Origin of the sequence: Halorussus halobius (genome assembly GCF_004765805.1) — an archaeon.
Taxonomy (GTDB): Archaea; Halobacteriota; Halobacteria; order Halobacteriales; family Haladaptataceae; genus Halorussus; species Halorussus halobius.
This window is the reverse complement of record NZ_SBIU01000005.1, coordinates 278,578-333,880: the sequence shown is the minus strand read 5'-3', so window position 1 is coordinate 333,880 and position 55,303 is coordinate 278,578. Positions and strand designations below refer to the sequence as shown.

The following is a 55,303-nucleotide window of genomic DNA, read 5'->3' as shown; positions in this document are numbered from 1 at the left end:
CCTTCGCCGGACGCCGTCGCTCGTCGGTCCCGCGAGCTGCCGGTTCTGCCCCAGGGAACGCGACCGCGACCGAAGGACGAACCTTTATCATGATGCTTTCGGTACTGGTCGGAATGTAAGCCCGGCGCAAGACGCTCTCGCGGCCGAACTACGACCATGCACCCTACCGACTCCCCCAGGCCCGTCGCTCGATTTCGGCCCGTAGCGAGCGGTCGGTTGGCGCGGCGTTCCCGCGGGGCGCGGCGCGCCGAGCGCGCTCGGCGCTCGGGAGGTTGGTGCGCGTGAGCGACCCCGAGTTCGGCGAGCGCGAGTACCTCTGTTATCGCCTGCTCGCGGAACTCGACGAGGCCGCGCCCAACGCCATCTCGCGCTCGAAGTTCCACAAGTTGAGCTGTCTCGTCGCCCGCCACCTCGACGCCGAGTTCGACCACGACGCCGGCCTGCCCCGCTACTGGTACGTGTACGGCGAGGTGGTCGACGAGCGCACCCTCGAGGGGGAGTTCTACATCGCGCCGTCGGCCAACCACTGGCCGGGCCGGCGCTACCTCCCGGCCGACGACGTCTGCGACTGGCACTTCGCGGTCCCCGACGAGCGCAAAGCGGTCGTCGACGAGGCGGTCGACTGGGCGGTCGAGCGGTTCGCGAGCTCGAACGCCGAGGCCATCGGCAAGCACTTCTACCGCAAGCACGTCCCCAACGAGTTCGTCCGGACGTACAACCGGCTCCGGGAGCGACTGGAGCGGGTCGACCTCGACGAGCAGTCGACGCTCGGGGACTTCGGGATGACCGACCACTCCACGCGCGGGTTCGTCGTCGACTCGCTCGAACGCATGGTCGACACCTACCCCCGCGACGACTACCCCGAGGCCTACGAGCTGTTCGTGGAGTGGCACGACACCGTGGAACTGCTGGTCGACGCCGACGACCCCGACTACGCCGCGGTCGAGGAGTTCCTCGACTCCTTTATCACGATGCTGAGCAAGGTCGAACTCCGATTCCACCACCGCCAGCACATCCCCGACGAGCGCATCAGGGCGTGGGAGGACGAGCGCCTCGACGCCAAGGAGACGTTCGCCGCGAAGCTGACCGAGAAGCGCCGGGACCTGCTCGACGGGCGGTCGGGAGTCCCGCCCGACCGCCCCGACCGCGAGGGGCCGGCCGACTCCCCGGGCGACGCGTCGGTGTCGTTCTCGCGGCGACTCGACTCGTTCGACTAGGTATCCTTACAAAAACGCGCTTCCGGGAACGGTTTTGAGGGTCGGTGGTATACCTCGCGACATGGCGACGAGCGAAACAGATTCGGAGTTCGTCCCGGTCGCGGACGCCGACGACCCCGAGCGCGCGCGGACCCACCTCGTCGCGACCGCGCGCTACGTCTCCGCCCACGTCCCGACGCGACGGTCGGCCGAGCAGACGTTCACCATCGCCTCGCGACTCCGTCGCGGGGAGGCGGTCCACGAGGCGGATTAGTTAGGGTATCCTACTATTGGTCCGTCGCGGCGAGTTCGGCCCGCCTGCTCGCGCGCTCGTCGAGCGCGGCCCGCCGCTTTTCCTCCTGCTCGTCGGTCGGACACCGGAGGTCGGGGACGCTCGCCGGGTTCTCGTCGTCGTCCAGCGCGACGAAGGTGAAGAAGGAGGTCGCGGTCTCGCGGCGCTCGTCGTTGCTCGGGCGCTCGGCGTACACGTCGACCTTCGCCTCCATGCTCGACTCGCCGGTCTCGAAGACGTAGGCCTCGGTGACGACCACGTCGCCCAGGTCGATGGACGCCAGGAAGTCGACGTGGTCCATCGACGCCGTGACCACCTGCCGGCGCGAGAACCGCCGGGCCGAGATGGCACCGCAGATGTCCATCCAGTGGAGGACCGACCCGCCCAGCGCCCGGCCGAGGTTGTTGGTGTCGTCGGGCATCAGAATCTCGGTCGTCTCGGTGTGCGACTCCGCGAGCGTGGCGGTCTCGACGGCGTGCTGGTTCATGTGCTCGCGAGTCGACGCTCCGCCCGGATAAAACTACCTCGTTTGTACTATACAAAATGAATTTTCATAACTGGCGGTGCGCCCGACTCCCACCGCTAGCTCGACTGCCGCGCCGGCGCGCTCGACCCACAGCGCAACCTATAGCGGGCGCGAGCGAGAACGACCCGCCATGTCGTGGTACGTGCTGTTCGTCGCGGGGCTGTTCGAGATCGGGTGGGCCGTCGGACTCGAATACTCCGACGGGCTCTCGAAACCGCTCCCGACGGCGGCCACCGCGGTCTCGCTCGTCGTCAGCATGGTCCTGCTGGCGAAGGCGGTCGAGGAGCTTCCCGTCGGGACGGCGTACGCGGTCTGGACCGGCATCGGCGCGGTCGGGACGGCCACGCTCGGAATCGTGCTGTTCGACGAACCCGCGACGCTGTCGCGCTCGCTGTTCATCGGAGCCATCGTCGTCGGCATCGTCGGACTCCACTTCGTCTCGGGCGGGCACTGAGTCTCGGGTCGGGCGAACACCGGACTCGACGGTGAACACATCGGTCCGGGTGGCGGTTGCGGCTGCGGTGGCGGTGCTGGGCGGGCGGTGTCGGTGCTGAACGGGCGGTGTCGGTGCTGGGCTGTCTCTCATAGGCATCGACCATAGCTAGCTCAGTCCGTCCGGAAACGGGCAGGCAGTCGAGAGAAGCTAGCTCAGTCCGTCCGGAAAGACGGGGAGATGAGAGTGCGAAGCTAGCTACTGCCTCGACCTGTGAGAGACCGCACCGCGACCGCACAGCCCCGCGACGGCGGGCCTCACACCTCCCCAGCCGATTGCGCTTCTCGCTGCGCTGCGATGTCTGCGACCCACGTTCGCAGATCAGCGGGACGCCTCGGCGTCCCGCAAGCCTCATCCCTCGCGCGAATTGGGGCGGTCACGAGGACCGCGCCAGCACGCGCCGGAAGAGATTCCAATCCAGCACGCGCCCCATCTCGAACTCCGGATTCGAAACCCGATGTAGTCGCCGGGTCGAGCCAGCAGCGCCCGACGGCTCCGCCCGGAACGCCGAGTCCGAGTTTGGAAACGAAAATGGAGCGGCGAATAACCTGGTTCGAAAAAGAATCGGGGGGCTCGAAACCCCACTTCCATTAGGGACAAATCGCTTGAACGTGGGCCCCCTACGATACGACAAGGTGACTACTATGTCCCGAACAGCACGCCTCGATGTCCGAGGCATGAGTTGCGCCAACTGTTCGAACACCGTCGAGGGTGCGCTCGGGGAGTTGGCGGGCGTGACCCGGGCGGACGTCAACTACGCCACCGACGAGGGGACCGTCGAGTACGACCCCGACGAGACCGCGCTGGCCGAAATCTACGCGGCCATCGAGGACGCGGGCTACGACCCGGTGGCAGAGCGGGTGACGGTCGGCATCTCGGGCATGTCGTGTGCGAACTGCGCGGAGACCAACGAGGCGGCGCTCGAAGCCACGCCGGGCGTCGTCGAGGCGGACGTCAACTACGCCACCGACGAGGGGACGGTTCGGTACAACCCCAACGACGCCGACCTCGGCGACCTCTACGCCGCCATCGAGGACGCGGGCTACGAACCCATCCGCGAGGACGAGCCGAGCGAGGACGGCGACAGCGGGTCGTCGAGCGCCGACCGACGGGACGCCGCCCGCCAGGAGGAGATTCGCCGACAGCGCAACCTCACGCTGCTGGGCGCGGCGCTGTCGCTCCCGCTGGCGTTTTTCATGCTCGAACACCACCTGTTCGACGGCCTGCTCGGTGACGCCGTCCTCGGCGTCCCGCTCGGCTGGGTGATGTTCGGGCTGACGACGCCCGTCCAGTACCTGCTCGGCAAGGAGTTCTACGAGAACTCCTACACCGCACTGGTGAGAAACCGGACCGCGAACATGGACGTACTCATCGCGCTGGGCTCCTCGACCGCGTACGTCTACTCGGTCGCGGTCCTGCTCGACCTGCTCGCGGGGAGCTACTACTTCGACACCGCCGCGTTCATCCTCGTGTTCATCACGCTGGGCAACTACCTCGAAGCCCGGTCGAAGGGGCAGGCCAGCGAGGCGCTCCGCAAACTCCTCGAAATGGAGGCCGACACCGCGACCGTCGTCCGGGACGGCGACGAGACCGAGGTTCCCGTCGAGGACGTCGCGGTCGGCGACGTGATGGTGGTCCGGCCCGGCGAGAAGGTCCCGACCGACGGCGTGGTCGTCGACGGCGAGAGCGCGGTCGACGAGTCGATGGTGACCGGCGAGTCGGTCCCGGTCGAGAAGTCGCCCGGCGACGAGGTCGTGGGCGCGACCGTCAACGAGAACGGCGTCCTGAAGGTCGAGGCAACCAAGGTCGGCGCGGAGACCGCGCTCCAGCAAATCGTCCAGCTGGTCAAGGAGGCCCAGAGCCGCCAGCCCGAGATTCAGCAGCTCGCCGACCGCATCTCGGCGTACTTCGTGCCCGCGGTCATCGCCAACGCGCTGTTGTGGGGGACGGTCTGGTTCCTCTTCCCCGAGGCGCTGGCCGGCTTCGTCGACTCGCTGCCCCTGTGGGGACTGGTGGCCGGCGGCCCCGAAGCGGCGGCGGGCGGCACCATCTCGACGTTCGAGTTCGCGGTGGTCGTGTTCGCCTCGGCGGTGCTCATCGCCTGCCCCTGCGCGCTCGGGCTCGCCACCCCGGCGGCCACGATGGTCGGCACTTCCATCGGCGCGCGCAACGGCGTGCTGTTCAAGGGCGGCGACGTGCTCGAACGGGTTCGGGACGTCGACACCGTGGTCTTCGACAAGACCGGCACGCTGACCGAGGGCGAGATGCGGCTGACCGACGTGGTCGCGCTCGGGGCGTCGCCGCCGGACTCACAGTCCGGCGGCGACGCCGACGCGGCCCCGGACGGCGGAGAAACTGCGCCCCGCTCGGACGGCGGCGCACTCGAAGCGCCCGAGCAGGAGGTCGACGAGGCGTTCGTCCTCGCCGCCGCCGCGAGCGCCGAGACAGGCAGCGAACACCCCCTCGCACGGGCTATCGTCGAAGGCGCACGGGAACGCGGCCTCACGGTCGAGGACCCCGAGAGCTTCGAGAACGTGCCCGGCCACGGCGTCCGCGCGAGGACCTCTCACGGCGAGGTGCTGGTGGGCAACCGCAAACTGCTCGACGACGAGGGCGTCGACCCCTCGCGTGCGGAGGAGACGATGGAGCGGCTCGAACGCGAGGGCAAGACTGCGATGCTCGTGGCCGTCGACGGGGAGCTGATCGGCGTGGTCGCCGACGCCGACACGGTCAAGGAGAGCGCGACGGACGCGGTCGCCGACCTCCGCGGCCGCGGCAAGGAGGTCATGATGATAACCGGCGACAACGAGCGCACGGCCCGCGCGGTCGCCGAGCAGGTCGGCATCGACCCCGGGAACGTCCGCGCGGAGGTCCTGCCCGAGGACAAGGCCGACGCGGTCGAAGCCATCCAGTCGGAAGGTCGCGAGGCCATGATGGTCGGCGACGGCGTCAACGACGCGCCCGCCTTGGCGGCGGCCTACGTCGGCGCGGCCATCGGCTCAGGGACCGACGTGGCCATCGAGGCGGCCGACGTGACGCTGATGCGCGACGACCCCGCCGACGTGTTGAAGGCCATCCGAGTCTCGGAGGGGACCTTAGCGAAAATCAAGCAGAACCTGTTCTGGGCGCTGGGGTACAACACCGCGATGATTCCGCTGGCGAGTCTGGGCCTGCTCCAGCCGGTGCTGGCGGCCGGCGCGATGGCGTTCTCCAGCGTGAGCGTGCTGACCAACAGCCTGCTGTTCCGGCGGTACACGCCGGACGAGGATTATCGCCTCCTGTACAGGTGGCGATAATCCGAGGAGGCGTGTGCCTCGACGGAGCTTGTCTCCGTCGGCGGTACACGCCGGACCACGACTACGAGTTGCTGGGCTTCCTGCGTTGAGGAATCCCTACAGTCGGTCGATTTTCGGTCGCGGAAAGGTTGACAGCCCCCGAGCGAGAACTGGAGCACGTGCAACTTCCGCTATCGACCCCCGGCGGAACGACGCTGTTCTCGCCGTCGGTCGCGGCCATCGCGGTCGGGACGGTCGCCCTCTGGTGGCTCGTCCGCCGGCTCTCGTCGCATCTGAGCCGACGGCGACGCGAGTCTTGAGCCCCGAAACTCACAGGACCCCGAGAACGAACCCGACACCCATGAGTCCCAGCACCGCCGCCGAGAACGCCGGCAGGTAGTCGGTGTAGCGCTCGACGCGCTCCTCGTAGCGCTCGTAGCCCGCGATGAGCAGGAGCGTGAGCGCCACGATGCCGACGATGACGGTGAGCGCGTAGGCGCTCATCAGCGAGAGGCAGTACTCGGAGCCCGCACACAGCGCGATAATCTCGAACTCCTCCTCGTGGGCGAACCCGAGGACGAACGCGAAGCCCGCGATGCTCCACAACCCCCGGTCGGCGGCGTCCTCGGCGGAGCCGTGAGCGTGTCCGCCGACGAAGGGAAGCGCGAGTTTGAGTCTGGCGAAGAGACCCCGCTCCTCGCCGTGGTCCGAGTGGTCGTGGCCGTACGAATGGTCGTGGTCGTCGTGGCCGTGCGAGTGGTCGTGATCGCGCGAGTGAGCGTGTCCGTGGTCGTCGTCGTTGGAGTAGTCGTGGCCATCGTCCGCGTGTGAGTGACCGTGCCCGTGGCTATCGTCGTCGCCGTGCGAGCCACCGTGAGAGTGACTGTGCCCGTGTGCGTACTCCCTGACGCCGAGGAGTATCAGCAGGACGCCCGCCACGAGGTCCACCGGACCGCCGATTCGGACCCCGAGCGCGTCGATAGCGATGGGCTCGTTGACCTGCATGAGTCCGAAGTACGACTTTGCGAAGAAGAAGGCCACCACCATGGCGATGCTGCTGACCAGATGCCCCACGCCGATGATGACGCTGGCAGCGAAGCCGTACAGCCACTTGTTCGACTGCTCGAGCGCGTAACTCGCGGCCACCGGCCAGCCGTGACCCGGCTCGACGCCGTGGACGGCCCCGAGCGCGACGGCACCGGCGAACAGCCCGACCGCGTCGCTGGGGGGCATCGTCGCGGCGTACGGAGACGCCGCTGAAAGGGGTTGTCATCAGTCGCCAGCCGGACGGCTCCCCCATCCGCGTCGCGGGGGTCGGCTCGGCCGACAGTCGGCCCGCACCCGAGGATTTAAGCGTCGAGTCGGTGGAGACGTGACCGACGCGAACGCCGTCCCGCCGTACAGGGACGGCCAGGACTTCCACGCTCGAACCATGACCGACGACCCGACAGCCGAGGACGGACCGACCGACGAAGACGGGAGAACCGACGAGGACGCCGCCGCGAGCGACGGAACCGACCGGGACAGGCGACTCGTGGCGGGGTGGCAGGGCCGCTACTTCGAGGACTTCGAAGTCGGCGACGTGTACAAACACCCCTACGGGCGGACGGTCACCGAGACCGACAACGTCTGGTTCACCAACCTGACGATGAACTGCAACCCGATGCACTTCAACGAGGCGTACGCCGCCGAGACGGAGTTCGGCGAGCGACTGGTCGACGGCACGTTCGTCATCGCGCTCGCGGTCGGGATGAGCGTCGTCGACGTGTCCGCCAACGCGACCGCGAATCTGGGGTACGACGATATCCGCCACCACGCGCCCGTGTTCCACGGCGACACCATCTTCGCCGAGAGCGAGGTGCTGGACAAGCGCGAGAGCGACTCGCGGGACCACGTCGGCATCGTGACCACCGAACTCCGGGCGTACAATCAGGACGACGACCTCGTGCTCTCGCTCGAACGCACGCCGATGGTGCTCAAGCGCGAGTCCGCACGGCCGTCGGCGGCCCGACCCACCGGCTGGCCCGAAGGCGTCGGTACCCAGCCCGAGGACCTCGATTGATGGCCGAATCGGACCGACTGTCGGGCGACCTCCCGCTCCGGGACGCCGAGGAGGCCGCCGACGCCGTGCCCGACGACGCCGCGCTGCTGGTCAGCGGCTTCGGCAGCGTCGGCTACCCGAAGGCGGTGCCCGAAGCGCTCGCCGACTCCGGCCGGGACCTCGCGCTGACGGTTGTCAGCGGCGGGAGCGTCGGCGGCGAGATAGACGCCGCGCTGGTCGAGGCCGACGCGGTCGGGCGCCGGTTCCCGTTCCAGGCCCGCCCCGAGATTCGGGCGGCCGTCAACGACGGCCGGGTGGCGTTCGCCGACCGGCACGTCGCCGGCGTCGGCGACGACGTGCAGTACGGCGGTCTCGTGGCGACAGACGCGACGAGCGTCGCAATCGTCGAGGCGGTCGCGGCGGGCGAGGACTGGCTGGTCCCCTCGACCTCGCTCGGCCAGACGCCCGCGTTCGTCGAGGCCGCAGACCGGCTCGTCGTGGAGGTCAACGCGGCCCAGCCCCGGGCGCTCGAACGATTTCACGACGTCTACCGGCCGGGGACGCCGCCCGACCGCGAGCCGATTCCGGTGGACAGCCCCGGCGAGCGCGTCGGGAGTCCGAGGGTCGAGTTCGACCCCGGGAAACTCGCCGCCGTGGTCGAACTCGACCGGCGCGACGACCCCTACGAGTTCCGGGAGCCGACCGCCGACGATCGCGCGATCGCCGCCAACCTCTGTGAGTTCCTCGAAGCAGAGGTCGAGCGCTCGGAGCTGTTCGCCGAATCCGTGCGGCTCCAGTTCGGCGTCGGCAGCCTCGGCAACGCCCTGATGGGCGCGCTCGGCGACGCCGACGTCGGCGACCGCGACCTCGTGTACTTCGGCGAGGTGATACAGGACGGCCTGCTCGACCTGCTCGACGAGGGGCTGTTGCGGTCGGCCAGCGCGACCTCGCTGGCGCTGTCGGCCTCGGGCCAGGACCGGCTGTTCGCCGACGCCGAGCGCTACGCCGAGGACGTGGTGTTGCGCCCGACCGACGTGTCCAACAGTCCGGCGCTGATCGACCGGTTCGGCGTCGTCGCCGTCAACAGCGCGCTGGAGGTCGACGCGTACGGCCACGCCAACTCCACCAACGTCGGCGGGACGCGGATGGTGAACGGCGTCGGCGGGAGCGGCGACTTCGCGCGCAACGCCGCGCTGTCGGTGTTCGCGCTCCCCTCGACGGCCTCCGACGGCGACGTCTCGCGGGTCGTTCCGATGGTCCCGCACGTCGACCACACCGAACACGACGTCGACGTCGTGGTCACCGAACAGGGCGTCGCGGACCTGCGCGGCACGTCGCCCCGGGAGCGCGCCCGACTGCTGGTCGAGGAGTGTGCACATCCCGACTTTCGCGAGCGACTGCGCGCGTACCTCGACCGTGCGCGCCGGGGAGGCGACGACGCCGACGGTGGCGAGGGCGCGCGCGGCGGCCACCTTCCCCACGACCTCGACGCCGCCTTCTCGTGGGACGAGTGAGCCGTCGGGTCGCGTCCACTCGGGCCGAGCGGGTCACTCGCGCTCGGCCTCGCCCCGGTCGAACGGCGAGCGGTCGGCCAGTCCGAACAGGCTGCGGAGGGTCGCGACCGGACTCGGCCGTCCGGCGAACGACTGGAGGAGGTACATCGCGACCACGGCGGCGAGCGCCCCGGCCTGGACGGTCCGCGAGGGGTAGACCATCGCGAGCACGCCGGCGGCGAAGAACGCCAGCCGCGAGGCGGCGGTCGCGACCTGCCCGAACTCGAACGGGTAGTTGATGCCGTGGATGACCGCGATCGCTCCCAGCAGGGCGAACCCGCCGGAGGTCAGCGTGAGCGAGTCGAACTCGGCGGAGACGATTTCGGGGTGGTAGACGAACACGAACGGCAGGATGAAAAGCGGCGCGGATATCTTGATGGCCTCCAGACAGCTCCGCCAGAAGTCCGCGCCCGCGATGCCGCAGGCCACCGCCACGCAGGTCGCGATGGGCGGGGTCAGCCCGGCGAGGATGGCGGCGTAGAACACGAAGAAGTGGCTCGCGAGTTCGGGGAGGAAGAACTGGCTGATGAGCGTGGGCGCGACCAGCAGGGCGACGATGGTGTAGGAGGCGGTCGTGGGCATCCCCAGCCCGAGCACGATGCAGATTATCATCGAGAGGATGGCCGCGACCAGCAGGACGCCCCCGGAGAGGTCGAGCAGCGCGAGCGAGATGGAGGTCGGCACCCCGGTCGCGGTCAGGATGTCGACCACGCCGTTGATGGCCGCGAGGATGATGGTCACCGGTGCGAGGACGATGACGCCCTCGCGGGCCCCGTCGAGGGTCTCCCAGAGCGTCCGCTTGAGCGCCGCGACCGCCGGCTCGTCGCTGATGCCGGCCCCCGACCGCATCACGGGTATCGACACGCCCGTCAGCAGCATCGTGGTGGCGGTCCACAGCGCCGCCGTCATCACGGTGACCTGCTCGACGCCGAGCTTGTAGATGAGGACGCCCATCGGGAGGCCGTACTTCAGCCCCTCCATCAGGAACTCCTCGCGGGGGAGCGGGTCGTGTACCAACCGGTCGGCGTTGGCGTCGGCCAGTTGGGGAGCCGAGACGTAGTGGACCGCGACGAAGATGGTCAGAGACAGGATGGTCGCCGGAATCAGTCCCGCGATTATCACGTCGACGTACGTGATGCCGGTGATGAGCGACGCCATGATGAACGCGCCAGCCCCCATCACCGGCGGGAGGACCTGCCCCGCCGTCGAGGCGACCGCCTCGATGGCGCCGGCGGTCTCGGGCTTGACGCCGTTGCGCTTCATCAGCGGAATCGTAAAGGAGCCGGTCATCCCGGCGTTGGCGGTCTGGCTCCCGTTGACCGACCCGATGATGGCGCTCGACAGCACGGCGGTCTGGGCGATGCCCGAGTCGATGTACTTGGCCGACCGGAACGCGAGCCGCATGATGAGGTCGAACGCGCCGTAGGCCTTCAGGAACCCCGCGAACAGCAGGAACAGCGCTATCCACGCGGCCACGAGCTGGGTCAGGAACCCGAAGAAGCCGTCGACGCTGATGACGACCGTCCGGAGGATGCGCTCGGCTCCCAGTCCCCCGTGCTGGAGCGGTCCCGGGGCGTAGGCTCCGAAGTAGCCGTACGCGAACCCGACCAGGACCACCGCGAGGAACGTGGGGCCGAACGACCGCCACGTCAGGTAGATTATCACGACCGAGAACGCGACCGCCATCGCGTACTCGTGGGACAGCGCGCGGCCCGCCCGCTCGACGTACAGCGCCTGGAAGTTGACCCACATGTACGCGGTGGTGACGGCGACGTCGAGCGCACACAGCGACAGCACCGCGGCGTCGAGCCGGTTGCCCGGCCCGTACGCTTCCCGGAGGTCGTCGAACAGGTTCGCGCGGCCGTCGCTGTCGGTCAGCGCCATCAGTTCGGTCAGCACGTACAGTTCGAGGACGCCGCCGAGGAACAGGACGCCGTACCGGGCTCGCGCCCAGGTCTGGTCGTAGGCGTACCAGATGACGGCCCCCCAGAAGACGACCGAGAGGGCTATCAGGAGGTTCCGCATCGACACCAGTTCGGCGTCCCACGGGTCCTCGCGGTCGAATCCCACGTCGGATTCGGGCTCGGCCTCGGCGGTCGCGTTCGGAGTTGGTTCGCTCATGTCACGTTCGGAGTGGTTTACTCGTGGTTCGGGGCTCGCGCGTTCCGCTCGCGTCGTTCGATGGTCGGTTCGCTCCCGTCGACGTCACGCTGGTCGGGTCGGCATCGGCGGGGAACCGATGCGGGGCGGGGATTACTCGTTCGTCTCGCCCCGCGTCCACTCGTCGTTCCAGACGCCGTTGTCCTCCCAGTAGTTCGCGACGCCCGGGTGAATTTCGAGTTCCGGCATCACCGCCTCGGTCATCGACTCCACGCCCGAGTGGTCGAGCGCGGTCGGGTCCGCCTCGCGGATGGCCTCCCAGTGTTCGCTGGAGAGGCGCGCGACCTCGCGAGTCGCCTCGGCGGGCACGTCCGGACCGAACGCCCACTGGCCCGACAGCACCCACGAGACGGTCTCGTCGGTCACTCGCGTCACGTCCTGCTCCCAGCCGTAGGGCTCGATCTCGGCGAGCCGCGCGCCGCCGACGCTCTCGATGGCCTGCCGGAAGCTGTCGTCGACCTCGATGGCGTAGAGCTGACCGTTGGACCGCACGTCGACCTCCTGGACCCAACTGGAGAGGTTGACGCCGTTCGCCCCGTAGATGCACAGCGCGTCGACCCGGCCCTCCTCGACCGCGCCGGCGATGTCGCTGGTGTCGAGGTTGAGAATCTCGTTTGGCTCCCACAGGCCGGCCTCCTGGATTATCTCCTCGGTGAGCAGCCGCGTCCCGAAGCCGGGCTGGATGGGGTAGATAGTGTACCCGCCGTCCGCGAGGTCCGCCGTGGACTCGATGCCCGACCCCTCCATCGCCACCCAGTAGATTTCGAGGTTCGTGAACACGAACCCCTGCATCGGGAGGCTCTCGACCGGTTCGTCGGCGAACGGCCCCTCCTCGTTCATCGCCTTCGACAGCGAGTTGTTGTCCACCCCGATGGACGAGAGGTTGCCGTTGTCGAACTCGTAGAGGTTCGCCGTCCATCCGTCGGTCACCTGGACCGAGATGTCGAGGACGTCGCTGTGCTGCTGGGCGGCGCGCGCGAGCGCCTGCCCCGCCTGCTGGGTCGAACTCCCCGACGAGGTCCCGCCGATGACTATCTGGTAGTTCTGCGTCCCGTCGTCCGCCCCGGCGCTCCCCGAGTACCCCGCGACGCCGATGACGCCCAGCGTCGCCGCGCCTTTCAACACGTCCCGTCTGGCCTTGTCATTCCCCGGCATGCAGTGGCACCCACCACGACGCCCCACATAAATATAATGTATTTTCATTATATTATCGGCTGATATTGGTCGCGGTCGTGGATAATATCCGACACTCGGATGGCGGCGGGCGGCCGACGCCCCGCGAGCGCGTTCGTTCGTCGCCGCCTCGGCGGGGACCCCGACCGGTCTAGCTCGCACGAGCGCCGCCATCGAACGTTACTTCGCGACGAGGACCGGCCGGTCGGCGTCGAGGACGACGCTCTGGGTCACGCTACCGAACACCGCCTTCCCGACCGGACTGCGCTGGCGGGCCGACACGAGAATCGCGTCCGCGGCCACCTCCTCGGCCACCTCCAGAATCGCGGCGGCCGGGTCGCCGCGGACGGTCGTGACCGTCGACTCGATTCCGAGGTCGTCGAGGTGCGCGACGGCCCTCGAAACCGTGTCGGGTACGCCCTGCAGGTCGTCGATGTCCTCGTTGATGGACTCTATCATCGCGGCCCCAGCCTCGTCGGCAGCGACCTCAATCTCCTCGTGAACGTGCAAGACGGTGACCGAGAGGTCGTCCCGGCCGGGCAGCGCGCCGAGTGCGTCGAGTTGCGTGGCCAGTCGTTGGTCGCTTTCGTCGACCGCCGCGAGGACGCGGTACATGGAGGCAGATTCTACATGATTATTCATAAGGTTCGCGGTCGGCTGGTCCACCGGAGCGGTCGCGGCCGGACCCACGGAGCGGTCGCGACGGGGCCCAGCGTCGTCGAGCGCACGCGCCGCCGGACTCACTCGGCGGCCGCGGTGACGTCGTCGGGCGGTTCGGTCGCGAGGACGCGGACGACGAACCCGGCTCCGACCAGCGCGAGCGCCGCGAGCATGACCCAGCTCGCGCGGTAGCCAACCGCGTCGGCGAGGTAGCCGAACGCCGGCGGTGCGACCAGCGCGCCGCCGGTGAGCGCGAGCTGGCCGCCGCCGGTCGCACCGCCCATCTCCTCGGCGGGGACCAGCGTGGCCATGCAGGAGTAGTAGACGCCGGTGAACCCGAGGGCGAAGAATCCGAGCGCGACGAACGCGGCCGCCGCCGCGAGTCGGCCGTCGGCGAGCGCGACGACGACGAACAGCGCCGCGCTCGCCACCGACTGGACGAGCAGGATGGCACCGATGCGACGTCGGGGCTCGCCGGACAGGACGTCGCTCAGCCAGCCCGTGACGACCCGGCCGACGCTCCCCGACACCTGGAGCGCGGCGAGCACGAACCCGCCGAAGGCGACCGACGCGCCGACCGACTCGTCGACGTAGATGATGGTGTAGCCGGTCGTGGTGAACAGGCCCGCGCCCAGACAGAATCCGGCGGCCGCCAGCGACCGGTAGGGTCGGTTGCGCGCCAGCCGCCGGAAGTCGGGGTAGCTCGCCTCCTCGGCGCTCCCCGAGCCGCGGTAGGCGAGCCAGAACGCCACCGCGACCGCGAGGCCGCTCGCGGCCGCGACGTAGAAGCCCGCCTCCCAGACGAGGACGCCAGCGATGCCGGTCACGAGCAGCGCGCTCGCGCCGCTGCCGGCCGTGACCCCGACCTGCTTGAGACCTATCGCGAGGTTCTGGCGGCCGGGCGGCGTGCCGTCGAAGATGGCCTTGTTCGTGCCGGGCATCGCCGTGCCGTACAGCGAACCGAGCGCGAACGCGCTGCCCAAGAGCGCGGGGTACGACCACGCCTGCGCGACCAGGACGGAACCGGTCGAGAGGCCGAGCAGGCCCACCGTGAGCGTTCGACGCTCGCCGAATCGGTCGGTCAGCGCGCCGAGCGGCAGCAGGAAGACGGCGTAGCCCAGCGTGAGCGCCGTGACCACGAGGCCGACCTCGGCCCCGGAGAGTTCGAACTGGTCGCGGAAGAACGGCGTCGCCGCGAACACGGCGTAGTAGCAGACGCTCGCGGCGAGCTGCCAGAGGAAGACAAGCGAGACGAGCCGGTAGAGCCCCATCCACGCCTGCTAACGACGGGGACGGGGAAAAGCGGTCGGGTCGGCGGAGCGTCCGAACCGTTACTGGACCTGCTTCGAGAACTGCTCGCGCACCTTCTGGACCTTCGGCTCGGCCTGAATCGAGCAGTACTGGTCGTTGGGGTTCTTCTCGTAGTAGTCCTGATGATACGCCTCGGCCTCGTAGAACTCTTCCAGGGGCTCTATCTCCGTGACGACGTCGCCCTCGTCGTAGGCTCCCTCGGCCTCCAGCGCCGAGACGAACCGCTCGACGGTCTCTTTCTGCTCGTCGTCGTGGTAGAACACCGCCGACCGGTACTGGGTGCCCACGTCCGGCCCCTGCCGGTTGAGTTGCGTCGGGTCGTGGACCGTGAAGAAGACCTTCAGCACGTCCTCGTAGTCGAGTTCGTCGGCGTCGTACTCGACCTGCACGACCTCGGCGTGGCCGGTGTCGCCCGAGCAGACCGCCTCGTAGGTCGGGTCCTCGACGTGACCGCCCGCGTACCCCGACGTGACCTCGACGACGCCGTCGAGTTCCTTGAACGCCGCTTCGGTACACCAGAAGCACCCGCCGGCGAGGGTGGCGGTCTCGGTGTCGGCATCTCGCGTCATGCGCTGGCGTAGGGGACGCGGACGGTTAGGTCTGCGGGAAGCGGCGGGGAAGCGTTCGGTTTCGGCGTCGGTCGAGTGGTAGTCCTCGAAACCGCGCCGGTTTTACCGTCCGTTCCCGTACGTCGCGCCGTGAAGAACGTCACGGACAGAATCAGCAACCCCTTCGGGATGCGGCCGCCCTGCGCCGCCGACGCCTCGGCTGACGGCGGTAGTGCGACGCAGGGTGACGCCTCCGCAACGCCGGGCGTCTCGGCGGTCCACGGCTACGGCGACGCCAACGCCGACTTCCACCTCGTCGGCGACCATCCCGGCGTTCACGGCGGCCGGGAAACCGGCGTCCCGTTCACCGGAAGCGCGGCGGGCGAGCGCCTCCAGTCCGTGCTCCGCGAGGTGGGGCTGCTCGGCGACGCCGACGGCGACGCCCCGGCGGTCGAGAACCTGTTCATGAGCTACCGCCACGCCTGCCCGCTGCCCGGCGACCGCGCGCCGACCGACCGCGAGTACGACGACATGGAGCGGTTCTTCGACGCGGAGTTGCGGGCCATCGCGGCCCACGTCCTCCTGCCCGTGGGCGAGCCCGCGACCCGCCACGTCCTCCGGACCTACGCCGCCCGCGAGGCACTGCTCGACCGCGAGGGGATGGCCGGACTTCACGCCGAACACGTCCCCGGCCGGGGGTTCCTCATCGTTCCGATTCGAGAGCCGAGCGAGTGGGACGACGGTGACCAGACCCACGGCGGCGACCGCGAGCGCCTCGTCGCCTCGCTGTCGGACCTGCTGGCATCGGACTACCGCCAGACCGCCGACCTGAGCCGGTTCGTCGCGACCGAGGACACCTACGAGGTGCGGTAGCGCGAGTCGCCCCGAGCGAATCGAGGCCGGCGCGGCTCACTCGTACGTGCGCCCGCCGGGGACGACGACCTCGAAGACGCCCCTGACCGCCCCGACCACGAGGTCGAGAACGAGCGGGAGCAGCGGCAACACGACCACGACGCCGACCAGCGCGCCCGCCGCCACCGCCGCGACCTCCAGCGGCGACGTGGGTTTCGGTATCGCCATGCGAGTTACGACGGCGGCCACCCTGAAAACGGTAGTGCCGTTCTCGGGGCCGGAGCCGACGGAATCGCGTCCCGCCGGACGGCGAGGTCGGTCCGCTACCGGTCGTCGAGCGGGGCGTCGAACCCCGCGCCGCAGCTCCGTCGGCGCGTCGCCACTTCACCGGGTCGGCGTCCCGCCCTCGGGGGTGGACCCGGTCGGTGATGGCGCTGGCGGAGCCGTGCGGGACGCGAACATACCCGGTTCGCGACGCCAGTCACCCCGGCGCGAGTTGAACGCCGTTTCCGCCGCGCGAGTGGAGCGAACCGCGAGAGGGAAAGCGACTTGTCGGCCACGCGCCGAGTAGGACCGTGAAGCGCATCCAGCTCGGAAACACCGTCTTCGAGGGGCGGAACGACGCGTACCTGTTCGGCGCGGACGGCGACACCACCGCGCTAGTCGACACCGGCGTCGCGACCGAGGACGCCCGCGAGCAACTCCGGGCGGGGCTGGCCGACCACGGCGTCTCGTTTTCGGACCTCGACGTCGTCTTGCTCACCCACTGGCACCACGACCACGCGGGGCTGGCGGGCGAAATCCAGCGGGCGAGCGGCGCGACCGTCTACGTCCACGAGGCCGACGCGCCGATGGTCGAGAGCGCGGACTCGACCCACGCCGAGGAGATAGCCGAGCGCGACCTGTTCGAGCGCTGGGGGACGCCCGACGAGAAGGCGGCCGAACTCCTCGACTTCCTCGACCTCCACGCCGAGATTCAGGGCGACCCCCCGACCGTGGAGACGTTCGCGGACGGCGACCGATTCGAGGTCGGGACCGCGGAGCTCGAAGCGGTCCACCTGCCGGGCCACGCCGCCGGGCTGACGGGGTTCGCGTTCGACGGCGATGGCGACCAAGGCGGGGACCAGCCCCGCGAACTGCTGTCGGGGGACGCGCTCTTGCCCAAGTACACCCCGAACGTCGGCGGCGCGGACCCCCGAGTCGAGGACCCGCTGGGCACCTACCTCGACTCGCTGGCCCGAATCGTCGATGGCGACTACGCGCGAGCGTGGCCGGGTCACCGCGACGCCATCGACGACCCGGCGGGCCGGGCCCGCGAGATAATCGACCACCACCGCGAGCGAACCGAGCGCGTCCTCGAGGTCCTCCGCGAGCGCGGCGTCGCCGACCCGTGGACGGTCAGCGCCGACCTGTTCGGCGAGCTCTCGGACATCCACGTCATGCACGGCCCGGGAGAGGCGTGGGCGCACCTCGACCACCTCGACCGTCACGGCGTCGTCGAGCGCACTGACGCCGGATACGAACTCGTCGACGACGCGCCCGACGTGGACGCGCTGTTCGAGTGAGCGCGCGTCGCCGTTCCCGCACCTATCTATCCCGCTCGACCTGAATGAAGGAAATTATTTATTAGGGGGCCGTGAATCCCCCAAGACGGACAATGTCGGGCGCGAATCCCCGCGTACTGCACGTCGAGGACAACGACTTCTTCGCACGAGTCACCGCCTCGGTTCTCGGTGACGAGTACGACATCGACGTGGTCAGGGCCGCCGACGGGGACGCCGCGCTCGGCGCGCTCGAACGCGAGCGGTTCGACTGCATCGTGAGCGACTACCGGATGCCCGGCATGGACGGGCTGGAGCTGTTCGACGCGGTCAGGGACGCCGGGCGGGAGCTCCCGTTCATCCTGTTGACCGGCGGCGGGAACGAGCGCATCGCGAGCGAGGCCATCACGGCCGGCGTGACCGATTACCTCACCAAGAGCGACGACGAGAAGCAGTTCGCGATGCTGGCCAACCGCATCGACAACGCGATCACCCGCCACCGGACCGAGCGCCTCGCCGAGCGCCAGATCGTCGTCAACGACCTGCTCTGGGACGTGAGCCAGTCGGTGCGTCGGTCCTCGTCGCGGGAGGCCATCCATCGGACCGTCTGCGACCGGCTCGCCGACTCGCAGCCCTACGCCCTCGCGTGGATCGGCGAGGTACGCGAGTCGACCGCCACGGTCCGACCGAAAGCGACCGCGGGCGTCGACCGGCGATACCTCGACGCCGTGGCCCTCGACGACGACCGGACGGGCCGCGACCGGGCCGCGGTCCGGGACGCCGTCCGGACCCGGTCGGTCCGGGTCGAACTCGACCCCGACCTCGGCGAAGCGTTCGACGCCGACTCGGACGGGAGCGCCGACCGATACGCGGTCGCGGCCGTCCCGCTGGCGTACGAGGGCGGCGACTACGGCGTGTTGAGCGTCTGGTCGGACGCCCGCTACGCGTTCGGCGAGACCGAGCGCCGGGTGCTCTCGAAGTTCGGGACGGGCATCACGTCGGCCATCGACTCGGTCCGGACCCGGAAGGAACTCGTCCGCCGGGAACAGCGCCTCCAGGTGTTCAACCGCATCCTCCGGCACAACCTCCGGAACGACCTCAACGTGGTACTCGGTCGCGCAGACAACATCAGCGAGCGGTTCCCGGCGGCCCGGGACGAGGCCGAGGTCATCAAGCAGAAGGCGGCCGAACTCATCGATATCAGCGAGAAGGCCCGCGAGGTGGGACAGACTCTCGACAGTCGGGGCCGGACGGGCACGAAGGTCGACGCGGTCGAGTGCGTCGAGCGCACGTGTGCGGAGTTCCGCCAGTCGTACCCCGACGCGGACATCGACGCCGAGCTCCCCGACTCCGCGCGGGTGTACGCCGACAAGACCCTGGAGGCCGCGATAAACGAGGTCGTCGAGAACGCCATCGAGCACAACGACGGCGACCCGACGGTGACGATACGGGTCGCGACCGTCGACGACGAGTGGGTGAACGTGACGGTGCTCGACGACGGCCCCGGCATCCCGGCGGCCGAGCGCGAGGTCCTCGCGGAGGGCGAGGAGACCGAACTCCACCACGGCAGCGGGCTCGGCCTGTGGCTGGCGAACTGGATCGTCGGCAAGTTCGGCGGCGAGGTGCTGTTCGACGAGTACCACACCAACGGCGGTGCGGTGACGCTCCGACTCCGACGCGCCGAGGACGCCCTCGAACCCCCGGAACCGAGGGCGTCCGACGGGAAGTGAGCGACGGGGGTCGCCACAGCGCCGAGTTGATTCGACGATAGATATATATGGATAAAATAACTAATGGCGTAGTATGAGCACCGAAGCGAGCGGGTATCTACAGCAGTTCAAGCAGGCCGAGTACACCGGAAAAAACCGATGCACGCCGTGCACCGTGGTCAACGTTCTCATCGCGGCCGTCGGCGGTGGCGCGGTCGGCGTCGCGGTCTCGGTTCCGGGCGGCGCGGCGGTGTTCGCGCTCTCGCTGGTCGCCATCTACTTCCGGGGGTACCTCGTGCCGGGGACGCCGACGCTCACCAAGCGGTACTTCCCGGACTGGGTACTGGCGAGGTTCGACAAGCTCGAGGACGAGCGGCCCGAGGTCGCCGACGAGGAGCGCGAGCCCGAGGCGGTGCTGGCCGACGCGGGCGCGGTCGAGCCCTGCGAGGGCGTCGACGACCTCTGTCTCGACGAGTCGTTCGCCGACGAGTGGTACGACCACATGGACGCCATCCGGGAGGGCGGTACCGAGAAGAGCGACCTGAGCGACGTCCTCGACCTCGACGAGGGGGAGCTCTCGTTCGACGAGCACGACGACGCGCTGGTCGCCCGATACGACGGGGGTCGGCTCGGCCAGTGGGAGTCGCGGGCGGCGTTGATCGCCGACCTCGCGGCCGCGAAGGCGCTCGAAGGCCGCTACGCCGACTGGGGCCGCCTCAGCGTCACCAATCGGAGCCGCGTGCTGAGCGGCCTCCGCATCTTCCTCGAGACCTGTCCCGACTGCGGCGGCGACATCACGATGGAGCAAGACACCGTCGAGTCGTGCTGTCGCACGATGGACGTGGTCGCGGTGAGCTGTGCCGACTGCGACGCGCGGATTCTGGAAGTCGAACACGACCAGTAGATGGGAGCGCTCGCCGAGCGGCGGGTCGCTCACACCTCGGCGACTGCGAAGAACGTCTCGGGGCGCTCGTCGGCGCGGACCACCTCGAACCCCGCGTCGTCGAGCAGGCCCACCGCCTCGTCCCGGTCGAACCGCTCGTCGGCGGGCGGCCCGCCCTCGCCGTCGCCGTTCGCGCTCCAATCGGCGACTACCAGCCGTCCGCCGGCCCCGAGGACGCGCGCGACCTCCCCGAGCGCGCCCTCGCCCGCGAACTCGTGGAACGTCATGGTCGAGAACGCGGCGTCGAGTTCGCCGTCCGCGAACGGGAGGTCGCCCACGTCGGCGGTCACGAGCTCGACGTTCTCGGGGACGCCCTTCCGGCGGTAGACGTCGTGCATCTCCGACTGGACGTCGACGGCCCGTACCGCGGTCGCGAACGGGGCCACGTCGTCGGTGAAAAAGCCGGTCCCGCTCCCGAGGTCGGCCACCCGCCCGAGGTCGACCGCGTGGCCGGCGTCGGCCGACGCCCCGGCCGTGTGACCCCGTCGGCCGGGCGCGAGCGCGCCGACGAGTTCCTCGCGGGAGAGGTACCGATACCGCGACTCGTCTTCGAGTCTGTCGGCCGACGCGGGGTCGAACGTGTGAAAGCCCATGCCGGAGATGGGGATTCGACCGCCTTAACGACTCGGGGCGGTCCCGGGCGTCGGCCGGCGCGCCGGCGGTCAGACGTACCGCTCGACGAGCGACCGGAGCTTGGGCTCGGGCTGTGCGCCCACGACCTGTTCGACCTGCTCGCCGTCCGCGAACAGCAACAGCGTCGGCACGCTCCGGACGCCGTACTGGGCCGCCAGCCCCTGCTGGGCGTCGATGTCGACCTTCGCCACGGCCGCGTCGGTGTCGGCCGCGATGGCGGCCACGGTCGGTTCGAGCATCTTGCACGGGCCACACCAGTCCGCGTAGAAGTCGACCAGCACGACGTCGTGGTCGGTGGTCACGGCCGAGAACTCCTCGACGCTCTGGACGTGGATGGGGTCTTCCGGGGCGGACGCGCCGGCGTCGGTCGCGTCTTGGCCGCCGGAGACCTCCTCGCCCAGGAGCTCTTTGCGCTTCTGCTCGCGGATGGCGTCGAGCGCGTCGTCGGTCATCGACTGCGCGTAGTCGCCGCGACGCTTTAACTGTTTTGCACGCATAGGACAATACCGGTCGATGCCGACCGGCCTCGCCCGCCCGGCTCATTCGAGCGCGTACAGCAACCCGTCGCCGGTCCCGACGAAGACGCGTCCGCCGGCGGGGACGGGCGACCCGCTGACCGGTGGGTCGACGCGGACGCGCCAGCGCTCGCGTCCGCCGGGCGTCCACGAGGTCAGTTCCCCGTCCCCGCCGACCGCGTAGACGCCGCGCTCGCCGACGGTCGGCCCGCCGGAGAACGCCTCGCTCGCCGCCGTCCACTCCGATTGCCCGGTCTCGGCGTCGACCGCCCGGAGCCGGCCGTCGAGGCAGGCGACGTAGAGGACGCCGTCCGCGAGCGCGGGCGAGGCCTGCACGCCGTCGGGCGGGGCGAGCCGCCAGACCTCCTCGCCGGAGTCGGCCGCCAGCGCGACCAGCGGGCCGGTGCCGGTGGGGACGTAGACGAGTCCGTCGCCGACGACCGGCGCGTCCACGGGGTTGTACCGGGCCGACTCGCCGAGCCGCCGGGACCACACTTCCGCGCCGTCGCCGAGGTCGATGGCGTGGACGGTCCCCTGCGTGCCGGGGTCGCGCTGGTCGTCGTCGCGGGCGGCCGCGTAGACCACGCCGTCGGCGACGGCCGGCGCGGCCCACACCGACGTCTCGACCGGGAACTCCCACCGGACGGTGCCGTCCTCGCGCTCGACGGCGACGACCCGGCCGCCGTCGCCGGAGGAGTGGCCGCTGATTCCGATTCCGACCACGAGGGCGTCGTCGGCGACCGTGGGCGACGACTCCGGATAGTCGAGGTCGGTCAGCCAGCGCCCGTAGCCGACCGTCCGGCCGAACGCACGCAGTCCGCCGTCGGCCGCGACCGCCCGGAGGCCGACGCGGTACGGGAGTGCGAGCGCGTCGTCGGCCAGCGCCGGGGTGAGCGGGGCGTAGCCGTCGGCCGAGTCGTGCCACCGGACCCCGCCGTCGGTCGGGTCGAGCGCGTACAGGCCGTCGTAGGCGGTGTTGGCGTACACCGCGTCGCCGACTATCGGCTGGGTCGAGTTGCGGTAGTAGCTCCCGCCGACGTGGACCCACGACGCTGACGGCTCCTCGGCCGGCCCCGCGGCGTCGGGGTTGTGGGCTGTGTTGGCGGCATCGAAGCCGAACTGGGGCCATCGCTGGTCGATTGGGACGGGCTCGGAGCCGGTACAGCCGGCCGTCACGGCCGCGCTCGCGGTTGCGGCCGCCGCGAGGAACGCGCGCCGGGAGCAGGTGGAGGGCATCGGTCGGGGCGTCGGGGCGACGGGCGAAAAGGATTTCGTCGGCGATGGGCCGATAGGGCCGTGCTCGGCGCGTCAGGACGCCCTGAGGCGCGCTTCCAGCTTCTTCACCCGGGTCGCCAGCGCGAGGAACGTCGCGGCGACCGTGATGACGACCGCGCCGGCGGCCGCGATTTCGTGGGTCGGCGAGGGGTGCGAGAAGCCGTTCGCGAGCGCCTCCTGGCCCGGGAGCGCGGTGTGGTGGGGCGTGCCGACGACCGGGACGAAGTAGTCGACCACGTCGTTGAGCAGGTACCAGCCCACCGCGACGAACACCGCCCCGACCGGGAAGTCGCTGTAGCGGTGGAGCACGAACGCCTCGGCGACCATGCCGAGGTGGCTCCAGAACAGGAAGTTGTACATGAACACCGAGTTGTACGAAAAGCCGTCCGCGAACGCCAGCAGGGTGAACGGCGTCCACAGCCCGAGCTTGAGACAGCCCACGAACGCGAGGGCGTTGACCACCTCGGAGTTACGCCCCAGCTTCCACAGCGCGAGGCTGGCCGCGACGAACAGCGTGGCCATCGGGCTGTCGGGCACGAGCGGCCACATCACCGGCGGCTCGACCCCGAACTGCAGCGTTATCAGCGAGTCCGAGAGCGGGACCGGGTGGAAGCCGTAGTACCAGAAGCCGAACGCGGTGCCGACGAGGTTGACCGCCACGATGGCCCACGCGTACCGGAGCGCGAGGTCCTCAAGTCGCTCGGGCAGCGGCGCGACGTAGCGGGGCAGGTCCGCCCGACCGGGGAGCATGTGCGGGGCGTCTCGCGTCCGGCGCATAGCTCTGACGGTTGTGCGCCGCGAGTCCGGGTTATCGGCCGAACAGCCGCTTCAGGAGCCCCCGTTCGGTGGGTCGCTCGGCCAGCACCAGCGAGGTGTCGATGCGGTCGAGTACGTCGAAGTGGAGCGAGTCGGTCACGAGTCGCGAGAGCAACCCCTGTTCGGTCGCGCCGACCAGCAACAGCGTGTGGTCGGCGGCCTCCCGGGCGATGGCTCCCTCGACGTCGCCGGAGTCGTCGACGACGCGGTCGACCGCCTCCAGGTCGTGGTCGGCAGCCCAGTCGGCGAGGAACTGCTCGCCGGCCTCGCGCTCGTCCGGGCCGTCCACGACCCGCAACAGCGTGACCTCCCCGGCCGCGGCCGAGCGGAGCGCCCGCGCGACCTCGGCGTTCAGGTCCGCGTGGGCGTTGTCCACGACCGGCAGGAGGACCCGGGAGACGTCCAGCCCGCGGTCCTTGAACACGAGGAAGTCGGCCGGGAGCCGGCTCGCGAGCTCGTCCAGCGGGCGCTCGGCCCGACCGGCCGACCACAGCCGGTCGTCGCTCCAGCCCATCACCACGAGGTCGGCGCGCTCGCGCTCGGCGACGTCGAATATCTCCTCGAACGAGCGGTGCGAGACCACCGTCGAGGTCTCGAAGCCGACGTCGTAGCTCTCGGCGATTCCCCGTATCTCGGCCATCTGCTCGTCGGACGTGGCGACGATGCGGTCGGTCTGGTCGGCGCTGTACCCCCGGGGCGTCCGGTCGGGCATCTGGACGACGTGGACGACGTGGACGCTGGCGTCCACCCGCTGGCTGGCCAGCGTACACGCCAGCTCGACGAGCGCAGTCTCGGTTCGCGGGTTCGAGATGGGCACGACGATGCGGTCGCCGCCGTGTTCGGCGAGGTCGATTCCCTCGCCGGTGTCGACCAGCGGGACGTACGACCGCCCGGTCATCCCGCCGAGCAGCCACTCGCGGACCGAGAGCTGCCGTTGGGCACCCTCGAAGCGCGCGGACTCGAGTCGGTGTTCGGTCGTCTGGAAGTAGTTGACGGCGGTGACGAGCACCACGCCGCCGACGGTGTTGCCCAGCAGGACCGGCAGGACGAACTCCACCAGGCCGACCCCGAACGCGAGGTCGCCGAGCAACACCAGATACACCATCTCGGTGAACGAGACCACCGAGTGGTAGAGGTCGCCCAGCGGAATCGACAGGAACGCGATGTAGACGACGACGACCCGGGAGATGGTGTCGCGGGCGGCGTACTCGACCCAGACCACGCCGGCCACGATGAGCCCGGCGAACGCCGCCTTCGAGAACAGGCTCAGCCACGCGGTGTCGACGCCGTGCTGGGCGATGTCGGCCGCCACCGTCGCGGCGTCCGGCGAGAGCACGCCGCCGAACGCCAGCGCGGCCGCGCCGAGCGCGCCGCCCGCGAAGTTGCCCGCCAGCACGACCGTCCAGTTGCGGAGCAGCGCCGGGAGGCTGGCCACTCGCTCTAACGTGAGCGCCACCGGCGGGAGCGTGTTCTCGGTGTAGAGCTGGTAGCCGCCGATGATGATGTAGATGAACCCCAGCGGGTACAGCAGGGCGCTCAACACCGGGTCGCCACCCGTCGACGCGGACAGCGACACGTACAGCAGGAACGTGATGGTGATGGCGAACCCGGCCGCGAGTGCGCTGAAGAACAGCTCCCGGCTCCCCGACGTTATCTCCTCGTCGGCGGCGGCGACGATGCGCTGGAAAATCTCGTCGGAGGTGAACCGGTCGCGGACGACCGAGCCGACCGCCGGTGCGCCGCTCCGGGACCGCTCGACGGCCTCCCGCACCGACTCCTCGGGGTCGGGCTCGTCCCGGCCCGATTCGTCAGCCTCGCTCATATCCGTACTGTCTCGTAGAAAAACTAAGCGTTTGGCATATCGGTCGATGCCGGCGCGCGGACCGTCGCGACCCGCCGGGCTCCGGCAACGCCGAGGCCAATCGGTACGCATTAACGGGTCGGGTCGAAATCGCCACCATGGCCGACCCAACGGACGTCGAGCAGCTCAAGCGCGGCAGCGAACTCGTCAAGCGCGGATTCGCCCGGATGCAGAAGGGCGGCGTCATCATGGACGTGGTGAACCGCGAGCAGGCCCGCATCGCCGAGGACGCGGGCGCTGTCGCGGTGATGGCGCTCGAGGCCGTCCCGGCGGACATCCGCAAGCGCGGCGGGGTCGCCCGGATGGCCGACCCCGCCGACGTGGCCGCAATCGTCGACGAGGTGTCGATTCCGGTGATGGGCAAGTCCCGCATCGGCCACACCAAGGAGGCCCAGATACTCGAATCCGTGGGCGTAGACATGATAGACGAGTCGGAGGTGCTGACCCCCGCCGACGACCGGTACCACATCGACAAGCGGGAGTTCACCGCGCCGTTCGTCTGCGGCGCGCGCGACCTCGGGGAGGCGCTGCGCCGCATCGACGAGGGCGCGGCGATGATCCGCACCAAGGGCGAGGCCGGCACCGGCGACGTGAATCAGGCGGTCCACCACCAGCGCGCCATCAAGAGCGCGATTCGGAAGCTAGAGGGGATGACCCGCGAGGAGCGCGAGGCGTTCGCCCGCGAGATAGAGGCTCCGGCCCCGCTGGTCCACGAGACCGCGGAGGCGGGCCGGCTCCCGGTGGTCAACTTCGCGGCGGGTGGCATCGCCACCCCGGCCGACGCCGCGCTGATGATGCACCACGGCTGCGACGGCATCTTCGTCGGGTCGGGCATCTTCGGCGCGGAGGACCCGGAGGCGATGGCCGACGCCATCGTCGCCGCGACGAACAACTGGGACGACCCCGACCGGCTCGCCGACGTCAGCAGGAACGTCGGGTCGGGGATGAAAGGCGAAGCGAACGCGACCCTCTCGGACGAGGAGAAGCTGCAGGGACGCGGGAACTGACGAGTCCGCGCCCGACGATGGGGCCAGGCTACGGGTTCCGGTTCGGGCGCTCGATGACCCTGGCGACCGAGAGGACGGCGTCGAACTCCGGCGGCGCGCCGGCGACCTCCACCTCGCGCGATTCCCGGTCGTACTCGACGTACTCGACCTCGTCGGCTTTCGGAAGGTCGCGGTGGTGTAACTCCACTTTGACGTTCTCGAACTCGTCGTCCGAGACCGACGCCGTCGCGGCGTCGGTCGTCCACTCGGCGACCTGTTCGGCAAGTTCGTCGACCGGGACCGGCCCGTCCGCTTGTTCGAGATAGTACAGCGCGTATCGGCGACGTTCCGCACTCAACAGGTCGAAGACGCGGTCCAACGTTGCCATCGACGTCAGTTTTCCGCCCGACGGAATAACGATTCCGTCGCGGGGCGATACTTGTGACGAACGCGAACGTGTTCGCCATCGGACGGCGTCGAGCGAACGGAGACACTCCGGTCGACCGACATGAAAACCGATATAGTGGCGCTGTCCGATGGCTCGCCCATGGCAACAGCGGACGACAATCGCATGGTCTGGCGCGCGATGTCCGTCGTCAGCGCCGGGATAATCGCGGCCGTCGCGTTCGCCTTCCTCGACGGCACGATTCGATGGGTCGCGCTGGGCATCGCAGCACTGGAACTCGTAGTCACGCCGCGGTTCATGCAGTGGGCGGCCGAGCAGGAAGACGCCTGAGCGGCGGATAGCACCCGAAGAGAACCGGCTCTACGAGTCGAATATCTCCGCGCCCGGCCCGATTTCGGTCCGGTAGGCGCGCGCGTCGACGCCGCTCTCCTCGAACGCCCCGACCATCGCGGCGGCGACCGCCCGGCGACTCGCCCAGTCCCGGCAGACCGCCAGCACGCCGGGGCCAGCGCCCGAGACGGTCACGCCGGTCGCGCCCGCCTCGCCGGCGGCCTCGGCCACCGCGTCGTAGCCCTCGACCAGTTCCGAGCGCGCGGGCGTAACCACCGGGTCGGTCGCGGCCCGGCCGACGAGTTCGGGGTCGCCCCGGCACATCCCCGCGACCAGCGTGGCGGCGTTGCCGACCGTCTCGACCACGTCGTCCATCGCCATCGAGTCGGGGACCACCTCACGGGCGTCGCGGGTCGACACCACGGTCTCGGGCAGGCAGGCCACGACCGGAATGTGGGCGTCGACGCTCGTCACGCCGTCGTCGGTCACGACCGTAAAGCCGCCGAGGATGGCCGGCGCGACGTTGTCGGCGTGGGCGTCGCCCGAGACCACCGCCTCGCCCTCGGCGGCGATTCGGACCAGTTCCTCGCGCGAGTGGCCCCGGTCGTAGAGTTCGTTCAGCGCGACCGCCGCACCCGCCGCGCTCGCGGCCGACGAGCCGAGCCCCGACGAGGGGCGGACGCCCTTGTCGATTCGAATTCGGGCCGGGGCGTCGAGTTCGCTCGCCACCACGCCGGCCGTGTTCTTCGCGGGGTCTGTCGGGACGAAGCTCTCGCCCGCGCCGGTCACCTCGATGGTGGTCTCGTCGGCGCGCTCGACCCGCACCACGTCGGCCGGATGGGTCAACGCCGCGCCGAACACGTCGAACCCGCTCCCCAGATTCGCGCTCGTCGCCGGAGCCCGCACCGTGAGCATGCACGTTGGTTGTGAGGGGGTGTGCAAAAACCCTCCGGGGACTGCCCGACGCTTCGTTCCGTCCGGTCCGGGTCGCTCGGTCCCGCGGCCGCTCGACACCCTTTTTGCCCGCGACCCGGTGTGTCGGCCCATGCGACTACTGGTGGTCCACGCCGACCGCTTCGCGTTCGAGACCGTCGCGCCCGCCGAGGTAGGCGGCGACGCGACCGGCCGGGCTTCGGCCGGGGTCGACGAGCCGCCGGACTCGGGCCGGGTCGACGACTGTCTCGCGGTCTTCGCGACGGTCGAGCGCGCGGACGCGGCCGACCTCGACGCCGCCGCCGCGAACGCCGCCGCCGAAATCCGGGCGGTCGCCGACCGACTCGGCGTCGGCGCGGTCGCGCTCTACCCCGTCGAGCACCTGAGCGACGAGAGCGCCGACGCCGAGCTGGCCGCGACCGCGCTCCCGGCGCTCGGGGCCGACCTGGACGCCGACTTCGAGGTGGTCCGCGCGCCGGTCGAGTGGCACGCGGCGTTCGAAGTGTCCTCGAAGGGCCACCCCCACGCCGAGCGCACCGTACGGGTTGGCCCCGACCGTGAGGCCGACGACCGCGCCGACCGAGACGCCCCCTCGCCGACCGACGCAGCCGAATCGCGGGTCGCGTTCCCGGACGGCGACGTGGTCGACGCCCGCGAGGCCGTGACGGACCGACGACTGGACGACCCGATGCGGTCGTTCGTCGCGGCCGAACTCGGGGACGGGAGCGCCCGCGAGCCCGACGCGACGGACCTGGCCGACCCCAGTGAGGTCGTCGAACGCCTTCGCGAGGCGGGGCTGGCCGACGCCGATAGCGCGGGCGGCCTCCGGTGGTTCCCTCGGGGAGCGCTCGCCCGGGACCTGCTCGCCGAGCACCTCACCGGTCTCGCGGTCGAGTACGGCGCGACGGTGATGGAGACGACCGGCGGCGGGCCCGGAGCGGTCGACCGTCGGCCCCCGTCCGAGGGCGACCGCCCGCGCCGCCGGTACGGGCTCGTCGCCCGCCCAGCGCCGGACGGCGGGCCGACGCTCTCGACGCCCGAGATTCGCGCCGCGACGCGCGACACCGAGCAGGCCCGGACGGAACTCCGCGCGCAAGTCGACCGCTGTCGGCGGGCCGTCGAGAGCCTCGGCTCCCCGTGGGTGGCGAGGGTGCGGACGACCGGCGAGTGGTACGACGAGAACGACACGTGGGTCGCGTCGCTCGTGGCGACCCTCGGCGCGCCGACGCTGGTCGAACCGTCCACACACCGCGCCGGCCCGTCGTTGGCGGTCGAACTCGCGCTCGTCGACGACGCCGGCGCGCCCGCGGTGAGCGCCCGGGCCGAGTACGACCCGGCCACCGACGGTGCCGGCGCGACCGTCCGCGCCACGCCCGTCGACAGCGTCGAGCGCGCGCTGGCCGCCACGCTGGGCGCGCGAGACGGGGACGCCCACCCGCGGACTCCGACCTGGCTCGCGCCCACGCAGGTCCGGTTCGTTCCGGTCGACGACGAGCACGCCGACCACTGCGACGCGCTCGCCGGGGACCTCGACGCGGCGGGCGTCCGGGCCGACGTCGACGACCGCGAGGCGACGGTGGGCGAACGAATCGCGCGCGCCGAGGCCGACCGCGTCCCCTACTACGCCGTCGTCGGCGACCGCGAAGTGAAGCGTGGCGGTCGCGGGGAGGACGCGCTCGCGGTGACGGTCCGGGCCGAGGGGCGCGAGCGGGAGATGGACGCCGAGACGCTGCGTGCGACCGTCCGCGACGCGGTCGACGAGTTCCCGCGCAAGCGACGGTATCTCGCCCGACGACTCGGCGAGCGGCCGGACGTTCCGGGCCGATAAACGCTGAATCGGCCCCGCGAATCGGGACGACGTCGGGCGCTCGGCCCGAGCGACCGGTTCAGTCGGCCTTCGCCGGGCTGTCGGGGTCCGAGTCAACGCCGGGGATGTCGCCGACCGCGGGTTCGTTCTCGTCGTCCTCGCCGACCGCGATGCCGCTGGTGACGATGGTCCGGACGCCCTCCTCGACGGTCATGTCCACGTCGTACACCCGGTCCTCGGGGATGTGAGCGAGGTAGCCGCCCATCACGGGGTTGGGCGCGAACGGGAGGAACATCGCGACGAGGTGGTCCTCGCCGACCGCCTCGCCGATGGCCGGCGGGGAGTCGGCGGTCTCGAAGCCGAGGACGTACGACCCTTCGCGGGGGTACTCCACGACCTTCACGTCCTCGAAGTTCTCGGCGTCGCTCTCGAGCATCACGTCGCCCACCCGCCGGACGCTCCGGTAGACGGTCCCCACGCCCGGAATGTCGCCGAGCGCGCTGTCGACCGCCATCACGATGCGCTGGCCGTACCTGACGTGTGCGAGCGAGCCGACTCCGACCACGGCGGCGAGGAGTATCGCGACCGCCACGAGTTCGGGGACGTACTCGAACACCGCGCCGTAGATGCCCAGGCCCGCGAAGAACTGGGCGATCCACAGCGACCGGAGGACGTCGACCAGTCCGGTCCACTCGAGGACCGCGACCAGCGGCGTGAACGCTCCGGCGACGAAGTCGATTATCGTCGACAGCACCCAGACGGTCACCACCAGCGGAACGATGATGGCGAGCCCGGTTATCACTACCCGGAGCAGTCCGTCGTACACTGACTCCCCCCGCTCCCGCGCCGCTTCCGTCGGCGTCTCGGCGTCCCCCATCCGTATCACTACAAGTCAGTTCTCGACAAAAGGGATTGTGGCGGAATCGGGGACTCGGCCCGCCAGCGTCGCCTACGTCGGCCGCACGTCAACGTCTCCCTATTTCGGCCGCGCGCCGGTCCCCGCGCGGTCCAGTTCCCCGAGTTCGATTCGGCTGCCGGTCGTGGGAACGCCCTCGTAGGGGTCGTCGGCCAGCAGCAGCGAGCCGTCGAGGTCGGCGTAGTCGAGCAGGGGCGCGAGGTGGGCGGCGGCCGCGATGGCGGCGTTCGACTCGACCATGCAACCGAGCATGACCGCCAGCCCGTGCGCGCGAGCGGCGTGAATCATGCGCTTGGCCTCGCGGAGGCCGCCACACTTCATCAGCTTCAGGTTCGCGATGTCGGCCTTGTCGGCGATTCGCGGGATGTCGGACAGGGTGATGCAGGACTCGTCGGCCGCGATGGGCAGGGCCGACCGCTCGCGGACGAATCGCATGCCCTCGGGATTCCCGGCCGGAACCGGCTGTTCGACGAACTCGAGGTCGTACTCGGCGAGCGCGTCTATCTTCCGGACCGCCTCGCGCGGCGACCACGCCTCGTTGGCGTCGACCCGGATGGTGGCGTCGGGCGCGGCCGCCCGGACCGTCGAGACGATTTCCTCGTCGCGGTCGGTGCCGACCTTGACCTTCAGCTTGGAGTGGCCGCGCTCGATTGCGGTCTCGGTCTTCTCGCGCATCCGCTCGGCGTCGTCGATGCCTATCGTGTAGGTGGTCGGGATCGCGTCCTCGGGGTCGAGCCCCCAGTACCGAGAGAGGGGTACGTCGAGGCGCTTGCAGACCAAATCGTGGAGCGCGATGCTGACCGCGCATCTGGCGGCCGGGTTGCGCTCGACCGTCTCGCGTAGCCGACGCTCGATGCGGTCGAGTCGGTGGGGTTCGCCGACTTCCTCGACGACCGACAACAGGTCCGGCAGGACGGCCTCCACGGTGGCGGCGGTCTCGCCGTAGTGGCTGGACGGCGCGGCCGCGCCGACGCCCTCGTTGCCCTCGTCGTCGGCGATTCGGACCACCACGTTCTCGACCGACTCGCTCGTCCCCCGCGCGATGGTGAACGGGTACTCCAGCGGGAGCGAGACGCGCTCGAACTCGGTCGAGAGGCTCACAGAATCGCCTCCAACACCGCGTCGATTCCGGCGTCGTCGCCGTCGCGCTCGCCGAACCGCACCGGGTCGGTCGCGGGCGCGTCGAGGTCGGCGGCGAACGACTCGACCGCCGCGCGGGCCTCGGCGTCGTCGGCGATTCCCTTCGTGTTGAGCGCGCCCGCAGCGACCTCGGTCTCGTGGACCGGGCCGGCGAGGTCCTCGTAGAGGTCGACGTACTCCGGGACGGGCGGCAGGTCGAACTCCTCGTAGCCGTGGACCGCCTCCCGGCCCGCCTCGTGACAGAGGACGAGCCGGTCGGCCATCGACCCGTGGAGGATGCCGCAGGTCACCGCCGAATAGGCGGGGTGGACGATGCTGCCCTGGCCCTCCACGAAGAGGTAGTCGTAGTCGTCGCCGCGCTCGACTAGCATCTCCTCGACCGCGCCCGCCGTGAAGTCGCTCACCACGCGGTCGACCGGGTTCCCCCAGCCCTCTATCATGATGCCGGTCTGGCCGGTCGGGACGAACCCGGCGTCGACGCCGCGCTCGCGGGCGGCTTCGAGGAGTTCGAGCGTGGCGGTCATCTTGCCGACCGAGCAGTCGGTCCCGACCGTCAACACGACCTCGGCGTCGACCTCGCCCGCGACGCCCTGCGCGACCGTGAGGTCCTCGGGCGGCTTGCGCACGTCCCAGACGTCGCAGTCGTTGTCGGCCGCGAGGGCCGCGAACTCGTCGTCGTCTTCGAGGAAGTAGTGGAGGCCCGAAATCAGGTCGCAGCCGCGTTCGAGCGCGGTCCGGACGTCCGAGCGCCACGACTCGTCGAACCCGCCGCCGATGGGCGCGATGCCGATTATCAGCGCGTCGACCGCGGGCGCGTCGGCCATCTCGGCGACGATGGGCGCGTCCTGCACGTCGGGAACGAACTCGGAGACGCGCTTGCCGGCGTTGTCGCGGTCGAGCACGGCTTCGATCTCGTAGTCGGAGTACCGGAGCAGCCCGACCGCCGTCTTGGCGCGGTCGGGGAACTTCTCGTGAGCGAGTACGGCGACCTTCATGCGTAGAGGCAGGTCGGACCGGGGCTTAAAGGTCGGTGTGGCGGAAACGACGGGTTTCGGATGGGTACGACCGACCAAGGTTGCGCTCGGTGAATCAACCGCTAATCCTGGCGGACTGAAAGGGCGAGGCGGGCTCGCGTTCATTTTAGTCGTCTCAGCGACCTCTCTCCGGAGCGAACGTAGTGAGCGGAGGAGATGTCGCTGAGCGACCGCGAGCGCGCCGAGGGCTTTCGAAGAATTGTTCGCTGTTGCAGTGTCTCAATCGTGAGTGTGCCGAGGGCGTTCGAGAATCCGTAGTCGCGCGAACGAGGAACCTATTTGGGGCCGCCGACCCCACGCCGACACATGGTGTCCGACATCTTCGACCCCGAGGCGTGGGAGCCTGCGGGACCCGAGTTCGACGACCTCACCTACCACCGCGCCGTCGACTCGGGGACGGTCCGCATCGCGTTCGACCGCCCGGAGGTCCGGAACGCCTTCCGGCCCGAGACGGTCGACGAACTCTACGACGCGCTCGACCACGCCAAGCGCCAGACCGACGTGGGCTGTATCCTGCTGACGGGCAACGGCCCTTCGCCGAAGGACGGCGGGTGGGCCTTCTGCGCCGGGGGCGACCAGACCGTCCGGGGCGACGAGGGGTACGAATATCGCGGCGAGGAGGGCGACGACCGCGAACCGGACGAAAGCGCCGGAACCGACCGGACCGCGACGGGCGGCCGACTCCACATCCTCGAAGTCCAGCGGCTCATCCGCCACGTCCCGAAGCCGGTCGTCGCCGTCGTCCCCGGGTGGGCGGTCGGCGGCGGCCACAGCCTCCACGTGGTCTGTGACATGACCATCGCCAGCGAGGACCACGCGGTCTTCAAGCAGACCGACCCCGACGTGGCGTCGTTCGACGGCGGATTCGGCTCGGCGTACCTCGCCAAGCAGGTCGGCCAGAAGAAGGCCCGCGAGGTGTTCTTCCTCGGGAAGAACTACGACGCCGAGGAGGCGGCCGAGATGGGAATGGTCAACGAGGTCGTCCCCCACGAGCGACTGGAGGAGGTCGCCCTGGAGTGGGCCGAGGAGATGAACGCCAAGAGCCCGACCGCGATGCGGATGCTCAAGTACGCGTTCAACGCGACCGACGACGGGATGGTGGGCCAGCAGGTGTTCGCGGGCGAGGCCACGCGACTGGCGTACATGACCGACGAGGCCCAGGAGGGCCGGGACGCCTTCGTCGAGGGCCGGGACCCCGAGTTCGACGAGTTCGACTGGCACTACTGAGCCGCCGCCCCGTGACAGGGCTTAACAGTGTGGCCGGCGAATCTTCGGTGAGGGACCGTCCGTGACTTCGATAGCCGAGTTCACCCTTCCGGCCGGCGAGTTCCCGCTCGGACGCGCGTTCGCGTCGTTCCCGAACGTGGTGTTCGAACTGGACCGAGTCGTCCCCAGCGCCGACACGGTCATGCCGTACTTCTGGGTGCGGGGCGCGAGCGTCGACATGGCGGCCGTCCGCGACCTGCTCGCCGACGCCCCCGAGTTGCGGTCCGTCGTGCTGATGGAGAACCTGGGAGACAGGGGCCTGTTCCGGGCCGAGTGGGAGCCGGCGTTTCTGGGCATCATGAGCGCCATCGCCGAGACCGACGTGACCGTGGTCTCCGCGTGCGGCTCCGAGAGCGGCTGGACCTTCGAGCTCCGGGCCGAGCGGACCGAGGCGATATCGGCGTTCAAGGAGTACTGCGCCGACCACGACATCCCGGTCTCGCTGGCTCGACTCAGCCACCTCTCGGAGGCCGCCTCGGAGAGGGGGTTCGGTCTCACGCCCGAACAGCGCGAGGCGCTCGTGCTCGCCTACGAGGCGGGGTACTACGACCAGCCCCGCGGGACCGACCTCGACGCGCTCGCGTCGGAACTCGACATCAGCCGACAGGCGTTCGCCGCCCGGTTGCGTCGGGCCTACCGCACGATGGCCGAGAACGCGCTGACGGGCGACTCCGCCGACCCGACTTAAGCGGGTTGCATAGGTAACGGGGAAGTTGACCCGTCGCGCGCGAGTAACTGGACGCGATGACCGACGAGGCAGTTCCCGGATCGACGTTCACCTACGACGTTTCGCCGTCCGAATCGCTCAGCGAGGGGGTAATCGCGGCGGTGGCGGCCGCGTCCGACACCGACCCCCTGTCGCTCGTTCGCGCCGACGAGGGCGATTTCGAGCCGCTGTACAGCGTAATCGACCCCGACGCGCTCGACGCGATATTCCACGGGAGCGACTCCGGGTCGCGCGCCTCGGACGGCAGGGTGACGTTCACCTATCACGGCCACGAGGTCCAGGTCGACGGCGACGGCCGGATAACGGTCGCGCGGACCGCGCTGGCGGCCAGCGGGGACTGACCGGGCGGGAGCGGCCGTGGGCCGGGTCGTCTCGCTCGCGCGCCGGGAGGTCGTTCTCAGTACGTGAAAATCGCGTCCGCGATTGATGAGGGATTCGTCCGTAGGGTCACTCGAACCATGATTCGAGCGTTACGCTCCCGGATCGGCCTGATAGAACTCGCACTAGCCGTGTTCAGTGCGGTCGGCGTCCTGCTGACCGCCGTCGCCGGATACGCCGCGGTATCGACGCTGAGTCTCCCGGTATCGGGGTCGCCGGGCCTCGCGGTCGCAGTGCTGTCGGGCGCGTCGCTGGTCGCGTTCGTCGCCGCGGCCTCGAAGCTGCTCCGTCCACAGAATCCGAGCCAAGTCCGCTGAAAAACGTCTTTTCGACGCTTCTACCGCCGGAGTGCGACCCACAGCGTCGCGACCGCCACTACGAACATCGCGGTCGAGAGGTCGTACGACTGGCTCGTCGCCGCCACGACCGCGGCCGACGACCCGCCGAGCGTCCCGGCCAGCACCGTCGCGAGCACCGACCCCGTGCAACTGACGCAGGTGGCCAGACCAAGCAGGGCCGACGCCGCGCCTCGGGTGGTCCGTGCGAGCGCGGCGTAGGCCAGCGCCGCGAGGCCGACGTAGCCGACCAGCTTGAACGGGACGGCCGAGACGTGGACCGCGCCGCCCGTGACCGACAGTATCGGCCCCCAGCCCGGCGTCGCGGCGAACACCTCGATCGTCCCGATTCCGGCGGCCCCGCCGGCCGAGACCAGACCCCCGACCCAGCAGAGGACGAGGAAGTACCCCGCCGCGAGCGCGGCTGCGCCCGCGGTCCGGCGGTCGGTCGGTCGCGGAATCGGCGCGTAGGCGAGCGCGAGCACGGCGGCGTTTATCCAGACGAACGGGTAGACGAGGTACCGCCAGGAGACGACCTCGGCCCCCGTCGCCCCGAGAGATGCCGCCACGACGACCGCCTCGACCGCGGTGAGTCCCACCAGCGTCCGGCCGACGCGCGCGAGCCGTTCCAGCCGGGCGTCCGGAACCGACGCGGAACGCGGGCTCGGGAACGACGGCGTCGGCGACATCGGTCAGTTGCCCGCGGGACGGTTCGAGTCGGCGCTCATCCCGTAGGCCACCGCGATGGCGGCCAGCAACGCCACCTCGAATCCGGCTACCGCGACCAGCGGGAGCTCGACCCCCAAGATGCCGAACAGCGTCCGGAGTTCGATGGCGACCGGGACGCTGAACCCCACGAGGACCAGGACGCCCGCGCGAGTCAGGGCCATCCGACCACCTCCGCGAGCGCCCCGAACCAGTCGACGACCACGGGGAAGCCCGGACTATCCCCGAGCAGTCCGGCGTCGGCGATGATGCTCCCCAGCGGGAGCGTGTACGCGAGTATCACCAGCACGACCGCGATGCCGGTCCAGAGCCGGAGATTGTCGAGCACGAGCGGGCTCGCGTCGGCCCCCGAGAGGGGCTCGACCAGACTGTCGTCGACCGGGTTCTCGATGGGGTCTTCGATGGACGACAGCAGCATGTTGAACAGGAACAACACGATGGACACGAACAGCAAGACGCCGCCGAGCGCGATCTGGATGCGCAGTTCCCCGACCGACCCGAACGCGGCCGAGAAGTCGAAGTTCTGGTACTGGGGTTCGGCGGTCCGGCGCGGGATGCCCACCAGCCCGGCGCGGTGCATCGCGTTCGACATGAACACCATGCCGATGAACCACAGCACGACCTGTAGCAGGCCGATAGGGCGGCTGTAGAGTCGCCGCCCGGTCAGCTGGGGCACCAGCCAGTAGGAAGCGGCCATCATCGTCAGGGCCACCGCCGTCCCGACGGTCATGTGGAAGTGGCCCGGCACCCACAGCGTGTTGTGGACGAGGTAGTTGATGTTCATCCCGGCGTTTATCATGCCCGAGAACCCGCCGGCCGCGAACATCAGCCCGGCCAGCGCCATCCCGGTGAACGCGGGGTCGCGCCACGGGAGCGCACCCAGCCACCGGAGTCGTCCCTCACCGCCACGCTGGCGTGCGCCGTGTTCCATGCTGGCGACCACGGTGAACGCGGTCAGCAGGCTCGGCAACAGCAGGAACATCGTGTTCGTCATCGCGATGAACTTGAACCCCTCCGCGATGCCGGGGTCGAGGTACTGGTGGTGGATGCCGACCGGCGTCGACAGCAACAGGAACAGCACGAACACCACTCGCGCGAGCGGGTCGCTGAACAGCCGGCCGCCCGCGAGCTTCGGCAGGACGGTGTACCACAGCAGGTAGGCCGGCATCAGCCAGAAGTACACGACGGGGTGGCCGAAGTACCAGAACAGCGTCCGGGTCAACAGCGGGTTGACCGTCTCGAAGATGCCCAGCGACCACGGGATGAGGAAGGCGACGACCGAGACCGCGACCCCGAGCGTCGAGAGGTACCACATCAGCGTGGTCGTCAGCACCATGAACGTCTGGAGCGGGATGCGCTCGTCGGGGTGGTCCGACCGCCACTCCCGGAAGGCCAGAAACCAGTCCGCGCCGGCCATCCACGTCCCGACGATGAACATCGCGAGCCCGATGTAGAACAGCGGATGGGCCTGCAGCGGCGCGTAGAAGGTGTACAGCACGTCCGCGCTCATGTCCACGCTGGGCACCAGTCCGCCCAGAATCGCGACCGCCGCCAGCACCGCGCCGGTCGTGGTGAGCCCGAACCACGCCCACGTCAGCTTGATGTTGGGCAGCGGTTGCTCCAGGCTCCGCGCGATCGCCCACGTGAACACTCCCATCAGGAAGAAGATGGTAAACACCAGCGCGAGCAACACGCCGTGACCGGTGAGGACGGTGTAGTAGTCGGCCGAGCTGATGAACCGGACGAAGCCCGTCCGGTGGAGCGCCTGAATCAGGCCGAACAGCGCGCCGATGCCCAGCGACGCGAACGCGACCGCGAACGTCGCCTTCACGACCGCCGCCTCGTCGGGGTATCGGTCGACGAACGTCGCCATCTCAGGCACCCCCCTGCGTCCCGTTGAACTCGCTCTCGGGGACCACTCGCAGCGTCCCCTCCATGGCGTGGTGGGCCGCCCCGCAGTACTCGTTGCAGAGGAGGCCGTACTCGCGTGGCTCGTCTACTTCGACCGTGAGGGTCGCGACCTCGCCCGGAATCGCCATGGTGTTGGCGTTGGTCCCGACCACCTCGAAGCCGTGGATGACGTCCGCCGAGGTGACGTGGAAGGTGACGGAGCTGTTGGCGGGGACCTCTATCGCGTCGGTGGTCCCCGGCTGGAACGCGAACTGGCGGGCGACCACGTACACGTCGTATCCACCCGAGTCGGACGCGTAGACGCCGGGGTCGCCGAACTGGGGATGGTCGCCGAGCGCGTCGGGGGTGACCGCCTGGTTATCGTCGCCGATCATCTCGACGCCCGCGCCGACCGCGCCGTACGTGACCGTGCCGATGAATCCGACGATCAACAGCAGTCCGGCACCGAGCCAGAGCTTCTCGTAGGCGTGAATCTCCATGTTATCCCACCACCGTAATGCCCCGTCCGAGGAACTCCACGAAGTACATGAACACCCACATCACGGACAGAATCGCAAAGTACGCGAGTATCAGCGTCAGCGTCCCGATGGGGTCGAACTCGTCGTGACTCAGCTCTCTTTCTACGTCCTCGGGTGCCGACCCGACGACGTAACCTCGGGGACGGTCCTCCGCGTCCGTCGCCCGAGCCGGCACCTGTCGGTCCTGTTCGGTCGACATACTCGGCAGTACGAACACAGTATATAAATTCGACGGCCCGATTCCCATCCAGTGAAAACCGGCGAAATGCCGTACTTACACCCGACCGAACGTCCCGTATGGACGCCACCGAGAACCAGACGCTGCTTAAGTCGACGCTCTCGAACCGTTCGCCCCGGAGCTTAAGTGCGGTCGCGCTGCTCGCGCTCGCGCCCGTCGCGACGTTCGCGCTCACTCAGGACGCGATGGCGGGCGCGGTCACCGCGATAAACGTCGTCCTCATATTCACGAGCGTCTATCTGCTGCTGTCGCCGACCGAGGGCGGCGGACACGGGAGCGACGACCCGACCGCGTGACGTCGATGGCCGCTCCGCTCCACGGAACCGGTGGGCCGGTTCCGGCCGGCAACCTCGACGCCGTCGTCTTCCTCGCGGTCGGCTTCCTCGGCGGCGCGCACTGCCTCGGGATGTGCGGCCCCCTGGTGACCGTCTACGCCGACCGGCTGAAGGCCCGCGAGGGGACCGGCGACGACACCCTGACGCTCCGGCAGGTCCGCCAGCACCTGCTGTTCAACCTCGGTCGGACCGCCGGCTACGCGGTCGTCGGCGGACTGCTGGGCGGGCTCGGAGCCCTCGCGGTCGGCGCGGCCGGCGAGCTGTTCGCGGTCGGGCGGAGCGTGCAGGCGGTCACCGCGCTCGCGACCGGCGGGTTCGTCGCGGTCACCGGCGTCTCGTACGTCGGCGGGTCGACCGCCCACCCGTCGCTGGGGCCCGTCGACGACCTGTTCGGGCGCGTGAGTTCGGCGCTGACCGGCCGGGTCGACGAGTTCGTCGGGGACGCCCGCATCGCGGGGCTCGGCGCGGTCCACGCCCTGCTCCCGTGTCCGATTACCTATCCGGCCTACGCGTACGCGGTCGCGCTCGGCGACCCGGCGCGTGCGGCCGGGCTGCTCGCGCTGGTGGGCCTCGGGACGCTCCCGACGCTGCTGGCCTACGGCACCGTCTTCGGGTCGCTGTCGGCGAGCCCGCGCCTCCACCGGCTGCTCGGGGTGGCGTTCGTCGTGCTGGGCTACCTGCTGGTCGCACACGGCCTGGACCTGCTCGGCGTGGCGGTCCCGCGCGTCCAGCTTCCGCTGCCCTCGCCGGAGTACCGACCGCTGGGGTGAACTCGTGAGCCTGAACACCGCATCCACCGACGGGTCGGCCGCCGACGAGTGTACGCTCTGTGGACTGGCGACCGGCGGCGAGCCGGTGACCGACGAGGCGGTTCCGGGCGGCTACTGCTGTCGGGGCTGTCTGGAGGTCGCTCGAACCCTCGACGACGTGGAGTCAGCCGACGTCGAGGAGATTCGGGCCGACCGCGAGACCGGGACCGACGACGCGCCCGACGACGCCGAGTACACCTACCTCGCGGTCGACGGGATGCACTGTGCGACCTGCGAGACGTTCGTCGAGTCGGCCGCCGCCGATGCCGAGGGCGTCTACGGCGCGGACGCCAGCTACGCCACCGACATGGTCCGGGTCGCCCACGACGACGCCGACCTCGGCTCGCTGGGCTCGCGGCTCGGGCGCTACGGCTACGACGTCGGCGACCCCGAGGGCGGGGGCGACGACGAGCGCGCCGACGCTCGGCTGGTCCGATTCCTCATCGGCGGCGGCGTGTTCGGCATGATGGTGATGCTGTGGTACGTCCTGTTCCTCTACCCGACCTACCTCGGGTTCGAGCCGCTGGTCGACCTCGGCGGCTTCGACGGCCTCTACCTGTTCGGCAACGTCTGGCTGATGAGTTCCATCGTGCTGTTCTACACCGGCTTCCCGATTCTGCGGGGTGCGGTCGTCAGCCTCGACGCCCGCCAGCCCAACATGGACCTGCTGGTCGCGCTCGCGGCCACCAGTTCGTACCTCTACAGCACCGTCGCGGTCGCGCTCGGCCGGACCCACGTCTACTTCGACGTGACGGTCGCCATCGTGGTGGTGGTCACGCTGGGCAACTACTACGAGGACCGAATCAAGCGCGCGGCCGCCAGCGGCCTCTCGGAGCTGACCAGCGCCCGCATCGAGGAGGCGACCCGCGTGACGCCCGAGGGCGACCACGAGACCGTCGCGGTCGAGGACCTCGCGCCCGGCGAGCGCGTCCTCGTCCGACCGGGCGAGCGCGTGCCCGTCGACGGCGACGTCGTCGAGGGCACCGCCGCCGTCGACGAATCCCTCGTGACCGGCGAGTCGCTGCCCGAGACCAGACGCCCCGGCGACCCCGTCCTCGGCGGAACCGTCGTCACCGACGACCCGCTGGTCGTCGAGGTCGGCGACGACGCCACCAGCACGCTCGACCGGCTGGTCGACCTGCTCTGGGAGATTCAGAGCTCGCGGTCGGGCGTCCAGCGGCTGGCCGACAAACTCGCCACCCTGTTCGTGCCGACCGTCCTGGTCGTCGCCGCGGTCGCGTTCGGCTATCGCCTCGTCGGCGGCGCGCCGGTCGCCGACGCCCTGCTCGCGGGCCTGACCGTCCTCATCGTCTCGTGCCCGTGCGCGCTGGGGCTGGCGACGCCGCTGGCGGTCGCCTCCGGGATTCGAGCGGCCACCGACCGGGGCGTCGTGGTCGCCTCCGACGCCGTGTTCGAGACCGCGCCCGACGCCGACGTGGTGGTCCTCGACAAGACCGGGACGCTCACCGACGGCGCGATGACGGTCCGGACGGTCACCGCGGACGACGAAACCGACGCCGAGGCGGTCGTTTCGCGGGCCGGCGCGCTCGAACGCTTCTCGGCCCACCCGATAGCCGAGGCCGTCGTCGACGCCGCGACCGACGCGGGCGACCTCCCCGAGGCCGACGACGTAGAGACTCACGACCGGGGCGTGACCGGCGTCGTCGCGGGCGCGTCGGTCGCGGTCGGCCACCCCGACATGCTCGACGCGCGGGGGTTCTCCCGCTCCGAAGACCTCCGGCGCGCGGCCGGGGACGCCCGAGACGCCGGACAGGTGCCGGTCGCGGTCGGGTGGGACGGCCGGGTTCGAGGCGTGGTCGCGGTCGGCGACGCGCCCCGCGAGGGGTGGGACGAGGTGGTCGCCGACCTCGCGGTCGGCCGCGAGGTGGTCGTGCTGACCGGCGACGACGAGCGCGCGGCCGCCCGATTCCGGGCCGACTCGAACGTCTCGGAGGTGTTCGCGGGCGTCCCGCCCGAGGCGAAGGCCGAAACCGTCGAGCGGTTGCGGGCGCGCGGGACAGTCGCGATGGTCGGGGACGGGAGCAACGACGCGCCCGCGCTGGCGGCTGCGGACGTGGGCATCGCGCTCGGGAGCGGCACCGACCTCGCGGGCGACGCCGCCGACGCGGTGCTGGTGGACGGCTCGCTCGACGCGGTGCCGGCGGTGTTCGCGGTGGCTCGGGGCACCCATCGGCGCATCCGGCGCAACCTCGGTTGGGCGTTCCTCTACAACGCGGTCGCCATCCCGCTGGCGGCGTTCGGCCTGCTCAATCCGCTGTTCGCGGCGGTGGCGATGGGCACCAGCAGCCTGCTCGTGGTCGCCAACTCCTCGCGGTCGCTGGACTGACTCAGGCCGGTCGCCTGACTGACTCAGGCCGGTCGCCCGCGCCGCCGAAATCACAGGTGCTATGGCGGGCTCGCCGCAACTACCGACATGAGCGACGTCGCAACCGAACGCTCCAGACGGGAGGCGTGGCTGATGGCGGCCCGGCCCCACACCCTGCCGGCGGCCGCCGCGCCCGTCGTCGTGGGCACCGGGCTCGCGGTCCACGAGGGCGTGTTCGCGCCGCTCCCGGCGCTGGCGGCGCTGGTCGGCGCGGCCCTCATCCAGATCGGGACCAACTTCGCGAACGACTACTACGACGCCGTGAAGGGCGTCGACACCGACGACCGCGAGGGGTTCACCCGCGTCACGCAGTCGGGGCTCATCCCGCCGACGCAGGTCAAGCGCGCGATGTACGCCACCTTCGCGCTGGCCGTCCTCGTCGGGGTCTATCTCGTGTGGGTGGGCGGCGTCCCCATCCTCGCAATCGGGCTTGCCAGCGTGGTCTCGGGAATCGCGTACGCCGGCGGCCCCTATCCGCTGGGCTCGCACGGGCTCGGCGACCTGTTCGTGTTCGTCTTCTTCGGCGTCGTCGCGGTGACGGGCACCGTCTACGTGCAGGCCGCTAGCGTCCTCGCGGGAGCCTTCCCGACCGCGATTCCGGAGGGGACGGTCACGCTCGCGGCGCTCGCTGCCAGCCTCCCGGTCGCGGCCATCTCCACGAACATCATGGTGGTCAACAACGTCCGGGACCTCGAAACCGACCGCGAGGCCGGCAAGACGACGCTGGCGGTCCTGCTCGGCTATCGGGCGAGTCGGGCCGAATTCGTCGGCATGCTCGCGCTGGCGTACGCCACCCCGTTCTGGTTCTGGCTCGCTGGGGACCACTCGCCGGCGGTCCTCCTGCCGCTGGTCACGATTCCGTACGCGGCCGTCGTCACGCGGACCGTCCTGACCGACACCTCAGGCGAGGCGCTCAACCCCGCGCTGGAGCGGACCGGCAAGCTGCTGGCGGGCTACGCCGCGCTGTTCGCGCTGGGGCTGATAGCGTGAACGTCGGCCTGCGGCCCTTCTCGCTCCCGCTGGCCGAACCGCTGGACACCGCGCGGGGCACCGTCGAGCGCCGCGAGGGGCTGCTGGTCCGCGTCGAGTCCGGAGATAGCGAACCCGGAGCCAGTGCTGTGGGCGTGGGCGAGGCCACGCCCCTGTCGGGCTGGACCGAGGGCGACGACGAGTGCGAGGCGGCGCTCGACGAAGCCGCCGAGGCGGTCGAGGCGGGCGCGGACCTCGAATCGGTCCTCGCGGACCTCGACGACGCCCCGGCCGCGCGCCACGCGCTCGACCTCGCGCTGGCGGACCTGGGCGCGTCCCGCGAGGGCGTCGCGCTCTATCGCTACCTCGGCTCGGCCGACCGGATCGAGAGCGTCCCGGTGAACGCCACCGTGGGCGACGCCCCGGTCGCCGAGACGGTCGCGGCGGCCGAATCGGCCGCCGACGCGGGCTTCGACTGTGTGAAACTCAAGGTGGGCGCGCGCTCCGTCTCGGCCGATATCGAGCGAATCGACGCCGTAGCCGACGCGCTTGACGGGGTCGGACTCCGGGCCGACGCCAACGGGGCGTGGGACCGCGCGACGGCCCAGCAGTTCCTCGACGCGGTCGGCGACCGACTCGCCTACGTCGAGCAACCCCTGCCCGCGACCGACATCGCGGGACTCGCGGCGCTCTCGGGGCCGGTCGCGCTCGACGAGACGCTGGCGCGGGTCGCGCTCGACGACGCGCTCGACGCCGACCCCGAGGCGGTCGTCCTCAAGCCGATGGCGCTGGGCGGGCCGCGACCCGCGGTCGCGGCCGGCCGGCGCGCCCGCGAGGCGGGCGTCGAGCCTGTCGTCACCACGACCGTCGACGGGTCGGTCGCACGGACCGCCGCGGTCCACGTCGCGGCCGCGATTCCCGACCGACCGGCCTGCGGGCTCGCGACCGCCAGCCGGCTCGAATCCGACCTCGGGCCGGACATCGCGCCGGTCGCGGACGGCCGAGCGGTGGTCCCGCAGGGCGCGGGCAACGGCACTGCTGACACGTGGGGGCACCGTGACTGACCCCCGTCGAGCGGGCCGGTCGCGCGCCGAACCGGCGCGCGACTGGCCGACGAGCGACTGGCTGGCCCACCGGGCGCGAGTCTCGCCCGGGGCGACCGCGCTCGTGGACGCCGAGGCGGGGACCGAACGGACCTACGCCGAGTTGGACGCGGCGGTCGAGCGGACGGCGGGCCGGCTGGCGAGCCTCGGCGTGCGCGCGGGCGACCACCTCGGCGTGGTGCTGGAGACCCGTCCCGCGTTCGTCCGGCTCGTCCACGCCGCGATGCGGCTGGGCGCGGTGCTGGTGCCGCTGAACGTCAGGCTCGCTCGCCCGGAGCTGTCCCGGCAGGCCGACCTCGCGGAGCCGACCCTGCTGGTCTGCGAGGCCGACACCGAGGCCGACGCGCTCGCGCTCGGTGAGGTCCCGGTCGCGTCAGTCGACTCGCCGACCGAGGCGTCGGTCGCCGCGCTGGCCGAGCGCGAGCCCGACGAGTTCGAGTCGGCGTCGTGGTCCCGGTCGGACCCCCAGGCGTTGCTGTTCACCTCCGGCACCACGGGCGACCCGAAGGCGGTCGAACTCACGACCGGGAACCTGCTGGCGAGCGCGACCGCCTCGGCGTTCCGACTCGGCGTGACCCCCGACGACCGGTGGCTCCTCTGCCTGTCGATGTACCACATGGGCGGGCTGTCGGTGGCGCTCCGGTCGGCGCTGTACGGAACGACGGTCGTGCTGCAGGAGGGCTTCGACGCGGGCGCGGCCGCCGACGCCGTGGCCGAGTACGCGGTCACGGGCGTCTCGCTCGTGCCGACGATGCTCCGCCGGATGCTCGACGCCCGCGAGGACTGGGCCGACTCGCTCCGGTTCGTCCTGCTCGGGGGTGCGCCCGCGCCCGAGGAACTGCTCTCGCGGTGTGCCGACCGCGGCGTGCCGGTCCACCCGACCTACGGCATGACCGAGACCGCCTCCCAGATAGCCACGGCCCGCCCGCGCGAGGCTTTCGAACACGACGGCACCGTGGGTCGGCCGCTGCTCTGGACCGACGTGACCGTGGTCGACGTGGACGCAACCGGGGGCGAAGGCGCGAACGAGAACGACGGCGAGCCGGACCCGCTTCCGGCGGGCGAGGTCGGGGAACTCGTCGTCTCGGGGCCGACCGTGACGCCGGGCTACTACGGCGACCCCGAGGCCACAGACGCGGCGTTCGGCGAGTACGGCCTCCACACCGGCGACGTGGGGTATCGGGACGAATCGGGACGCATCTGGGTGCTGAATCGGCGCTCGGACCGCATCGTCACGGGCGGGGAGAACGTCCATCCCGGCGCGGTGGTCGAGGCCCTGCGCGACCACCCGGACGTGCGCGAGGCGGCGGTGGTCGGCCTCGACGACGACGAGTGGGGCGAGCGCGTCGCCGCGCTCGTGGTGCCCGAGGCCGGCGCGGACCTCTCGGTCGCGGACGTCGACGCTCACTGCGAGGGGCGACTCGCCGGCTTCGAGCGCCCCCGGACCGTGGCGTTCGCCGACGAACTGCCACGGACCGCCTCGGGAACCGTCGAGCGCGAAGCCGTCCGGGAGCGTCTGCGCGCGGCCGACGGACGGGACGACGGGGGCTGAGGCGCGTTCCGACGCTCGACTTCGACCGGTTACCGCCCGTCGTACACCACGTCGCCGTCCACGACGGTCAGCGCCACGTCGACGTTCTCGACGTCCTCGGGATGTTCCCACGGCGAGCGCTCCAGCGCCACGAGGTCGGCCTTCTTGCCGACGTCGACGGTTCCCAGTCTGTCCTCGTCGAACCCGGCGTAGGCCGCCCCGCTGGTGTACGCCCGGAGCGCCTCGGTGACCGAGAGTCGCTGGCAGTCCTCGGGCGCGTTGACGGCCTGATGCACGCCGAACAGGGGGTCGAAGGGCATGCAGTCGCTTCCGAACGCGAGTCGCGCGCCCGCGTCGAGCAGGTCCGCGAACCGGTCGGCCTTCCGCCTGCGCTCGGCCCCGAGGCGGGCGTCGTAGAGGCCGCCGTCGTCCGCCCACTTGAGGAAGTTGGGTTGGACCGACGCCACGACCCCCGAGTCCGCGAATCGCTCGACGTTCCCGTCGGAGACGAGTTCGGCGTGTTCGACCCGGTGGCGCGATTCGCCGGGGTCGTCGGTCGTCTCGTACGCCGAGAGGACTTCGTCGACCGCCTCGTCGCCGATGGCGTGGGCCGCGAGCTGGTAACCCTCGCCGTCGGCTCGGTCCACGAAGTCCCGGAGTTCGTCGGGCGCGACGACCCACTGGCCGGTTTCCGAGGCGTCGGAATCGGCGTACGGCTCCGAGAGCCTGGCCGTCCGACCGCCGAGGCTCCCGTCGGTGAACGTCTTGACCGCACCGACCCGAACGAACTCGCTGCCGTGGTTCGTCCGGAGGCCGGTCTCGACCAGCGCGTCGAGGTGGTCCGACCAGTAGTTGAGTCGCACCCGGAGCGCGAGGTCGCCGTTGCGGTCCATCTCGCGGTAGACCTGCGGGGCGCGCGAGTCCCGGACCATGTCGTGGACGGCCGTGACGCCCACCCGATGTGCCTCGCGCTGGGCGGCGTCGAGCAGTTCGCGGGTCCCCTCGGCGTCCGGTTCGATGGCCTCGTAGACGACGTCGACGGCCTCCTCGACGACGACGCCGGTCGGCTCGCCGCCCTCGGTCCGGACGTCCGCGTCGGGCATCTCGTCGGCGTATCGGTCGAGCGCGACCGAGTTGACCGCCGCGATGTGCATGTCCTCGCGGAACGCCGCGACGGGGCGGGCCTCGCTGGCGCGGTCGAGGTCCTCGCGGGTCAGGTACCGCGACTCCGACCACGCGCTCTCGTCGAAGCCAAAGCCCAGAATCCACTCGTCGGCGTCGCCCGCGTCGCCGTCCGCACTCTCGGCCAGCAGGTCGACGCAGTCGTCGGGCGAGTCGGCCGCCGAGAGGTCGGCGTGGACCAGCGAGCGCCCGAGATACTGGAGGTGGGTGTGGGCGTCGACGAAGCCCGGCAGGAGGACCCGACCGCCGAGGTCCACGACGTCCGTCTCGACGCCGCGCAGGAAGTCGACCTCGTAGGCGTCGCCGACCCGGACGACCTCGCCGTCCCGGACCGCCACCGCCTCGGCGGCGTCCCCGGACCCGTCGAGCGCGCGGACTGTCGCGTTCGTGAAGATGCGGTCTGCGGCCGCTGTCATACCCGTGGAGTGCGCCCCGACCGCGTTAACCGTTTGGGAACCGGCGGCCCGTCCGACGGCGAGACGGCCCCGACGTCCCGGCGGGCGGACGCGCCCGCCTCACCCGTCAGCGCCGAGGACCGACACCCAGCCGTCGCCGCAGGCGACCACCTCGTAGCCGCAAAACGAGAACCGGACGACGCCGTCGGCCCTGGCGGTGCCGTCGTAGCGGTCGCCGAACAGCGCGTCGAGCGCCTCCGGGTCGACGGTCCTGGCCAGCGGGGCGAGCCGGGTCGGGTCGGCCTCGGACGCGTCGGCCACCGCCGCGACGACGCCCTCGCTGAGGGTCTGGTCGTCGGGTACTTCGTAGGTCAGTGCCGTCTCGCGGCGTAGTCGGGGGTGGTTCTCGCTCATGGTAGTTCGTGCGTTCGGGGCACCGCCTCGGACGGGGGAGTCCCGAACTGGCATTCGAGACGTGGCGACGTACCCTCGCGGGTTCGGCAGCGAACGGGTTTATGTCGGGGTCACTCTTCGACCGCGAGCGTCGCGTCCACGAGGTTCCGGAGGCCCCGGCGGAGCCGCTTCGAGACGGCGCGGGGCGAGACGTCCGCGCCCGCTGCGAGTTCCTCGATGGTGATCCCGCGCGGGTCGTCGAAGTAACCCCGCTCGAACGCCGCCACCACGGTCCGGCGCTGGTCGTCGGTCAGCCCGTACTGCTCGCCGGCCTCGATCGCCGCGAGGGTGTGAATCCACTCCAGTCGGAGGTCGACGTCGTGGTCGGCGCAGTAGCGCTGAAGCGCGACGACCGACTCGTGGTCGGGCGACCGGAGCCGGAGCCGCCAGAACTCCTCCCACCGATACGCCTCCAGCAGGGTCACGCCCGACTCCGCGATGCCCGCGACGAGTCCGGGGGCGGCGGTCCACGTCGCCCGGACCAGCGCGCCGCCGTCCACGCGGTCGGGCACCGCGACCTCCTCGACGCTCGCGTCCTCGGCGAGCGTGGTCACGAGGGAGTCGACGTCCTCGCCCCACGCCCAGAAGAACGGTAACACGGCGTCGCCGGTCGGGACGATGCGGTCGAGTTCGACCCGCACGTCGGGCGTCTCTTCGAGCGCGCGGCCGAGCGGAAAATCCTCGACGGGGACCGAGACCGCCGCGATGACGCTCATGGCGTTGCGGTTTCGGGGCGACCCGGTAAGGGCGTTTGGGCGGCGCGGCCCGGCGGGCGAACGTGGGGGTATCGGCGGGCGTCCTTCGGGCGGAGCGTCCGCGACTCACCCCGCGAACGGTGCTGACGGGACGATCGCGGCGGCGGTGAACGCGTCGGCCAGAAAGAGGACGAACGCGAACCCCTCGTCGAACCGGTGCGTTTCGGTCGTAACCGACGCGTAGACGTAGGCCGCCAAACTGAGGACCATGTCACCACCTACCGACCGGCGGAGTTAAAATTATCCCGCGCGGTGGTCGGTTCGTGGATGGGTGCTGGGCGGATGCGGTGCCGTGCGGATGCTGGGCGGGGCGGATGCTGGGCGGGGCGGATGTTGGGCGGATTCGGTGCCGTGCCGATGCGGTTCTCACGGGCCGCGACAGAATGTGGCACAGACGTTCCCGAAAAGCCACGCGCGACACGACGGACGACGACGCGACGAAGCGAGCGACTGCCGGAATCTCCGAGCAACCCCGACCACCCGCCCCAGTAGACGCGCTCGGTGCAGTCGCTCGCGTCATCCCTCGCGCGCCGGAACCACAATCGAGCTCAGGACGGGCCCACGCGCAATCCGAACCAAGCGCGAGCACCTCCGGCAGTCGGCCGGTCGTTACCGCGGTCGAGAGCCGGTCGACTCGGACCGACCCGTTCTCAGCCCTCGTAGCCCGCGTAGTCCATCAGCTGGGCGAAGATGTCGCTGTCCATCACGTCCTCGTACACCAGCCCGGTCAACATGCCGCCGGGGTAGGTCCGACCGTTCATGACGTGGTTGACCTTGTGGCAGTGCATCAGGTAGACGCCGGGGTCGGCGTCGGCCTGGAACTCGATGGTGTGGCGCTCGGCGGGCGCGATGTTGGTGATGTCCTCGCGGTGGCGCGCGGCCTCCGGAATCGTGCCGCCGTCCTTCTCGACCAGCTCGAACCGGTGGTTGTGGACGTGCATCGGGTGGGACATGTACCCGCCGTTGACGAGGTGGAGCCGGACCGTGTCGCCCTGCGAGACGATGATGGGCGAACCGTCCTCGGGGTGGAGCGTCCGGGGCGCGGACTTGCCGTTGACGGTGAACACGTCGGGCTGGCGCTGGCGCGGGTTGTAGCTGGCGTCCTCCCCGCCCATCTGCCGGGGAAGTCGGGAGTCCCAGTCCTTGAACGTCAGGAAGTGCTCGCGGTCCGCGGGCTCGTAGCCCTCGGGGTCGACCCGGAAGATGCCGTACATCCCCATGTCGATGTGGCGCTGGGTCTGGTAGTGACAATGATAGACGTGGGTCCCGGGAACGTTCGCGGGAATCTCGTAGGTGTGGGTCTCACCGGGAGCGACCGTGATGCCGGTGGTCGTGGGCACGCCGTCGTTCTCCCACGTCTTGCGCGTGCCGTGGAAGTGGAGGGTGTGGGGACGCTGGCCCTCGGTGTTGTCGAGCGTGACCTCGATGTCCTCGCCCTCGGTGGTCCGGAGGATGGGGCCGGGCACGCTCGGGTCGCCGTCGTCGGCCTTGAACGCCCACACCTGCGGGAACTCTATGGGTCCGCCCAGCGACTCGGTGGGGTGGACCGCGTGTCTGGCGGGGAGCGAGCTGAGGGTCACCTGTCCGCCCTGTTCGTCCACGTCGACTACCTCCGGCGGGCTCGTGTAGGGAAGGTCGTTGTCTTGCATGGCTTGCTGGTCGGTCGTCTGGGACCGGGTCGCGGTCTGGTCGCGGCCGCTCGGAGCGGAACAGCCCGCAGCGGCGGCGAGTCCGCCTGCACCGGTCGCCTTCAGGAAGTCGCGTCGTGAGGGTCCGTTTCCGGGGGCTCCGAATTGGGTCATTGGTACACCTGTAGGTTCAGAGGGCTACTTAAAGAGCGGGGACGGTGATTCCCACCAGGTGAAACCCATCCGAACACGTTCGCCACCGTCGAGTACCGCGTACGGGGGCGGCCGGCCGTTCCGGAAGTCGAACGAGTTATGTACCGCCTGTCGGAACGTGGGGGTGGATGGTTCGAGACCCGGCGGGACTGGAGAACGGTCCCGACCTCGAAGCGGTTCTCGACGCCCTCGACGACCCGGACTGCCGGGTCATCGTTCGTCACCTCGAGGAACCCATGACAGCCAGCGAACTATCGGACGCGACGGGCGTGCCGCTCTCGACGGTGTACCGGAAGCTCGACCTGCTGAGCGAGGCGTCGCTGCTCCGCGAACTCACCGAGGTCAGGAGCGACGGTCACCACACCACGCGCTACGAGGTGGACTTCGAGGAGGTGTCGCTGTCGCTGACCGAGGACCATCGGTTCGACGTGGCGGTGGCCCGGCCCACCCACTCGGCGGAGGAACGCCTCGCGGACATGTGGTCGGAGGTTCGAAAGGAGACATGACCGACGTCACACCCCTCGTGGTCGCGCTCAAGACCGTCACGCTCGTACTGGGCGGACTCATCACCTTCTTCGCGTTCAAGGCGTACCGCCGGACCGGCGCGCGCCCGCTTCGGGCGCTCGCGTTCGGCTTCGGCGCGGTCACGCTGGGGTCGATGGTCGCGGGCGTGCTCGACCGAATCGTCCTCACGGGCGGCGACTACGCGCTGGTCGCCGAGAGCGCGCTGACGGCGGTCGGCTTCGGAGTAATCCTCTACTCGCTGTACGTCGACTGAGCGGGTCACATCGTCCCGGTGCGCTCGGCGACGACCGCACGCTCGTCGTCGCTCACCGCGACCACCGTGACGCTCACGCGGTCGCCGTCGGAGACGGCCGGCGAGTCCCACTGACCGACGGTCCCGTTGCTGTAGGTGACGCCGTCGCCGTCGACGACCACCTCGTCGCCCACGTGCTCCAGCTCGACGGTACGGCGGTCCTGGCCGACCCGAATCCGGACCGTCAGCGCGTCGGCGTCGGCGTTGGCCATCCAGGTCACGGTCCCCCGGTCGTTCTCCTCCGAGAACTCGACGGAGACGGTAGCGAACGTCGTGGTCTGTCCGTCCGCGAGGCCGAACAGTTGGGCCCCTGTCGAGGTGGCCAGCAGGACCGTGATGGCGATCAGCAACACCGCGCCGAGGGTGGGCGACGTGGCTCGGTCGTCGGCGGCGAGTCGAGGCGGAAGCATGGTGGCTGGTCACCCGAACGCGCGACCGACGGGGCCTTTGTTATGCGCGTCGCCACCGGCTCGAAGCCCCCGGCTACGGGGTCGTCGGGGGCGTCCTGTCGCCGGACAGGCCCGGCGTACGCCTCGGCGTCGGGCGTGTGTTCCCGCGGGGCCGAGTTCGGTTAGCCGACCGATGCATTTCTATTTGGACCGGTTCGGGAAAACACGCGGCGCGACGACCATCTGTACCAACCGGCGTATTTTACACAATCGATAATTAGATACATGTGGGCCTCCGTTGTCATTCCGTTTGCATGTCCGAGAAATCAAACGTCTCCCGTCGGTCGTTCCTGGAGGCGACCGGCGGGGCGGCATCGGCGGTCGCGCTCGGGGGAACGGCGGCGGCTCAGGAGACCACGACCGAAGGCGGGCAGGAGACCACGACCGGGGACGGCGGGACGCTGAACCTCATCAACTCCACGATGAGCACGCTCGACCCCATCCAGTCGACCGACACGGCCGGCGGTCGGGTCATCCAGCAACTGTTCGACGGCCTGATGAACTACCCGAACGCCGAGATCGAGGTCGAGCCGCTGCTCGCCACGGACTACGAGACGTCCGGGGACTTCACGACCTACACGTTCCAGCTCGCGGAGGGCGCGCAGTTCCACGGCGACTTCGGCGAGGTCACGGCCCAGGACTTCATCTACTCGTGGGAGCGCCTCGCGGCGTCCGACGAGTCCCGACGCGCGTACTTCATCCTCGAATCCATCGGCGTCGAGCACGAGACCACGACCGAGACGACCCAGGAGGGCGAGGACGAGGAGGTCTACCAGCCGGGGAGCCTGGCCCTCGAAGCGGTCGACGACTACACGCTGGAGGTCACGCTGTCGGAGCCGTTCCACGCCACGCTGGAGATACTCGCGTACACCGCGTTCGCCGCGGTCCCGGAGGGCGTCGTGGGCGACATCGAGGGCTACGACGGCGAGATGGAGTACCAGGAGTTCGCGACCAGCAACCCGGTCGGGGCCGGGCCGTTCCAGTTCGAGGCGTGGCAATCAAACGACCAAGCGGAGGTGTCCCGGTTCGACGACTACCACGGGGAAGTGGCGTCGGTCGACGCGGTCAACTGGGCCATCATCGAGGACGACAACGCCCAGTACACCTACGCGATGAATCGGAACGCCGACGCGTTCAACATCCCGACGCCGTTCTACGACCCGAACCTGGTCAGCGTGGAGGAGACCGACGACTCGGGCCGACAGATCGGGTCGTACGGGCCCGTGCGAAACGACGCGACGCTCAACTACCTCGCGGTGGCGACCATCAACACGTACTACGTCGGCTTCAACACCGACGCGGTCGAGAAGCCGGCGCGGCAGGCCGCCGCGTACGCGCTGAACCAGCAGCAGGCCATCCGGCAGATATTCAAGGAGCGCGGGGCGGCGGCGTACCACTTCACGCCGCCCAACATCTACCCCGGCGGCTCCGAGGCGTACGCCCAGCACGCGGCGGACAACTACCCGTACGGCTACAACGAGGCCCGGATTCAACAGGCCCAGCAGGTGATGGAGGACGCCGGCTACGGGCAGAACAACCAGTACGAGTTCACGTTCACCATCTACGAGGGGTCGGACACCTGGCAGCAGGTGGCCCAGCTCCTGCGCGACCAGCTCGCCAGCGCCCACATCCAGATGAACATCGAGAGCGCGCCGTTCTCGACCCTGCTCCAGCGCGGGCGGGAGGGGAACCTCCAGTCGTACTCGCTGGGCTGGGTCATGGACTGGCCCGCACCGGACAACTTCCTCCAGTTGGCCTACCCGCCACAGACCGACACGTCGATGGACGCGCCGGTCTCGTACGTCAACTGGTCGGACACCGAGGCGGCTCAGCAGGCCATCGACGGCTGGGAGCAGATTCAGAACAACAGCGCGCCGACCGACGAGGCCGAGCAGGCCCGAAACGAGGCCTACGTACGGATGGAGGAGGCCAACTGGGAGGACGTGGCGTTCCTCCCGGTGTACCACGAGACCGACGAGCTGTTCTGGTACGACTACGTCGACATCCCGCCGTTCGGACCGGCCGACTTCAGCCGCCAGAAGCTCAACACGGCCCAGTTGAGCGAGCAGTCGGAGTAGCTCGGCGCGACCGTCGGGCTGCTGCCCGATTCGGAACCGGTTCGACTCGGAGCCGCGACGTCTCCGCCCGACGGACGCCGTTCTCCTGAGGTCGGGTGTGGAACGACGACGAGCGAGACGCCAGCGAGCGGGAACCGGCGGTGAGAAGGCGACAGACGAGCAATGGTGACGGACGAACGTCGCCGAAGGAGCTACGGCGACGACCCGGTCTCAGACGCGATTCGCGACCCTCACAGCGGCGTCCACTCGGTCTCGACGTTCTCCCGGGGGACGCGCCAGCGCTGCTGGGCGTCGTGGCCGTACGCGCCGGGGTCGACGGCGCGGAGTTCGACCACGGCGTCGACGTGGGGGACCAGCGCCTGGACCGCGTCGGCGTCGTAGTCCCGCGGCAGCACGTAGTGGGCCATGGCGTCGTGGGCGCGCACCCGGTCGCCCACCGCGTCGAGGCACGTCGCGACGACCTCGACGTCGTAGTGGTCGAGCAGCGGCGCGAGCGAGTCGATGCCGACCCGGAGGTCGGCGGGCTTCAGTCGGGCGGCGTCGGCCCTCACGTCGTCGATGGCCTGGCACAGCGCCGACTGGAGCCCCGTCAGCTCGGGGTCGGCGATGCGGACCTCCTCGATGCCGGCCAGTTCGGGCGGCGTGTCGGGGCTGGTCGCGGCGGTGACCGACCGCGGTGCCTCCGCGTGGTTCACCACGCGGGTCGTCTCGGTCAGCGGGCGCGGCGTCTCGGCCGGGTCGGGGAGGCGCTCGGCGACGCTGGTCGGCGTCGCGTCGGTGACCGCGAGCACCCGGTGGCGCAACACGTCGGCGTCGCCGAGGAGCTGACCGCTCGCCCGGGTGAACAGGTCCCGCGACGTGTCGCCGACCACCAGCAGCGCGCAGCCGGTCGCCTTGAGTTCGTTCAGCAGGTTTACGAACGCCTGGAAGTCGTCCGGCGGTCCGTCCGCGCCTCGTTCGAGGGGCCCGTCAGTCGCCATAGCTGTCTCGTGATGCTGATACAACCGGCATAGTTATAAATTTTCTCCCGTATCAAATCTGTATTCATTTCTCTCTCCGGGTTACCCGCGCCGTGAGTAATATGGTGCTGGACGTCGTGTCTTCACGTGAGTCCCTCGAAATTATCTCTTTTCATCATATTTTTATAATAGGTAATATTTAGAAAAGAAGAAAGCA

At 70.2% G+C, this 55,303-nt stretch carries 57 protein-coding genes; 27 read left to right on the top strand and 30 right to left on the bottom strand.

Annotation, left to right across the window (positions count from 1 at the left end):
- Positions 1–281 precede the first annotated feature (281 nt).
- Both EPL03_RS15905 and EPL03_RS15900 read left to right on the top strand, forming a co-directional pair.
- Positions 282–1,217, top strand: a complete 936-nt coding sequence (locus EPL03_RS15905) for a hypothetical protein (RefSeq protein WP_135830313.1) — start codon at positions 282–284, stop codon at positions 1,215–1,217.
- A gap of 61 nt (positions 1,218–1,278) precedes the next feature.
- Positions 1,279–1,470: a hypothetical protein gene (locus EPL03_RS15900; protein ID WP_135830312.1), complete on the top strand. Its 192-nt coding sequence runs from the start codon at positions 1,279–1,281 to the stop codon at positions 1,468–1,470.
- Positions 1,471–1,483: 13 nt separating this feature from the next.
- On the opposite strand, the gene EPL03_RS15895 is transcribed toward EPL03_RS15900, so the two are convergent.
- The gene (locus EPL03_RS15895) at positions 1,484–1,975 is read right to left on the bottom strand and encodes an acyl-CoA thioesterase (RefSeq protein WP_210425019.1); all 492 of its coding nucleotides are present in this window, start codon (positions 1,973–1,975) and stop codon (positions 1,484–1,486) included.
- Between the two features lie 169 nt (positions 1,976–2,144).
- On the opposite strand from EPL03_RS15895, the gene EPL03_RS15890 reads away from it, so the two are divergent.
- The 3 genes from EPL03_RS15890 (at position 2,145) to EPL03_RS20160 (ending at position 6,102) form a co-directional block, all read left to right on the top strand.
- On the top strand, positions 2,145–2,468 hold the full coding sequence (locus EPL03_RS15890; RefSeq protein ID WP_135830311.1) for a DMT family transporter: 324 nt from the start codon (positions 2,145–2,147) through the stop codon (positions 2,466–2,468).
- Between the two features lie 683 nt (positions 2,469–3,151).
- Positions 3,152–5,803: a heavy metal translocating P-type ATPase gene (locus EPL03_RS15885; protein WP_135830310.1), complete on the top strand. Its 2,652-nt coding sequence runs from the start codon at positions 3,152–3,154 to the stop codon at positions 5,801–5,803.
- A gap of 158 nt (positions 5,804–5,961) precedes the next feature.
- Complete coding sequence (locus EPL03_RS20160; RefSeq protein ID WP_168216285.1) at positions 5,962–6,102, top strand: hypothetical protein; 141 nt, start codon at positions 5,962–5,964, stop codon at positions 6,100–6,102.
- 10 nt (positions 6,103–6,112) lie between these two features.
- On the opposite strand, the gene EPL03_RS15880 is transcribed toward EPL03_RS20160, so the two are convergent.
- A complete protein-coding gene (locus tag EPL03_RS15880) occupies positions 6,113–7,015 on the bottom strand; it encodes a hypothetical protein (protein WP_135830309.1) in 903 nt (300 codons plus the stop codon).
- A gap of 199 nt (positions 7,016–7,214) precedes the next feature.
- Between EPL03_RS15880 and EPL03_RS15875 the strand changes: the two genes are divergently transcribed.
- Both EPL03_RS15875 and EPL03_RS15870 read left to right on the top strand, forming a co-directional pair.
- Positions 7,215–7,844 (top strand): MaoC family dehydratase, encoded by a 630-nt coding sequence (locus EPL03_RS15875; protein WP_135830353.1) that lies wholly within the window; start codon positions 7,215–7,217, stop codon positions 7,842–7,844.
- Positions 7,844–9,337 (top strand): acetyl-CoA hydrolase/transferase C-terminal domain-containing protein, encoded by a 1,494-nt coding sequence (locus EPL03_RS15870; protein ID WP_135830308.1) that lies wholly within the window; start codon positions 7,844–7,846, stop codon positions 9,335–9,337. The genes EPL03_RS15875 and EPL03_RS15870 overlap by 1 nt, the downstream gene beginning before the upstream one ends.
- Before the next feature lie 33 nt (positions 9,338–9,370).
- Here the strand turns inward: EPL03_RS15870 and EPL03_RS15865 are convergent, their stop codons facing one another.
- The 5 genes from EPL03_RS15865 to msrA form a co-directional block, all read right to left on the bottom strand.
- On the bottom strand, positions 9,371–11,401 hold the full coding sequence (locus tag EPL03_RS15865; protein ID WP_368277082.1) for a TRAP transporter permease: 2,031 nt from the start codon (positions 11,399–11,401) through the stop codon (positions 9,371–9,373).
- 228 nt (positions 11,402–11,629) lie between these two features.
- Complete coding sequence (locus tag EPL03_RS15860) at positions 11,630–12,658, bottom strand: TAXI family TRAP transporter solute-binding subunit (RefSeq protein WP_135830352.1); 1,029 nt, start codon at positions 12,656–12,658, stop codon at positions 11,630–11,632.
- A 231-nt stretch (positions 12,659–12,889) separates the two neighbouring features.
- The gene (locus EPL03_RS15855) at positions 12,890–13,324 is read right to left on the bottom strand and encodes a universal stress protein (RefSeq protein WP_135830306.1); all 435 of its coding nucleotides are present in this window, start codon (positions 13,322–13,324) and stop codon (positions 12,890–12,892) included.
- A 125-nt stretch (positions 13,325–13,449) separates the two neighbouring features.
- A complete protein-coding gene (locus EPL03_RS15850; protein ID WP_135830305.1) occupies positions 13,450–14,640 on the bottom strand; it encodes an MFS transporter in 1,191 nt (396 codons plus the stop codon).
- A gap of 60 nt (positions 14,641–14,700) precedes the next feature.
- Positions 14,701–15,249 (bottom strand): peptide-methionine (S)-S-oxide reductase MsrA, encoded by a 549-nt coding sequence (gene msrA, locus EPL03_RS15845; RefSeq protein WP_135830304.1) that lies wholly within the window; start codon positions 15,247–15,249, stop codon positions 14,701–14,703.
- A gap of 129 nt (positions 15,250–15,378) precedes the next feature.
- Between msrA and EPL03_RS15840 the strand changes: the two genes are divergently transcribed.
- The gene (locus tag EPL03_RS15840) at positions 15,379–16,101 is read left to right on the top strand and encodes a uracil-DNA glycosylase family protein (RefSeq protein ID WP_135830303.1); all 723 of its coding nucleotides are present in this window, start codon (positions 15,379–15,381) and stop codon (positions 16,099–16,101) included.
- Between the two features lie 36 nt (positions 16,102–16,137).
- Here the strand turns inward: EPL03_RS15840 and EPL03_RS20155 are convergent, their stop codons facing one another.
- Entirely contained in the window at positions 16,138–16,308 is a 171-nt protein-coding gene (locus tag EPL03_RS20155) for a hypothetical protein (RefSeq protein WP_168216284.1), read from the bottom strand.
- Between the two features lie 347 nt (positions 16,309–16,655).
- Here EPL03_RS20155 and EPL03_RS15835 point away from each other — a divergent pair, with 347 nt between their 5' ends.
- From EPL03_RS15835 to EPL03_RS15825, 3 genes are all read left to right on the top strand, one after another.
- Positions 16,656–17,645, top strand: coding sequence for an MBL fold metallo-hydrolase (locus EPL03_RS15835; RefSeq protein ID WP_135830302.1), 990 nt, complete (start codon positions 16,656–16,658; stop codon positions 17,643–17,645).
- 92 nt (positions 17,646–17,737) lie between these two features.
- Positions 17,738–19,351, top strand: a complete 1,614-nt coding sequence (locus tag EPL03_RS15830; protein ID WP_135830301.1) for a response regulator — start codon at positions 17,738–17,740, stop codon at positions 19,349–19,351.
- A gap of 73 nt (positions 19,352–19,424) precedes the next feature.
- Positions 19,425–20,234, top strand: a complete 810-nt coding sequence (locus EPL03_RS15825; RefSeq protein ID WP_135830300.1) for a hypothetical protein — start codon at positions 19,425–19,427, stop codon at positions 20,232–20,234.
- Positions 20,235–20,263: 29 nt separating this feature from the next.
- On the opposite strand, the gene EPL03_RS15820 is transcribed toward EPL03_RS15825, so the two are convergent.
- From EPL03_RS15820 to EPL03_RS15800, 5 genes are all read right to left on the bottom strand, one after another.
- Complete coding sequence (locus EPL03_RS15820) at positions 20,264–20,866, bottom strand: class I SAM-dependent methyltransferase (RefSeq protein WP_135830299.1); 603 nt, start codon at positions 20,864–20,866, stop codon at positions 20,264–20,266.
- A 69-nt stretch (positions 20,867–20,935) separates the two neighbouring features.
- A complete protein-coding gene (gene trxA / locus EPL03_RS15815) occupies positions 20,936–21,358 on the bottom strand; it encodes a thioredoxin (RefSeq protein ID WP_135830298.1) in 423 nt (140 codons plus the stop codon).
- A gap of 87 nt (positions 21,359–21,445) precedes the next feature.
- Complete coding sequence (locus EPL03_RS15810; protein ID WP_135830297.1) at positions 21,446–22,657, bottom strand: outer membrane protein assembly factor BamB family protein; 1,212 nt, start codon at positions 22,655–22,657, stop codon at positions 21,446–21,448.
- A gap of 72 nt (positions 22,658–22,729) precedes the next feature.
- Positions 22,730–23,446 (bottom strand): DUF1405 domain-containing protein, encoded by a 717-nt coding sequence (locus EPL03_RS15805; RefSeq protein WP_210425017.1) that lies wholly within the window; start codon positions 23,444–23,446, stop codon positions 22,730–22,732.
- Between the two features lie 58 nt (positions 23,447–23,504).
- Complete coding sequence (locus EPL03_RS15800) at positions 23,505–25,334, bottom strand: formate/nitrite transporter family protein (protein ID WP_135830295.1); 1,830 nt, start codon at positions 25,332–25,334, stop codon at positions 23,505–23,507.
- A 137-nt stretch (positions 25,335–25,471) separates the two neighbouring features.
- Between EPL03_RS15800 and pdxS the strand changes: the two genes are divergently transcribed.
- Positions 25,472–26,380: a pyridoxal 5'-phosphate synthase lyase subunit PdxS gene (gene pdxS / locus EPL03_RS15795; RefSeq protein ID WP_135830294.1), complete on the top strand. Its 909-nt coding sequence runs from the start codon at positions 25,472–25,474 to the stop codon at positions 26,378–26,380.
- A gap of 28 nt (positions 26,381–26,408) precedes the next feature.
- Here the strand turns inward: pdxS and EPL03_RS15790 are convergent, their stop codons facing one another.
- Positions 26,409–26,747 carry a DUF7344 domain-containing protein gene (locus tag EPL03_RS15790; RefSeq protein ID WP_135830293.1) on the bottom strand — a complete coding sequence of 113 codons (339 nt, stop codon included), beginning with the start codon at positions 26,745–26,747 and terminating at the stop codon, positions 26,409–26,411.
- A gap of 159 nt (positions 26,748–26,906) precedes the next feature.
- Here EPL03_RS15790 and EPL03_RS15785 point away from each other — a divergent pair, with 159 nt between their 5' ends.
- Positions 26,907–27,095: a hypothetical protein gene (locus tag EPL03_RS15785; protein WP_135830292.1), complete on the top strand. Its 189-nt coding sequence runs from the start codon at positions 26,907–26,909 to the stop codon at positions 27,093–27,095.
- 30 nt (positions 27,096–27,125) lie between these two features.
- On the opposite strand, the gene EPL03_RS15780 is transcribed toward EPL03_RS15785, so the two are convergent.
- On the bottom strand, positions 27,126–28,010 hold the full coding sequence (locus EPL03_RS15780) for a homoserine kinase (protein ID WP_135830291.1): 885 nt from the start codon (positions 28,008–28,010) through the stop codon (positions 27,126–27,128).
- Between the two features lie 130 nt (positions 28,011–28,140).
- Between EPL03_RS15780 and EPL03_RS15775 the strand changes: the two genes are divergently transcribed.
- Entirely contained in the window at positions 28,141–29,856 is a 1,716-nt protein-coding gene (locus EPL03_RS15775; RefSeq protein WP_168216283.1) for a threonyl-tRNA synthetase editing domain-containing protein, read from the top strand.
- 58 nt (positions 29,857–29,914) lie between these two features.
- Here EPL03_RS15775 and EPL03_RS15770 read toward each other — a convergent pair whose 3' ends face one another.
- The 3 genes from EPL03_RS15770 to EPL03_RS15760 form a co-directional block, all read right to left on the bottom strand.
- Positions 29,915–30,712 (bottom strand): DUF502 domain-containing protein, encoded by a 798-nt coding sequence (locus EPL03_RS15770; protein WP_135830289.1) that lies wholly within the window; start codon positions 30,710–30,712, stop codon positions 29,915–29,917.
- Between the two features lie 99 nt (positions 30,713–30,811).
- Positions 30,812–31,852 carry a dipeptide epimerase gene (locus tag EPL03_RS15765; RefSeq protein WP_135830288.1) on the bottom strand — a complete coding sequence of 347 codons (1,041 nt, stop codon included), beginning with the start codon at positions 31,850–31,852 and terminating at the stop codon, positions 30,812–30,814.
- Entirely contained in the window at positions 31,849–32,886 is a 1,038-nt protein-coding gene (locus tag EPL03_RS15760) for a DUF1611 domain-containing protein (protein WP_135830287.1), read from the bottom strand. The genes EPL03_RS15765 and EPL03_RS15760 overlap by 4 nt, the downstream gene beginning before the upstream one ends.
- A gap of 345 nt (positions 32,887–33,231) precedes the next feature.
- Between EPL03_RS15760 and EPL03_RS15755 the strand changes: the two genes are divergently transcribed.
- From EPL03_RS15755 to EPL03_RS15740, 4 genes are all read left to right on the top strand, one after another.
- Complete coding sequence (locus tag EPL03_RS15755) at positions 33,232–34,152, top strand: 1,4-dihydroxy-2-naphthoyl-CoA synthase (RefSeq protein WP_135830286.1); 921 nt, start codon at positions 33,232–33,234, stop codon at positions 34,150–34,152.
- 61 nt (positions 34,153–34,213) lie between these two features.
- Positions 34,214–34,879 carry a helix-turn-helix domain-containing protein gene (locus tag EPL03_RS15750; RefSeq protein ID WP_135830285.1) on the top strand — a complete coding sequence of 222 codons (666 nt, stop codon included), beginning with the start codon at positions 34,214–34,216 and terminating at the stop codon, positions 34,877–34,879.
- Positions 34,880–34,935: 56 nt separating this feature from the next.
- A complete protein-coding gene (locus tag EPL03_RS15745; RefSeq protein ID WP_135830284.1) occupies positions 34,936–35,259 on the top strand; it encodes a HalOD1 output domain-containing protein in 324 nt (107 codons plus the stop codon).
- A 117-nt stretch (positions 35,260–35,376) separates the two neighbouring features.
- Positions 35,377–35,613, top strand: a complete 237-nt coding sequence (locus tag EPL03_RS15740) for a hypothetical protein (protein WP_135830283.1) — start codon at positions 35,377–35,379, stop codon at positions 35,611–35,613.
- A gap of 20 nt (positions 35,614–35,633) precedes the next feature.
- Here the strand turns inward: EPL03_RS15740 and EPL03_RS15735 are convergent, their stop codons facing one another.
- From EPL03_RS15735 to EPL03_RS15715, 5 genes are read right to left on the bottom strand one after another with little or no spacing between them, the layout of a single operon-like run.
- Positions 35,634–36,320 (bottom strand): DUF7546 family protein, encoded by a 687-nt coding sequence (locus tag EPL03_RS15735; RefSeq protein ID WP_210425016.1) that lies wholly within the window; start codon positions 36,318–36,320, stop codon positions 35,634–35,636.
- Positions 36,321–36,323: 3 nt separating this feature from the next.
- Positions 36,324–36,521, bottom strand: a complete 198-nt coding sequence (locus tag EPL03_RS15730; protein ID WP_135830282.1) for a CbaC protein — start codon at positions 36,519–36,521, stop codon at positions 36,324–36,326.
- Complete coding sequence (locus EPL03_RS15725) at positions 36,512–38,230, bottom strand: b(o/a)3-type cytochrome-c oxidase subunit 1 (protein ID WP_135830281.1); 1,719 nt, start codon at positions 38,228–38,230, stop codon at positions 36,512–36,514. The genes EPL03_RS15730 and EPL03_RS15725 overlap by 10 nt, the downstream gene beginning before the upstream one ends.
- Position 38,231: 1 nt before the next feature.
- On the bottom strand, positions 38,232–38,747 hold the full coding sequence (locus EPL03_RS15720; RefSeq protein ID WP_135830280.1) for a cytochrome c oxidase subunit II: 516 nt from the start codon (positions 38,745–38,747) through the stop codon (positions 38,232–38,234).
- A 1-nt stretch (position 38,748) separates the two neighbouring features.
- Positions 38,749–38,985: a hypothetical protein gene (locus EPL03_RS15715; RefSeq protein WP_135830279.1), complete on the bottom strand. Its 237-nt coding sequence runs from the start codon at positions 38,983–38,985 to the stop codon at positions 38,749–38,751.
- 98 nt (positions 38,986–39,083) lie between these two features.
- On the opposite strand from EPL03_RS15715, the gene EPL03_RS15710 reads away from it, so the two are divergent.
- From EPL03_RS15710 to menE, 6 genes are all read left to right on the top strand, one after another.
- Positions 39,084–39,320 carry a hypothetical protein gene (locus tag EPL03_RS15710; protein WP_210425015.1) on the top strand — a complete coding sequence of 79 codons (237 nt, stop codon included), beginning with the start codon at positions 39,084–39,086 and terminating at the stop codon, positions 39,318–39,320.
- 5 nt (positions 39,321–39,325) lie between these two features.
- Complete coding sequence (locus EPL03_RS15705) at positions 39,326–40,129, top strand: sulfite exporter TauE/SafE family protein (protein ID WP_168216282.1); 804 nt, start codon at positions 39,326–39,328, stop codon at positions 40,127–40,129.
- 4 nt (positions 40,130–40,133) lie between these two features.
- Positions 40,134–42,515 (top strand): heavy metal translocating P-type ATPase, encoded by a 2,382-nt coding sequence (locus EPL03_RS15700; RefSeq protein ID WP_135830277.1) that lies wholly within the window; start codon positions 40,134–40,136, stop codon positions 42,513–42,515.
- An 87-nt stretch (positions 42,516–42,602) separates the two neighbouring features.
- Positions 42,603–43,544, top strand: coding sequence for a 1,4-dihydroxy-2-naphthoate polyprenyltransferase (locus tag EPL03_RS15695; protein WP_135830276.1), 942 nt, complete (start codon positions 42,603–42,605; stop codon positions 43,542–43,544).
- Entirely contained in the window at positions 43,541–44,587 is a 1,047-nt protein-coding gene (locus tag EPL03_RS15690; RefSeq protein ID WP_135830275.1) for a mandelate racemase/muconate lactonizing enzyme family protein, read from the top strand. The genes EPL03_RS15695 and EPL03_RS15690 overlap by 4 nt, the downstream gene beginning before the upstream one ends.
- The gene (gene menE / locus EPL03_RS15685; protein WP_135830274.1) at positions 44,580–46,178 is read left to right on the top strand and encodes an o-succinylbenzoate--CoA ligase; all 1,599 of its coding nucleotides are present in this window, start codon (positions 44,580–44,582) and stop codon (positions 46,176–46,178) included. Before EPL03_RS15690 ends, menE begins: the two co-directional genes overlap by 8 nt.
- A 29-nt stretch (positions 46,179–46,207) precedes the next feature.
- On the opposite strand, the gene EPL03_RS15680 is transcribed toward menE, so the two are convergent.
- The 5 genes from EPL03_RS15680 to EPL03_RS15665 form a co-directional block, all read right to left on the bottom strand.
- Positions 46,208–47,755: an amidohydrolase gene (locus tag EPL03_RS15680; protein WP_135830273.1), complete on the bottom strand. Its 1,548-nt coding sequence runs from the start codon at positions 47,753–47,755 to the stop codon at positions 46,208–46,210.
- A 99-nt stretch (positions 47,756–47,854) separates the two neighbouring features.
- Positions 47,855–48,148, bottom strand: coding sequence for a HalOD1 output domain-containing protein (locus EPL03_RS15675; RefSeq protein WP_135830272.1), 294 nt, complete (start codon positions 48,146–48,148; stop codon positions 47,855–47,857).
- A gap of 110 nt (positions 48,149–48,258) precedes the next feature.
- Positions 48,259–48,903 carry a helix-turn-helix domain-containing protein gene (locus EPL03_RS15670; protein ID WP_135830271.1) on the bottom strand — a complete coding sequence of 215 codons (645 nt, stop codon included), beginning with the start codon at positions 48,901–48,903 and terminating at the stop codon, positions 48,259–48,261.
- A gap of 105 nt (positions 48,904–49,008) precedes the next feature.
- A complete protein-coding gene (locus tag EPL03_RS20150; RefSeq protein WP_168216281.1) occupies positions 49,009–49,152 on the bottom strand; it encodes a hypothetical protein in 144 nt (47 codons plus the stop codon).
- 440 nt (positions 49,153–49,592) lie between these two features.
- On the bottom strand, positions 49,593–50,744 hold the full coding sequence (locus tag EPL03_RS15665; protein WP_135830270.1) for a multicopper oxidase domain-containing protein: 1,152 nt from the start codon (positions 50,742–50,744) through the stop codon (positions 49,593–49,595).
- 167 nt (positions 50,745–50,911) lie between these two features.
- Between EPL03_RS15665 and EPL03_RS15660 the strand changes: the two genes are divergently transcribed.
- Together EPL03_RS15660 and EPL03_RS15655 are read left to right on the top strand one after the other, a co-directional pair.
- Positions 50,912–51,289 (top strand): winged helix-turn-helix domain-containing protein, encoded by a 378-nt coding sequence (locus EPL03_RS15660; RefSeq protein WP_135830269.1) that lies wholly within the window; start codon positions 50,912–50,914, stop codon positions 51,287–51,289.
- Entirely contained in the window at positions 51,286–51,561 is a 276-nt protein-coding gene (locus tag EPL03_RS15655; RefSeq protein ID WP_135830268.1) for a DUF7521 family protein, read from the top strand. Before EPL03_RS15660 ends, EPL03_RS15655 begins: the two co-directional genes overlap by 4 nt.
- 5 nt (positions 51,562–51,566) lie before the next feature.
- On the opposite strand, the gene EPL03_RS15650 is transcribed toward EPL03_RS15655, so the two are convergent.
- A complete protein-coding gene (locus EPL03_RS15650; protein ID WP_135830267.1) occupies positions 51,567–52,010 on the bottom strand; it encodes a type IV pilin N-terminal domain-containing protein in 444 nt (147 codons plus the stop codon).
- A 293-nt stretch (positions 52,011–52,303) separates the two neighbouring features.
- Between EPL03_RS15650 and EPL03_RS15645 the strand changes: the two genes are divergently transcribed.
- Complete coding sequence (locus tag EPL03_RS15645; protein WP_135830266.1) at positions 52,304–54,127, top strand: ABC transporter substrate-binding protein; 1,824 nt, start codon at positions 52,304–52,306, stop codon at positions 54,125–54,127.
- 230 nt (positions 54,128–54,357) lie between these two features.
- On the opposite strand, the gene EPL03_RS15640 is transcribed toward EPL03_RS15645, so the two are convergent.
- Positions 54,358–55,107, bottom strand: a complete 750-nt coding sequence (locus EPL03_RS15640; protein ID WP_135830265.1) for a DUF7504 family protein — start codon at positions 55,105–55,107, stop codon at positions 54,358–54,360.
- Positions 55,108–55,303: the final 196 nt, after the last annotated feature.

Coding starts and splice junctions, on each gene's coding strand:
- EPL03_RS15900 (WP_135830312.1), top strand. CDS start 1,279: ATGGCGACGAGCGAAACAGATTCGGAGTTCGTCCCGGTCGCGGACGCC.
- EPL03_RS15895 (WP_210425019.1), bottom strand. CDS start 1,975: ATGAACCAGCACGCCGTCGAGACCGCCACGCTCGCGGAGTCGCACACC.
- EPL03_RS15890 (WP_135830311.1), top strand. CDS start 2,145: ATGTCGTGGTACGTGCTGTTCGTCGCGGGGCTGTTCGAGATCGGGTGG.
- EPL03_RS15885 (WP_135830310.1), top strand. CDS start 3,152: ATGTCCCGAACAGCACGCCTCGATGTCCGAGGCATGAGTTGCGCCAAC.
- EPL03_RS15880 (WP_135830309.1), bottom strand. CDS start 7,015: ATGCCCCCCAGCGACGCGGTCGGGCTGTTCGCCGGTGCCGTCGCGCTC.
- EPL03_RS15875 (WP_135830353.1), top strand. CDS start 7,215: ATGACCGACGACCCGACAGCCGAGGACGGACCGACCGACGAAGACGGG.
- EPL03_RS15870 (WP_135830308.1), top strand. CDS start 7,844: ATGGCCGAATCGGACCGACTGTCGGGCGACCTCCCGCTCCGGGACGCC.
- EPL03_RS15865 (WP_368277082.1), bottom strand. CDS start 11,401: ATGCGGAACCTCCTGATAGCCCTCTCGGTCGTCTTCTGGGGGGCCGTC.
- EPL03_RS15855 (WP_135830306.1), bottom strand. CDS start 13,324: ATGTACCGCGTCCTCGCGGCGGTCGACGAAAGCGACCAACGACTGGCC.
- EPL03_RS15850 (WP_135830305.1), bottom strand. CDS start 14,640: ATGGGGCTCTACCGGCTCGTCTCGCTTGTCTTCCTCTGGCAGCTCGCC.
- msrA (WP_135830304.1), bottom strand. CDS start 15,249: ATGACGCGAGATGCCGACACCGAGACCGCCACCCTCGCCGGCGGGTGC.
- EPL03_RS20155 (WP_168216284.1), bottom strand. CDS start 16,308: ATGGCGATACCGAAACCCACGTCGCCGCTGGAGGTCGCGGCGGTGGCG.
- EPL03_RS15830 (WP_135830301.1), top strand. CDS start 17,738: ATGTCGGGCGCGAATCCCCGCGTACTGCACGTCGAGGACAACGACTTC.
- EPL03_RS15825 (WP_135830300.1), top strand. CDS start 19,425: ATGAGCACCGAAGCGAGCGGGTATCTACAGCAGTTCAAGCAGGCCGAG.
- EPL03_RS15820 (WP_135830299.1), bottom strand. CDS start 20,866: ATGGGCTTTCACACGTTCGACCCCGCGTCGGCCGACAGACTCGAAGAC.
- trxA (WP_135830298.1), bottom strand. CDS start 21,358: ATGACCGACGACGCGCTCGACGCCATCCGCGAGCAGAAGCGCAAAGAG.
- EPL03_RS15810 (WP_135830297.1), bottom strand. CDS start 22,657: ATGCCCTCCACCTGCTCCCGGCGCGCGTTCCTCGCGGCGGCCGCAACC.
- EPL03_RS15805 (WP_210425017.1), bottom strand. CDS start 23,446: ATGCTCCCCGGTCGGGCGGACCTGCCCCGCTACGTCGCGCCGCTGCCC.
- EPL03_RS15800 (WP_135830295.1), bottom strand. CDS start 25,334: ATGAGCGAGGCTGACGAATCGGGCCGGGACGAGCCCGACCCCGAGGAG.
- pdxS (WP_135830294.1), top strand. CDS start 25,472: ATGGCCGACCCAACGGACGTCGAGCAGCTCAAGCGCGGCAGCGAACTC.
- EPL03_RS15790 (WP_135830293.1), bottom strand. CDS start 26,747: ATGGCAACGTTGGACCGCGTCTTCGACCTGTTGAGTGCGGAACGTCGC.
- EPL03_RS15785 (WP_135830292.1), top strand. CDS start 26,907: ATGGCAACAGCGGACGACAATCGCATGGTCTGGCGCGCGATGTCCGTC.
- EPL03_RS15780 (WP_135830291.1), bottom strand. CDS start 28,010: ATGCTCACGGTGCGGGCTCCGGCGACGAGCGCGAATCTGGGGAGCGGG.
- EPL03_RS15775 (WP_168216283.1), top strand. CDS start 28,141: ATGCGACTACTGGTGGTCCACGCCGACCGCTTCGCGTTCGAGACCGTC.
- EPL03_RS15770 (WP_135830289.1), bottom strand. CDS start 30,712: ATGGGGGACGCCGAGACGCCGACGGAAGCGGCGCGGGAGCGGGGGGAG.
- EPL03_RS15760 (WP_135830287.1), bottom strand. CDS start 32,886: ATGAAGGTCGCCGTACTCGCTCACGAGAAGTTCCCCGACCGCGCCAAG.
- EPL03_RS15755 (WP_135830286.1), top strand. CDS start 33,232: ATGGTGTCCGACATCTTCGACCCCGAGGCGTGGGAGCCTGCGGGACCC.
- EPL03_RS15745 (WP_135830284.1), top strand. CDS start 34,936: ATGACCGACGAGGCAGTTCCCGGATCGACGTTCACCTACGACGTTTCG.
- EPL03_RS15740 (WP_135830283.1), top strand. CDS start 35,377: ATGATTCGAGCGTTACGCTCCCGGATCGGCCTGATAGAACTCGCACTA.
- EPL03_RS15735 (WP_210425016.1), bottom strand. CDS start 36,320: ATGTCGCCGACGCCGTCGTTCCCGAGCCCGCGTTCCGCGTCGGTTCCG.
- EPL03_RS15730 (WP_135830282.1), bottom strand. CDS start 36,521: ATGGCCCTGACTCGCGCGGGCGTCCTGGTCCTCGTGGGGTTCAGCGTC.
- EPL03_RS15725 (WP_135830281.1), bottom strand. CDS start 38,230: ATGGCGACGTTCGTCGACCGATACCCCGACGAGGCGGCGGTCGTGAAG.
- EPL03_RS15720 (WP_135830280.1), bottom strand. CDS start 38,747: ATGGAGATTCACGCCTACGAGAAGCTCTGGCTCGGTGCCGGACTGCTG.
- EPL03_RS15715 (WP_135830279.1), bottom strand. CDS start 38,985: ATGTCGACCGAACAGGACCGACAGGTGCCGGCTCGGGCGACGGACGCG.
- EPL03_RS15710 (WP_210425015.1), top strand. CDS start 39,084: ATGGACGCCACCGAGAACCAGACGCTGCTTAAGTCGACGCTCTCGAAC.
- EPL03_RS15705 (WP_168216282.1), top strand. CDS start 39,326: ATGGCCGCTCCGCTCCACGGAACCGGTGGGCCGGTTCCGGCCGGCAAC.
- EPL03_RS15695 (WP_135830276.1), top strand. CDS start 42,603: ATGAGCGACGTCGCAACCGAACGCTCCAGACGGGAGGCGTGGCTGATG.
- EPL03_RS15680 (WP_135830273.1), bottom strand. CDS start 47,755: ATGACAGCGGCCGCAGACCGCATCTTCACGAACGCGACAGTCCGCGCG.
- EPL03_RS15675 (WP_135830272.1), bottom strand. CDS start 48,148: ATGAGCGAGAACCACCCCCGACTACGCCGCGAGACGGCACTGACCTAC.
- EPL03_RS15670 (WP_135830271.1), bottom strand. CDS start 48,903: ATGAGCGTCATCGCGGCGGTCTCGGTCCCCGTCGAGGATTTTCCGCTC.
- EPL03_RS20150 (WP_168216281.1), bottom strand. CDS start 49,152: ATGGTCCTCAGTTTGGCGGCCTACGTCTACGCGTCGGTTACGACCGAA.
- EPL03_RS15665 (WP_135830270.1), bottom strand. CDS start 50,744: ATGACCCAATTCGGAGCCCCCGGAAACGGACCCTCACGACGCGACTTC.
- EPL03_RS15660 (WP_135830269.1), top strand. CDS start 50,912: ATGGTTCGAGACCCGGCGGGACTGGAGAACGGTCCCGACCTCGAAGCG.
- EPL03_RS15655 (WP_135830268.1), top strand. CDS start 51,286: ATGACCGACGTCACACCCCTCGTGGTCGCGCTCAAGACCGTCACGCTC.
- EPL03_RS15650 (WP_135830267.1), bottom strand. CDS start 52,010: ATGCTTCCGCCTCGACTCGCCGCCGACGACCGAGCCACGTCGCCCACC.
- EPL03_RS15645 (WP_135830266.1), top strand. CDS start 52,304: ATGTCCGAGAAATCAAACGTCTCCCGTCGGTCGTTCCTGGAGGCGACC.
- EPL03_RS15640 (WP_135830265.1), bottom strand. CDS start 55,107: ATGGCGACTGACGGGCCCCTCGAACGAGGCGCGGACGGACCGCCGGAC.